The organism is Anaerotruncus sp. 80, assembly GCF_009936115.1.
Lineage (GTDB): Bacteria > Bacillota > Clostridia > Peptostreptococcales > Anaerovoracaceae > Senimuribacter > Senimuribacter intestinalis.
Map to the genome: position 1 here is coordinate 346,029 of NZ_QWES01000001.1, position 57,671 is coordinate 403,699.

Consider the following 57,671-nt stretch of genomic DNA (forward strand, 5'->3'; position numbering starts at 1 on the left):
TTTTTCAGGTTTGGCACTGCAAAGCCGGGCGTATTTGCTGCCGCATGGGCAAAAGTATTTGCTCCCATATCTCCATAGCTGGCTGCATCAGGAAGCGCCCCTACACCCACACTGTCTGTCACCATCAAAATTATTCTTCTCATTTCCTAATCACCTACTTTCTATTCTTCTGACTGATAAATAAGTTCCGGTTTTCCCTCCAGAAAATCGAGAGAAACCAATCTATATTCTACACCGTCAAGTCGTCCTTTTAGTCCGTTTTTAAATGCGTCCTTTCCATGAAGGTGCCCATAAACACAGGTTTTCACCCCATGTTCTGCCATCAAAGCGGTAAATCCTGACGGCTGCAATTTGTCGTTAGTAGGCGGAAAATGCAAAGCCGCAACGATATGCTCTGCGCCCTGCCTCTTTGCTTCATCCAAAGACAGTCCAAGACGAATCAGTTCCCTTTCGTAGATCTTTTTATCGTGGGCGGAAAAGCCATCACTTCCGGGGCACACCCATCCGCGGCTACCACAAACTGCTACGCTGCCAGCCATATAACATTTGTTCTGCAGGAACGTAATGTCATCAAATAGTTTATTCAGCTTGCTGACAGAGGTCCACCACAAATCGTGGTTTCCCTTGGTAATCACCTTTCTGCCCGGCAGCTGGTGAATCCACGCAAGGTCAGCCATAGCTTCCCCCTGCCTGAGTCCCCAGGAAATATCTCCCGGTAGAATTACCACATCTTCTCTTGTAACAAGACGATTCCAGTGGTTCGCCACATTTTCTGCATGGTTTTGCCATCTGCTTCCAAAAATATCCATCGGTTTTTCAATGCGTGCATCCATGGACAAATGTAAATCAGCAATTGCAAATATCTTCACCTTTTATTTCTCCTCTAAATCAAGCAAAACTGCAGATTCATCGTCGTTTAAGGTCGTCACCTTGCGCAGCTTGCTGCGAATCATCCGCGAGCGAGTGCCCACCAGCTTGTCAAGATCGTCGTTTGCCTGATTGATTTTTTTCTGCGCTGCCGCAAGAACGCTTTCAAATTTTTCAAATTCATTTTTTACAGCACCCAAAATATCCCATACCTCACTGGAATGTTTCTGGATTGCCAAAGTCTTAAAGCCCATCTGCAGACTGTTGAGCAGCGCTGCCATGGTAGTCGGACCTGCGATATTGACCTTATAGTCTCTCTGCAGCGTCTCCACAAGTCCGCGCCGCACCACTTCCGCATAAAGTCCCTCAAAAGGCAGGAACATAATGCCAAAGTCCGTTGTATTTGGCGGTTCTACGTATTTATCACGAATATCCTTTGCTTCGGATTTGATAATACGTTCCAAGTTCTTTCCTGCTGCTTCGATGGCTGCACTGTCTCCCTCATCATATGCGTCGACCAGCTTTGCATATGCATCTGCAGGAAATTTTGCATCGATAGGGAGGTAAACAGTTCTATCGTCCTCACCCGGCAGCTTCACTGCATATTCGACACGCTCAGAGCCAGTGCTTCTGGTCGTCACATTTTCCTCATACTGATCAGGTGACAATATCTGTTCCAAAATGGCTCCCAGCTGAATTTCACCGAGAATTCCTCTAGTCTTTACATTGGAAAGAACCTTCTTCAAATCGCCTACCCCCGTTGCCAGAGTCTGCATTTCGCCGAGACCTTTATAAACCTGCTCCAGTCTCTCGCTGACCAGCTTAAAGGACTGCCCAATGCGATCCTCTAAAGTTTTCTGCAGCTTCTCATCTACAGTCTGGCGCATTTGCTCAAGCTGCTTGTTGTTATCTTCCGTAAGCTCACCGATTTTCTGCGACATGGTGCTGCGAATATTTTCCAGCTTCTGCTCATTTTCCATGGTCATATAACGAAATCTCTCACTCAGTTCCGCAAGGCGCTTGTCCTGCATTTGAGTTACCTCTTTCTGGTTTCCGCTTACCATATCCCCAAAGTTCTTAAAAGAATTATTTATGTATTGAATGGTCTCCACTCTGGATTCCTTGATTTCTTTCTGCACCGCCGAAAACTTGCCCAGCACTGCAATGAGAAGGATCAGAATGATAACGCCCAGTATCACCAATGCGATATCCATCATTTTGCCTTACCTCTTTCTTTCATTAAAGTTTCTTTTACTCATACATATATAGTATACCATTTTTTGAAAGGATTCAAAAGTAGAAATGTGTAATCTCCTATCACTTTTAGACTGTATTTTTTTCGGTGAATTCGGACTTTTCACCCTCACCCCCAGATATCTGCTTCTAGTTCTATTTCCCGTCATGGTATTTCTTGGAATACTAGGACAGATTCTCCCCAAAATCCCATTTCTTAAAACCACTTCTCCTCTGATCAATCAACTTTTCTACGGATTTATAGGACTGGGCTGCACCACCTGTGCCTTAGCTGCGCTGACACCATTGACCGATTCCAAAAGCCGCAGCCGCATGGCACTGATCCTCATTTTGCTGGTTCCATGTTCTGCCCAGCTTACCCTCCTTGCCGCCTTTGCATCCATGGTTACCTTACGAGTCTTTTTAGTGTTTTTTCTGTTTTTTGTTCTGTTCGCCGGGGTTTTATACTTAGGGCTGGGGATGCTGTTTCCACTGACAGATACCATGGTAAAGCCGGAAAGCGCAAACGGAAACTTTTCTATTCTGCAAATCCTAAGAGAAGCCTTTCGATCAGTATCTGATACCGCACCAGCATTCTGCGCTGGCAGTGTTATTATCAGTATTCTTCTTTACTTCGGCACCTTAGATGCATTATCTTCTCTCTGTGCACCAATACTTGAGAGTGTGTTTCACTTGCCTTCCGAAGCTGCATCTTTGCTGCTTTTAAACATTCTAAAACGGGATTTCGGTGCAGCATCTTTACTCTCCCTTGCAGGAAGCGGCATATTCAGCGCTGCCCAGCTTTTGAGCTGCGTGGTAATGATGACCTTTTCTGTGCCTTGCTTTAACTCCGCAGTCCTTCTGGTAAAACAACAAAGACTTCCCGGTGCCATATGTATCTGGCTAGGAAGTCTTATGATTTCTTTACTGACAGGCAAAATCGTCTGCGAAGTACTCTTTATATGCGGCTTCTAGTTTTTTCAGTTCTCAAGCTGCACCTGCCCGCACATAGCTCCGGTCCTCTTGCCGCCTTTGCAGCGTCCATCGTAGTTGCACGATAGGAAGCAGTAATCTGATAATATGCCTCCATCCGATCTTTTTATGCCCGCTGATAGTCCATGCTGCTACCTCCTTATTGCTTCTATTTTACTATGATTTCAAAAAAACGTCTATAATTTTTGATATAGTTTTCGAGTCCAATCCGCCGTTCTCATCATCATACGTAGTTATAAGATTTTTCCATGGCACGATTCCCGCCTTACGATACTCTTCAAGTTTGTACTCTGCATGTTCACGGTATTCCGGCTGACCCATCATACCAAAATGCTCCCAATAAAATATTTTCTGTTCTGGTACTTTCAAAATCTCAAAATCTGGATAAAAAACTTTCCCACCAATCAGAATCTGTGGCTCATAGCGATAAGTAATCTGATTCAAAAACAGCTGATTAGCTATATCCAATTCGGACTTCGACCTGACCTTATGACCCTTGATTGTTGTCATTTTCAAATGTTCCTGCAAATAGAAGTTTCTTTCCTGATTTTCATTCTCAAAGTTTTCCGGAGATGATATTCCGCACAGAGCATAACATTCCTCCGGTAGCATCTGATATGCTTTACCTAACTTAGGCAAAACTGAAAGCGGATCATAATTCTGATATTTTTCAAGTAAGCGCTCCATTGCTAAAAGATTCGTCTCAATCTGTCTAATGCTTTTCTCAAGGTAGCCTCGCTCCTTTAACTGGTCAATTAAAAGCTGCTTGCTGCCTGGGATATAAAATTCCTCTCTCCCATTAGCATTATAGTCTCTCTTATAGTAGTAGCCATTTTTCATTACCAGCTTTCCCTTCGGCAGCTTACGTAGTCGATGCTCAAAAGTCTGTTTCTGCATTTCCTGCAGACGTTTTTCATTTTCAATGATTCCTCTAATGTCTTCCATATTGTCCTTTCGTACCTATTTAAGATTTTTTGAAATAAGGTACTAATTCTTTAGCCAAAATCAAAACAAAATTTCACAATTTGCTCAAGCTATGTTACAAATTATTACATTTTATCCATTATATCCTATATCCAGACAAATTGCTACCCTTCTTCACAAAAAAATAGCGACAATTTGCCGCTATTTTTAAGATTCACTTGAATTTTGATCACACTTTTGATACCTTTTTTTCAAAAATCAATATTCGGTACTAAAGCCCGTCAGCTGTCAACATTATTTCAGTGCATTCAACGCCTGATCAAAATCAGAAATGATATCCTCGATATCTTCGCAGCCTACGGATACACGAATCAGCTCCGGTTTGATACCTCCGGCCAGCTGATCTTCTTCGCTAAGCTGTCTGTGAGTGGTGGACGCAGGATGCAGCACACTGGTTCTAATATCGCCTACATGTACCACGATACTTGCCAGTTTTAGATTTTTCAGCACTTCTTCGCCGCCGGCCTTGCCGCCCTTCGCGCCAAAAGCAAGTACGCCGCTGGCACCTTTTGGCAAATATTTCTGTGCTCTTTCATAATCCTCATCACCAGGCAGCCCCGGATATTTCACCCAATCAACCATTGGATGATTCTTAAGGAACTGTGCCAGAGCTAAAGCGTTGCTGCTGTGTCTGTCCATTCGAAGATGCAGAGTATCCAGTCCCTGGAAGGTAAGAAACGCATTCATAGGTGCCATAGTGCAGCCCAAATCTCTAAGCATCTGCGCTCTCAGCTTTACACAAAATGCCTGATTTCCAAACTTCTCAAAGTATTTCAAACCGTGATAGCTCTCATCCGGTTCTACCATGCCAGGATACTTGTCTGCATATTTATTCCAGTCGAAATTACCGCCTTCAATTACCATGCCCCCTACACTGGTTGCATGTCCGTCTGCCCACTTGGTTGTAGAGTGGGTTACAAAATTTGCACCATGCTTCAATGGCTGACACAGGTATGGAGATGCCAGAGTATTATCCACCACGAGAGGCACGCCAACCTCGCCAGCAGCCTCAGCAAACTTTTCAATATCTAGAACGGTCAATGCAGGATTTCCTAAAGATTCGCCAAAAATTGCCTTAGTATTAGGCTTTGCCTGTGCTACGATTTCTTCCTTGGAAAGGTTGTAATCGATGAAAGTAGTTTCAATCCCCATCTTTCTCAAAGTAACGTTAAACAGGTTAAATGTGCCTCCATAAATATTTCCGCATGCGATAATATGATCGCCTGCTTCACAAATATTCAGCATGGTAATCAGGTTTGCAGCCTGTCCTGCACTAGTTGCAATACCCGCGGTTCCACCCTCCAGCGCTGCCATCTTTTCTTCCAGCGCATTAACGGTTGGACTTCCCAGTCTGGTATACATAAAGTCTGCACTTTCTAAATCAAAAAGCTTAGCCACATCTTCTGCATCATAGTATCTGTAAGTGGTATTCTGGACAATCGGCAATACTTGCGGTTTCCCACTCTCTGCCTTATATCCGCTGTGAATACAGCTTGTATTGAATTTATACTCCGACATAATTTCACTCCTTTAATAAACATATTTGCCTTCTATTTTATACCAATCCCAGCATAAAATCAAATATATAATAAAAAAGAGGTGACTGATTTTGATTGAAATTTACGGGATATTTTTTACCTTCGGACTGGGTGTACTTCTCCACTTTACCTATGAGTGGTCCGGTCGCAGTCTGCTGATTTCCTTTCTTGCTCCAACAAACGAAAGCGTCTTCGAACATTTAAAGCTTTTGCTGACTCCGTTTCTGCTTTGGAGCCTCAATGAGTACGTTCATTACGGTCAGTTTACGCAAAATTTTATCCCTGCTAAAACCATAGGGCTTCTTGCAGGGATCGTATTCATCGTATTATGTTTTTACAGCTATACCGCCATCTGTGGCAGAAATTTTCTTCCTGCAGATATCGGCATCTTTGCAGCTTCTGTGGTAATCGCCTTTAGTTCCTCCCACGCTCTCATGACTCTGGAGTTTTTAGGAAAGGTTTCCATCAGGCTCCTTTCTGGCACCGTACTGATTCTGCTGCTTCTCTTTTTTGCAGCCTGTTCCATCTGTGCTCCCTATGGTCGCCTTTTTAGAAGTCCTTATCCTTGCCAGAACAAAAAGCACTGTAAGTAGCTATAATGACTACAAAAAACAGTCCCGCCGCCGGCCATATAATCCAGCTTCTGCCCCAATCGTGGGTGAGAAGACTATAGACTAGATAAATCAGTACAATACACGGCCAGTAAATTCCGCCGATTCTGTTTGCAAAGTCCTCCCCTTTTCGCATCCCTTTTTTCATTTGCGGCGAATAGTCTTCTCTCTGCATCAGCACATTATAGCAGCCATAAGGAACGCCTGTAGTAATAAGCAGGTAAACACCGCTGCCAACCATAACAAACAAAATGCACGGCGGAATATTCTCTGCTAAGTGAAGCACCGACTCGTTGAGAATTACCGGAATCACAGAAAGAATACAGAGGAGTACGCCGACAGCAATTTTCGATGCAAACTGCGGTCTGTCTTTCTGCTGCATATCCTCCAGCATACGAATCGCACTTTCATCCAAGGAAAGGTTCTCTTTCTTCAGATAATCAAACCTACTCATAGCTACACCATTTATAATAAACAGCACTACGGCAGCCGCAATCAGAACAAACATCAGTACCACACCCAGCGCGCTGCCTCTTTCCTCTCCGAAGATTTCTTCTCCCATGACAGGAAAAATCAGAGATACTAAAATCAACATAACTCCTGCCCCGATTCCCTGAGACAAGCGTTCCATGGAAGCAATATAAGTTCTGCACTCCTCTTTCGTTACTCTGCGCCCTGAAAACATTCCCTCAGTATGCGAATAACAACTTTCCTGCGACTTCTTGCTTTTATCAATGCCCAGCTCACAAATCAGCTCATCTACACTGCCGAATTCTGCAATAACTGTGCCTATCGCTTCATTTTCACTTTTACCTTCAGCTTTCAATGCTGTATATTTTTCCTCCATCATAAAAGCCATTTCTTGCTTTACCCTTCTGACTTCACCTGTATCCGCAAGTTCAGCAAACATGCTCTCTAAATAATTCAAAATAATTTCCACTACACATCCTCCTCTATTATAAATTTCTCCACAACCTCTTTAGTAACCTGCCATTCCCGACATTTTTCGTTGTAATAAGCTCTGCCTTCTTCTGTAATGCGGTAGTAGGTGCGGGGCTTTCCGCCGCTAGCGCTGTTTCCTGCAAAAACTTCTACATAGCCGTTCCTCTCAAGCCTGGTAAATGCCGAATAAAGGGTAGTTTCTTTGATAATATATTTCTCCTCGGTCAGTTCCTTAATCCGTTTGGAAATCTCATAGCCATAAGAGGGTGCCTCTCGTAAAAGATACAAAATCATGGTATCATTATAGCCCCGAATCACATCACTGCTAATCACCTGGCAGACCTCCTTTCCAGTATTACGTCTGTCGTAGTACTTTTATGTTCCAATCATAGCACAACTACTACGACAGGTCAAGTAGTTTTTCTTCATTTAAAAAGCTGCCGCACAACTTCTGTGCAGCAGCTTTAGGTTATAAATGATTTATTTTACACCGTTTTTTCTTCTGATTCCAAATACCATGCCGCAAAGTGCCAGCACTGCAGCAGCAAGTCCTGCAACCCAGAGCAGCATATTAGCTGTATCTCCAGTTCTTGGAATCCACCAAGGTAGCTCGTCTGTTTCAGGATTCTGTTCCTTGATAATGTTCTTAATATCTTCTGGAGATTTGATATTTTTATCTGGCTTGCCATCTCCATCAGTGTCGATATTGACATCCGGTTTACCATCTCCATCCGTATCCACGTTCAAATCTGGGATGCCATCTCCATCGGTGTCAATGTTGATATCTGGAATACCGTCTCCATCAATATCGATGTTGATATCCGGTTTGCCATCTCCATTGGTGTCAATGTTGATATCCGGTTTGCCATCTCCATCCTTATCGATGTTGATGTCTGGCTTTCCGTCTCCATCTTTATCGATGTTGATGTCTGGCTTTCCGTCTCCATCCTTATCGATGTTAATGTCCGGTTTGCCGTCCCCATCTTTATCAATGTTGATGTCTGGCTTTCCGTCTCCATCTTTATCGATGTTGATGTCTGGCTTTCCGTCCCCATCCTTATCGATGTTAATGTCTGGCTTTCCATCGCCATTGGTATCTACATTTACATCCGGTTTACCATCTCCGTTGGTGTCAATATCCAAATCCGGTTTACCGTCTCCATCGGTATCTTTGTTAATATCTGGCTTTCCATCGCCATCGGTATCAACGTTCACATCCGGTTTGCCATCTCCGTTGGTGTCGATGTCTAAATCCGGTTTGCCGTCTCCGTCAGTATCTTTATTGATATCCGGTTTGCCGTCTCCGTTGGTGTCAATATCTACATCCGGTTTGCCATCTCCATCGGTGTCTTTATTGATATCTGGTTTGCCGTCTCCATCGGTATCAATGTCGACGTCCGGTTTACCATCATCATCGGTATCAATATTGATATCCGGCTTATCATCGCCATCGGTATCAATGTTAATATCAGGGAGTCCATCGTCATCCGTATCAATATTGATGTCTGGAATTCCATCGTCATTGGTATCCTTATTAAGATCAGGATCCTGAATAATCGGCTTTATTACATTGTACGCCAGATTAATCGTCGTCTTGTTTCCCTGTGCATCGGTAACAGTTGTAGTAACTACATATTTCCCAGGCTTAGACAAATCAATCTCTTGAATTTCATTGCCATCTGCATCCCTAATTGTAACGTCTGCAACTTTTAAAGGATTTCCTTTTTCATCTTTCAGCAAACGCCCGTCAATGCCGATAAATACATACCTATCGTTGAAAAATTTTACCAACTCAGTCTTCGAAACGGTCTTATCTTTTTCCGTCTTCCGGTTTACTTTGTCATTGACTTTTCCATGCAATCTAAAAATATCACCATCGTCTTCGATTCTCTCGATCTCACCTGGCTCCAGGATAGTTCCCTTCGGCTCTTCATCCGGATGATCCGGGTCACTGCCAGCACTTGGAATCACTGGAGTTGGCGGATTTACAAATGGGAAGTTGGTCGGCTCATCTGTATCAGAGCCACCTGGTGTACCCGGCTTTTCTTCCGGTTTGACAAGAGAATAAGATTCTTCGTAGTTATAACCTTCTGTATATTTTGCTTCTACTACAAACTTGCCGGATTCCAGTTTCGGAATAGCTGGATAAGCACCTGTATTAAAAGAAATCACTTTATCAATCACGCCATATGCATACTCTTCTCCGTTGATTTCTTCCGTTGCTGTTTTTGCATTCGCTTTAATCGGCTCTCCAACTTTTACACCGTTGACATAAAACTGAATATATCCATCTGGCGCTTTGCAGGTAGGTTTTCTCTTTGCTGCCCCCTGTTTTGCCTTGGCTTTAAAGGTCATCTTCGTTACAATGGTTTCATGGGTAGCCGGGTCTTCTCCATATTCGATATCATAAGTCGCGTCTGCAATTTCTGATGGAATCTTATTGATAATTGCCCAGCCCGTTGCACGATGCCCCCAGTAACTTTGTGCAAAGTTCTCATAGCCTGCAAGCGTACCGTCAGAATATTGGGTCGAGGTCATCGTAAATTTCAAAATACCTGCGTCTTCCGGCAGCTTATTTCCAAGCAGCTGTTCTTGCTCAATCGGTTTCCCATTCTGTTTATCATAACGCTGCGCCTTATACGACACCTTTGAAGGATTATCTAAATATTTATTGTCTATTTCTCCGGTATAAAGTCCGATCTTCGTATCGATGACATTACCAGAAGCATCTGTGATTTCGTTTTCAATCGTTGATACGTCAATGGCATTAAACGGTAAGCCATCGTAATCTTTGGTCATCTTCTCCTGACTATATTCATCTGGCAATTCAAAGTCTACATATCGTTTCAAAGGTGCTGCTGCATTAGGATCCTCCGTAGGTTTAACGGAACTAATGAAAAGCGGTTCTATCTCCATTACGATTTCATTACCATTTTCATCTACTGTTACAGGCTTCAAGCTTACTTTTACTTCCTGCCCTGCAACCGGTTTTCCCTGAAATTCGTATGGGAGCCATAGATATAGTTTGCCGTTATCAAAGAAAGACGGTGCACCATATTCGTATTTTTGACCACCAATCGATAACTCCCAATCTGTAATCGCATGATTTTCGATAAGCTCTTCCTTTGTCGTACCATCTGCCATTTCGTGCTTAATCTTTTCGCCAGATAAGTTCACAGTTGTTACAAAGACCCTTGTTTTCTTCGTTAAGTCTCCATAAGCCGTACCACCATTACATTGGAATTTTCCCGGTGCAGATAATCGAATCGAACCGCCGGTAACAACCACGTCACCGCCTGCTCCACCGATATCATACCAGCCTGCCTGCGATTTCGGCAACAATGTGCCCCCAGTAATCGTAATGGTCTTGCCAGTATTGGTTCCAGAGCATCCCTGACCAAACGCATTACTATGCTCAAATCCCTCCGATTTGAGGAATCCACCGTTGATATTGATATCACCAGCAATGGTACTCTTCGGTGTTTCACATAAAATCGCATCTGTAAACGCATAGGTGGTTTCTGCTCCATTGGACATCCCACCTATATAGGTGCAGCCGCCACCAACGCCCGCGCCATGAAAAGAACCCTTTGCATCAATGTCTCCGCCGTTAAACGTAGTCACTGTACTACCACCGGCATGCCCGCCGCCGATGCCGCATCCCGCTCCATATCGGCTTTCTGTCGGACCGTTGGCATATGCTTTAATCTCGCCGCCGTTAAAGGTCATATCTCCACTGTTTTCAATCGGACCGCCTCCAATTGCTGATGCGCGAAGGCCGCCGTTGACTTCTAAAGTACCTGGATTGGCACTATCCAGCATTGTCAATCGATCGCCTGCCTTAACCACAGTGCCATCAGCAAGAACTGCATCTCTGGATACTTTGCCATCTTTCGGCGCTACAAATTGTCCATTCTGATCTACATTTCTACGACTATCGTCAATGGTCAATTTAGAACCTTCTCCGCAGCGAATACCCGGAGACTGAATATTTCCATTGCTATTATTACAAGTGAGCCTATTCGTACTGCCATCGGCAAGGGTCAAATGCAAAGAAGTCGGATTACTCAAATCCTCTTTATTTGTCACGATATTTACCGGATAGTATGCATTAATATCTACACCTGCAAAGGTTAAATCCGCATGCACACCTGCCTCAATAAAAATCCCTGCATTTGACGTACCACTAGTGGATATCGTCAATGGTGTGCCTTTTTTAATAACAAGTGCCTGAAATGTTCGCGGCACTACACTACCTACTGTAGGCACATACTGACCAGCAGTGCTTTCTGCACTTCCATATCCCTGCGTATTATATACAGTTTCTTTATACTCATAATCCACGCCATATGTACCGCCGGTTACATTAAATGCACCAGTGTCATTTGACTGTGGATCAATGCCGTCATCAGAAAATGCAACCATGCGTTTACCGCTCTCAGTCTGATTTTCTTCCTCTTCACCCACTTCTGCCGCATCTACATCTTCCGTTTCTTTGTCAACGTCAACATCGGCGCCATCTACAATGCCGCCCTCTGCATCAACATTTTCATCCGGTATTTCACTGCCTTCCGGCTGCACTTCGTGCTCGGCTTCAGTTAAAGGTGCCTCAGTCGCATAGGACTGACCCCCCCCCCAGCCATTTTCCGGAAGAAAGCAAGCCACCACCGAATGCTGAGAAAACGAAAAACAGACACAACATGCGAGCTAAAAGCTTCTTGTTGTAATGTTTCATTTGGTTTACCTCCCTTTTTCGTTTTGGTAAGTTCTTACTTCTTTCTTAAGTTAATAGACTTTTGAATGGTAAGAAGCGATGGAGCGCTATATCAAACTCTTCCTTCGCTTCATTCTTTTTCATCAAAAATCATTTTTATTCTACACCCGCAGGAAGTCGTTGTCAAGTTTCTGCTAATAGCTCCTCTTCATGGGACTTAAAAAACTCGAAATATCTGCGTACATTCTCAAGTTCAGTCCATCTGCGCTCAGTAACTGGCAGAGCATCAAGATCATAGATTTTGCTCTGTTTTGTCGCCAAAATAAAGGGCGAATGGCTCGCTATAATAAACTGACAATTAAAGAATCTTGCAGAATCTTCGATAAATCCGGTCAGTTCCTGCTGATATGCTGCCGACAAACTGTTTTCTGGCTCGTCCAAAAGATAAATTTGGTTTGCCTCTATCTTTTCTGTAAAGTACATAAATGCACTTTCTCCATTGGAACGTCCACGGGCATTTCCCGGCATATTCTGCCTGATAAACTCCGACTTCGTATTTCTCCGAGCGGAATTAACCTGTTTCAGTTTCTCATAGTCGTCAAGACTTTTCAGCTGAAATTTCTCACACCGCAGCTGTCTGTATGCCTCCATCAGATCTTCTCGTTTTGTGTCCACACCATGGTTAAGGGCTCGCAGATCAAAGAGATAGTCAAAAACATCATCACTGGTGATAATGGTGCTATCCTGATAGTAAGATTCCCACTCTACTTGACACATTCTGGAAAAATCCGCAAAAAAACTGCTATTGTTATAAGGTGCGCTGCGCTGTGCGCCTATGGCTTCAGCGATAACATTGAGCAAGGTCGTCTTACCCGAACCATTGCTGCCATAAAATATGGTAATCGGTTCAAAATCTACAGCAGAAAACCCCTTCTGCGGGAAAATACCAAAGGGGTAAAAACTGTCATAACAAGTCTGCCTTATATCATTAAGAAAAAGTTCTTCCGCTATCATTTCCGGCAGTTTGAAGTTTTTTAAATATACCATCATGTGTCCCCCTGATGTCCTTTTACAGAGCCTGTTGCTCCATGCGCAGCAAATCCTCTATAATTCTGTTCACTTGCCAAATCGCCTGATCCACCTGCTCTTTCGCCTGGCTGATCTTAGACTGGACAAACACATCTGCCAAAATTCCGTCGAAGAAAAAATCGGCAAAAGTTAGAAATCCTCCAATATCGATCTGGAAATCCAATATTCCACTGACGTCTTTCAGTTCTCTCTGAAAGACCATTACCTGGCGTTTTGCTGATTCCAATTCCCGCTTTGCACTCCCCATCTTCATGTGTTTGCCGATTCCGCCAATCAAATCAAATCCCAGCATGTCTGCAATCCCAAACCCCGACGCACTGTCTAGTTCCTGCCTTGCCCGATTTAGATATTGCAAAGTCAATCTTCCCGCGTCGATGGCCTCTCTGATTTCTCTAAGCCTCTGCTCTCTTTCCATATTTACCCTCCGTAAAATTCTATAACACTTTCTCCGTCCACTCAGCTTCTTTAAATCCCGTCAGGACAAAATCAGCTCCGATGACAAGGGGACGCTTTACCAGCATACCATCGCTGGCAAGCAGGATAATCTGCTCCTCTTCACTCATATTCGGCAATTTTTTCGAAAGTTCCATCTCCCTGTAGATTATCCCACTGGTATTGAAAAACTTTTTCAGCGGAAGACCGCTCATCTCATACCAGCTGCGAATCTGCTGCGAATCTGGATTCTGCGTCTTAATATCAAAGAGTTCATACTCTGCACCATTTTCATCAAGCCACGCGAGAGCTTTCTTGCAGGTGGAACATTTTGGATAACAATATACTTTCATCTACACAACCTACATCAGTTTCTGTTCTGTCCTGATTTCACCCGGCGTCGGGTAAGTCTTCAGGACTTTCTCAAAATTCGCTTTCGCCTTCTTTGCCGCCTCTTCATCTTTGCTGAACCGAACTGCATAGGCATAAAGCGTCCTTTGGGTATTTGGATACCCCTTTATTGACTTCATAAACTTTTTCAGCTGTTTCGTATACAGTCTGTCCACTTCTTCTTTCCTACATTGTCCGATGAGTTCCAAAAATAGAAGTTCCATTTGAGCAAAATTCTTATAGAAGGGCAGCAGTTTTGGCGAGCTGAATAACTTGTATCCTGCCGCCTGTGCCTCATCAAATCTTCCCTCATCCATGCGCCTTTGCATTTCTGCGAAAGCAATGGCCTCTACCAGAGGATTACCCGAAAAATCCCCTTCCGGCACTACAAAATATTCTTCCGGCATTTCAGCAAGCCGCTTGCCGTCCGTCTGCTGCAGCTTATTAATCCTCATCTGTCGCCAAAACGCATCTGCACTTTCTTTATCCCTGCGAAATGTCTTGATATTATAGCCGTCGTTGGCAACGCCGCCCATCTTCAGAGGAACCAGATTGGTTACTGCAAAGTAAAGCCCCATCAATCCCAGTATCAAACATATCATACGCCCAGTCGTTTCCTGTGGGCACAGCGACATACCTATAAATCCTAACGCACTGAACAGCAGATTGGAAAGACCGCCGCCTAAATTGTATAAAACAGCCGGATATCCTCCATCCTCGTCCTTGTCAGGAGGATCCAAAAGACACTGACCGCCGGTTCCCGGAATACTGAACTTTTTGCGAAGGATTTTGTCCTCTTGCTTGACAAAGATAAGACTGCCGATCCGAAAAGATACGAACTTATAGCCAGAAAGCAGCCCGCAGACCAGATGCCCCGCTTCGTGAGTGATGATAAGCACATACACAATCACTGCAAAGCTGAGTATCAAAAGCGGAATCTCCAGTCCATGACCACTAAAGATCTCCATGCCAAAATATCCCAAAAGGCCGCCGCAAATCATACCAACGATATAAGGCAGCGTCGACACTAGCTTTGCCTTAACTTTCTTTTTGTTTTCCACGCAGTACCTCCATAGCCTCCACATAGCCGTCAAAGCCCTTGCCCATAATCGTCGCAACACAGGCATCCCTGACAAAGGACACCTGTCTAAAGTCCTCACGCTGACGCACATCGGAAATGTGTACCTCCACAGAAGGTATTCCTACAGACTTCAGGGCGTCCAACAGTGCCACACTGGTGTGGGTGTACGCCGCCGGGTTGATTACAATGCCGTCAAATTTACCGTAAGCCTCCTGAATGGCATCCACCATGGAGCCCTCATGATTGGACTGAAAAAAAGCGACTTCCACGTTGAGCCGGGAAGCCGCCTTTTCAACATATTCCACCAAATCGGAGTAAGTCGCTTTTCCGTAAATTTCCGGCTCTCTGATTCCCAGCATATTGATGTTGGGTCCATTGATTACCAGAATCTTCATCATTCTCTCTCCTCATTATTATTGATGTAAAAATCGCTCCAGTAGGAATAAGCGTCCTTTCGCTCCTCATACATCTGCGCAAGCGGCATGGATTTAGAAAGAGGCCTTCCATCTGTTTCCAGCTTATCAAGGTCGCGCTTAATCCAAATCACGATTCCGTTTTGTTTCAAAATGTTGTAGTTGACTTTTTTCTTGACAACACCGCCGCCGGTCGCAATGACAAGACCGGTCTGCACACAGGCCTTTTCCAGCATTTCAGTTTCCACCTTTCGGAAATATGCTTCGCCTTTCTGGTCAAAAATTTCCGGAATAGACATGCCTTCGTGTTCGACAATCATATCATCGATATCCACGAATTTACGCCCCATTCTATTCGCGATTTCGCCGCCAATCAGGGTCTTTCCTGCGCCCGGCATGCCGATTAGAATCATATTCATCGTCTCGCTGCGAACTTCATCAATCGCGCTGTCGATTTCTTCGTCTTCAATTTCTTTATGCTGGAACAGCTCGCTGGCCTGCTTTCCCTGCGCTACCAGCATTTCCAGCCCGCCGGTTGCCGGAATAGATTTCTCTATGGCGTCCAGCACCAGCTTGGTTCTGTTAGGGTTATATATCACATCCACAACACCGCAGCAGTTTTTAAAATCATCTAAGTTGACCGGTGATTTCCCGTTGTTCGGATACATTCCTACAGGCGTTGTGTTGACAATAATTTCCGCATCAAAATGCTGACTGATATTCTCATAATTATGTTCACCACTGCGTGAAATTATGAGAATTTCAGCAGCGTTCAAATCCTTTAGGACTGCTCTTGCGGTCAGAGACGCCCCGCCGCTTCCAAGAACCAGACACTTCATGCCTTTCACTTCGATTTTGTTCTTTTCAAGCATATACTTGAACCCAAAATAGTCTGTATTATAGCCATGCAGTCTTCCTTCTTCATCTCGGATCACTGTGTTGACACAACCGACGGCTTTTGCCGTATCGGAAAGTTCATCGCACATCTCCATGGCTACTTTCTTATACGGAATAGTCACATTGAAGCCGCCGTAGCTTTCATCATGCAGCATGTTTTCCAAATCCTCTGGTTTCGTCTCGCAAAGTTCAAAGGTATAGTCCCCAAACTTACTGTGAATCAGCGGCGAATAGCTGTGCCCCAGCTTTCCGCCAATCAGTCCAAATTTTTTCATGTTAAATCTCCATATAACTTCCTAAGTACTTGAACTCCTGTGTCAGATCTTCAAGCTGGTTCATCAGTCTGACAAATTCCTCAGAGTAAACCTCGGATACGATGTCAAAATAGAACATGTAGTCGAAATCTCTTTCTGGAATCGGACGACTCTCCAGTTTAAAAATCTGAATACCAAGTGCATTAAATCTAGCCAGTACATTGTACAAAGAACCCGGTTTATGGGAAACCACCAGTTTCAGACTCGTCTTGTCAGCGCCGGGATAAATCTCTAAATTCTTGCTGATGCAGATAAATCTGGTATAGTTGTTTCCATTATCCTGTACTCCTTCTTCCAGACACTCCAAGCTGTAAAGCTGTCCACACTCATAGGCCGCCAGCGCAGCAACGTCCGTTCTGTCGGATTCGGCTACCATCTTAGCCGCTTCTGCAGTATTTTCGCAAATGGTAATCTTTGCGTGAGGGAAATGTTTCAGATAGTCATCACACTGCATAATTGCCTGTTCATGAGAAAAAATCTCCTTGATGTCCTCTTTCTTTGTTCCTCTCTTGGCTAAAAGACTATGGTCGATCTTCAGCTTGATACTTCTGACAATGTAGAAGTTGTACTTCATCATCAAATCGTAAATCTGGTTCACTGAACCTGCCGTACTGTTTTCGACAGGCAGAATGCCGTACTGGCACAGCCCCTTATCGATAGCTGCAAATACACCGTTGAAATTCTTCACATACATAATCTTCGGCATTTTAAACAGTCTCTCGCAGGCCTCCTGAGAATAAGCGCCGGTCACTCCCTGGCAAGCTACGCTGGCCTTTGCCGGAAATACCTTAGGTGTGTTTTCCAGTGCATCAGCGATAGATTTTGCCAGCGGCGATTCCTTCTGGGTAATCTTTCTCTGGTGATCTTTGCTCATCTCCATAATTGTATTATATAACACTCTGGTGTAAGATGCCATATCTTCTGAGGCTAAATCTGTAAGTTTGTCAATTTTTTCTCTTTCTCTCATAGCATCCAGCACCGGAAGTTCATTATTTTTCTTGTAACGTGCGATTTCTTCCGCCACTCTCATTCGCTCTTCCAGTTTTTTTACGATTTCTTCGTCAATCGCATCAATTTTGCTTCTATAGTCGTCCATACTCATTTTTTTCAATCTCCTTTATTTCTCATAGTATCGGTATCGATATTGATATAATTCATAAATTGCAACAGCTGCCGCTGCTTCTACACACGGCACTGCTCTTGGCACGATACAAGGGTCGTGTCTTCCCTCTACTTTTAGCATCGCATTCTCGCCCTTTTCGTAGCTGATACTGTGCTGCTCTGTAGATATGGAAGGAGTCGGCTTGACTGCAACACGAAAAACGATTGGCATGCCAGAGCTGATTCCACCCAGAATACCGCCGTGATTATTGGTCTTCGTCTTCACCGTATCACCTTCAAAATAAAACGCATCGTTATTTTCACTGCCGCAGATTTTTGCCGCCTCAAATCCCCTGCCAAACTCAATTCCCTTGACAGCAGGGATTCCGAAGACCGCCTGGGCAATTTTGTTTTCCAGTCCGTCAAACATCGGCTCTCCAACGCCTGCAGGAACGCCGGTGATGGTGCATTCGATAATGCCGCCTACAGAGTCGCCTCGCTCCATAGCCTCTTCGATTGCCTTGGTAGGCTGCACGGCGTTTCCGCCGATTTCTTTAATTTTAGCGGAAATCTCGATTCCTTCTTTTTCCAGAATCTGCTTCATAATGCCGCCTGCAATGCAAAGAGGCGCAGTCAGACGTCCTGAAAAATGCCCGCCTCCGCTGACATCTTCAAAACCGCCGTATTTTACGTGTGCTGTATAATCTGCATGACCTGGTCTTGGAATATCTCTGATATTGTCGTAATCCCCTGACCTGGTATTGGTATTTTCTATCATCGCTGTCAGCGGTGCGCCGCAGGTAGTATTTCCTACAAGACCGCTTAAAAATGCCGGCATATCGGCCTCTTTTCGGGGCGTACTGTATTTGCTCCGTCCAGGGGCACGCCGGTTCATAAAGACTTGAAGCTTTTCCATGTCGATGGAAAAACCTGCCGGAAGTCCCTCAATGGTTACGCCGATGGCCGCAGAATGGGACTGTCCGAAAATAGTAATTTTTACATGATTTCCATAAGAAGAAGACATGTCTTTTCCTTTCTCCCTACAAACAATAACTGATCTATTTCTAAATCCTGACGTTTCCATCAAGCTCTAGTTTCTTTAAATCCCAGAAAAAATCCGGATAGGACTTGCTTACCGCCTCCGCACCGGTAATGATAACCGGCTCTTTGCAAAGAAGCGAGGAAATAGCTGCCATCATGACGATTCTGTGGTCATTCGCACCATCTGCAGTTCCGCCACTCATCTGCTCTCCCGCAAGCCCCTCTATGATAAGACCTTCCGGAAGTTCCTTAACCTTTGCACCGAGACCATTTAAAACTTGCGACACAGTGGCAAGGCGATCGCTTTCTTTGATTCGCAGTCTGCCTGCATTTTCAATGACGGTTCTGCCTTCCGCCGCACATGCCAACACCGCCAGTATCGGCACCATATCGGGAATCTGAGAAGCGTCTATGGTAATGCCCCTAAGTTTTCCTGGCTTTACAATGACTTCGTTTTCTCCCTGCCAAACCTCTGCGCCAAAATTTTTCAGCAAATCGAGAATCTTCTTATCGCCCTGCAGTGACTGCTGGGAAAGCCCTTTGACGCAAATACCGCCTTCTGCCAGCGCGCCTGCCACTAGGAAAAAGCAGCTGTTAGACCAATCGCCTTCCACCACATAACTTTGCGGTGCTTGATACGTTTGACCGCCGGGAACTGTAAATCCTGTATCGCTTTCTTCTATTTGTATGCCAAATTTTCTAATTACCTGCAGAGTCATATCCACATATCCGCGTGATTCCAACTTTCCTTCGAGCAGAATTTTACTGTCTCCCGTAAGAAGCGGCAGTGCGAACAAAAGTCCGCTGATATATTGGCTGGATACATTGCCCGGCATGGTATAGGTTCCTGCCTTAAGTTTTCCGCTAATGACAAGTGGTCTGCTTCCCTTTGGACTTAAAACGCAACCGTGAGCTGTCAACTCTTCATAAAGAGGAGACAGCGGTCTTTCCGGAAGACGTCCTTCCCCGTAAAAAGAAGCCCTATGTCCCAGGGCACCCATCACAGGCAGCAGAAATCTGAGGGTGGAACCGCTTTCGCCGCAGTGCATGGTTTCTTCTCCTGCAAGGAATGCAGATAAGCAAGCAGCTGTTGCCTCGATATCTTTAGATCCACTGTCTACGTGGATCTGACAGGTTCTGCCCGATGTCAGCTGCGACAACGCTGCACAGATCATAGCTCTGTGCGCGTCAGACTTTGAGGCAATAGCCGTAATCTCCCTCATAAAATTTCTCCCAGTTCTTCTATGGTTACTCTCTGAAGACGGCAACAGCCGATTTCTTCCGGCACAACTAAGTCAATATAGCCGCCTTTCCTTTTTTTGTCTGTCTTCATTATATCATAAAGCACATCTTTCGATTGCGCAATAGAAAGGTCAAACTCATAGAGATTTAAAATTTCTACAATGCGGTCTGCAGTTTCTTCGCTGCACCAGCCCTGCTTTTTTGAAATCTCTGCAATCATGGTCATGCCTTTTGCAACGGCTTTTCCGTGACTGACGGTAAAATCCGCCGCCTTTTCAATGGCGTGACCAATGGTATGGCCGAAGTTCAGCAGCTGTCTGACCCCTGTATCGAACTCGTCTTCTTCCACAATGCGGGTTTTGATTTCCGCGCAGCGGTCGATGATTTCGTTCATCTGCGAAGAAGCCGCCGCTTTGTCACAGAGCAGGTTGAACAAATCAGAATCCGCTAAAACTCCGTACTTAATGACCTCTGCCATACCGTCTTGGTAGATTGTTTTCGGCAGGCTCTCCAAAATGCTCGCATCCCGCAAGATTAGGGCTGGTCTGTGAAATGCACCGACAAGATTTTTACCAGCAGGTATATTGATTGCCGTCTTGCCGCCAATGGAAGAGTCAACTGCCGCAAGGAGGGTTGTAGGTACCTGAATGACTGGAATGCCTCTCAGATATGTAGCCGCTGCGAATCCCGCAAGATCGCCCACAACGCCGCCTCCCAGTGCTACCAGGGCATCGGTCCTGGTCAGCGGTATTTCTGCAAGTGCATTCATAAGTTTCAGATACTGCATCCCGCTTTTGGATTCCTCTCCCGGAGGAACCACAAAGCTATATACATCAAAGCCTTCGCATTTGAGACTTTGCATGCATCGATTTAAATAAAGCTTTTCTACGTTTTCGTCTGTAACAACGACAATGCTGTTTCCTTTTACTACGGCTTTGGCCTGATAGCCAAGCTCCTCTAACTGCATTTTTTCTCTACCTCTATCTTTCTCTCTCTGCCCTCTTTCAAAAGTCTGAGCATTTCCTGCTCATCACAATCAGAAAGGGCCTTGCTGTATTTGGAAAGTTCTGCGATGAGAACATCTAATTCATATTTCAAGTTGTCTCTGTTTTCTAAAAACAGTTCTGTCCACATCTCTGCGTCAAGATAAGCAACTCTTGTAAAGTCTCTATAGCTTCCCGCAGACACTGCCACACCCATTTCCAGTGCTGTATCACTTTTGATAAACGCATTGGACACCACGTGTGCCATCTGCGATGTAAAGGCAATCATCTTGTCATGTTCTTCTGCCGAAGTGATAACAAGCTTTGTAAATCCTGCCGGCAAAATCAGTTTCTTTGCTCGCTCCATAAAGTGAATGTCGTTGTGGTCAGGCGGAACCAGCGCAAAGATAGCACCTTCATAAAGATCCGCTCTGCTGTTTTTAAAGCCGCCGAACTGATTTCCTGCCATAGGGTGACCTCCTGCATAGGTAAAGCCGTATTCTTTCGCCAGTTTAAAGCCTTCCTCGCAGATATTTCGTTTTGTTCCGCAACAGTCAATGACCAGGGCTGTCTTTGGCAGCTTCGGTGCATTTTCAGAAAGCCACGCTGCTGCCGGTACCGGTGGAATTGCCACCAATATCAAATCGCATTCTTCAAATCTATCTTCACTGAGTTCATCATCGATGGCTTCTGCCAGCTTTGCAAAGGCAGTAATCAGTCTATCTTTATCAAAGCCGAAAACTGTTGCACCGGCTTTCTTATATGCCTTTGCAAGAGAGCCTCCAATAAGACCCAGTCCCACAATTCCAATTTTCATTTAAATAACCCCTCTGATTTTATTTACGGTTTCCATCACATCTGCAAACTGTGCCGGTGTCAAGGACTGCGGTCCATCGCAAAGAGCTTTCGCCGGATTGTTGTGAACCTCTATCATCAGTCCGTCAGCACCGCAAGCTGTCGCTGCAAGTGCCATCGGCTTTACCAGATTTGCATGACCGGTTGCATGACTTGGGTCGATGACTACCGGAAGGTGGGTCAAATTGTGCAGCACCGGTACTGCCGATAAATCAAGAGTATTTCTGGTGTAGGTTTCAAAGGTCCTCACACCTCTTTCGCAGAGAATGATATTTTCATTTCCGCCTGCCATGATGTACTCTGCACTCATGAGCAGTTCTTTAATCGTATTTGCAAGCCCCCTCTTGAGCAAAATGGTCTTTCTGGTTTTTCCCAGTTCCTTTAACAGTTCAAAGTTCTGCATATTTCTAGCGCCGACCTGAATGACATCTACCTCTTCGAAGAGCGGAAGATGGTTGGCGTTCATAATTTCTGTTACAATTGGAAGACCTGTTGCTTTCTTCGCTTCCAGCAGAAGTTCGATACCTTCTGCTTTCATGCCTTGGAAATCGTATGGAGAAGTTCTAGGCTTAAAAGCTCCGCCGCGCAGCATGGTGGCGCCCGCTGCCTTTACACCCTCTGCAACTTCCTTGATCTGCTCCGGATTTTCTACAGAGCAAGGACCTGCAATGACTGCAAAATGTCCGCCGCCGCATTTAGCACCCATGACGTCGATGACTGAATCCTCCGGGTGAAATTGTCTATTTGCACTTTTAAACGGATCTGAAATCCGCGCAACCTTTTCTACGATGTCCAGAAGCTCCAGCATTTCCACATCAATATCATGTGTATCACCGATGAGCCCAAGCACTGCCATCTGATTTTCTCCGATATAGGAATGCACCTGCACACCCTGCTCTTCAAACCATTGTATCAGCTGCTCTCTCTGTTCATCACCGGTGCCCGGCTTCAGTACTGTAATCATTTCTTTCTTACCTCCGTTATGTTTTTATTCTAGTTGGGTTAATCTTTTTAAAATGCGAAAAACTCCGCCAGCCGGTAGACTGCGGAGTTTCTCAAGTAATTTGTCATTATTTTAGGATTTAATTATAGCAATTACTCAAAACTTTTCTGTGCAGCACAACCGACTCTTCCTTGTTAGTAAAGAAAAAGTAATAAAAGTAATATGCAGCTGCAAAGATGAAGTTTCTCATAACTTTTGTTTCCTTTCATAAACTCGATGTTAATACTCTAACACAGGTTCTTAGATAAATCAAGTGTTTTTTCACAACTTTTTTGTATTTTTTTGTGCACTTTCCACAATTTTTGTTTTGCGTCAGTCTGACGAGTTTAGGACGTGCTATCTGCAGGCTAGTGCACGGTGGCTCGCCAAACTGGTTCCCTGTGGTTTTGCACTTCTGACCGCACACCCTTGCGGCTACCAGGTTATCCTGCAGAACTTTGTTTCATTAAGCTGTGCCAGCGTTTTTGTTTCACCATATGGATAATACCGGACATACTCCCTATTTTCAATAATCTCCAGTGTATCTTCTACAGGTAGTATTTCAAATTCCTCGCCTGGACGAAAAACATACATACTAAAACCCGTGCTTATGCAAGAAAGTTCATCCCCGCTCATGCTGCAAATCCGATAAAGAGGCATTCCGATTTCTGCTGTATACTCTTCACCTGTTTCCAACGAGATGCTCCTTGCTGTCCACTTATTCCCATCTGATGTGGTGCAGCAGAACAGGTAATCTTTACAGATTCCAAAGTCCGACATTTTTTCCGGCAAATCGTACTCCCTGTAAATTCCCTTCACATTACCGATTAAAAGCTTTCCGTCAACATGTATCGCCCAATCAGTCCCATTGGAGTAAAATTCGGTTTCCGAGAGGCTGTAATCTGTTTCCCTCACCACGGTTTTCGGATTGTCCAAATCAGCTTTGTTGATTCCGAAACCATATCCGGTTTTTTCATCAAAATCTTCATACAGATAGTACACTTCTCCATCTAACATAGTAAATCCGGGCAGCATATCAAACATACTGCTGCAGCGACCGGAGTCAAGAACCTTGCTCCCCTCATCCGAGATATATTTGATGTGCCATTGAATCCTTTCATCCAACGACGCCTCCGGCCCCAGCGGTGTATACACTGCATAAATAATACCATTTTCAAATGGCATCGCATGATAGATGTAGACATCATCCTCACCCAGATCATAACATGTCTCTTCCTTTTCGGCCAGAAGATCATAAACAATAAATCTCTCCGTCGTAGCGCCAAAGCTTGGTGCTGACATACTAGAAGGTTCAAGTTTATTTACCGCAGCATATACTTTTGTGTCTGAAACATAAAAGGGTTCCAGTTCTTCATCCTCTGTCAATTTATACTTCAAGGTCAGCATATCCTTTTCAGGCTTATTTAGCGTTTCCTTACAACCATAGCTGGATAAAACTAGCACAATTAGAAGTAATAAAGTCACCGCCTTTTGATAGGTCTTCATATTTCCTCCCCCAGCATTGTGAAATGCTGTTAAGAATTATTTTGCCATTATATACCATCCGTTACTTGCATTAAGCGCCTGGCTCATCTCTGTCCATGTGCAAGTCCTCTCTCCATAATAATCGTTGTTATTGTTTGGGTCATTAAGAGTCACTGTCGAGTAGCTAGCCGAGCCATTCATGTCCCAGTCATATCCTTTTGCAACAACAAAGTGAACTGACTTATGTCCTTTATAATATTCGAGTTTACTTGTTTGAATCATACAAATCAGCGGTTTTCTTTTGTCAATGCTATATACTAACCCATCCGAAAAAGCCAGCTCCGAAACATTGACATAAGTATATGTCCCACTTCCAACTTGGCTATTTAAGTAAGTTCTCATCGGGGCAACATCTGATCCAGCCTCCGTTGTTCCTATTTTTCCAGCAATATACGATTGCGTTTGGTCAATACCATGATACAACAGTACCATACGAAGCGAAGCAGGTCCGCAATAATAGTAATTTATCTGCTTTTTAGTAGGTATGGTTAAACTTTTATGTCCTCCCACTCTGGCTGGTGAAACCACAGAGTCTACATAACTTTCAGCTTTAACTTTCAATTCCTTAATCTCATTCCAATACGCTTCATCTTTCATCTGTGAATTTTGATCAAACTGTACCGCATCCGCCGCATATCCCATGACTGTAGTAGAAAAAATCAAAATACCAGCAAGTCCAAATATCAGCATAAAGTTTAAACGCTTCTTCATCTTTTTCCTCCTCATCACCTAAAAGTTACTTTGTTTCCAAACCAACACATTATCACTATTTCTCAGACTGTAGATAAAAGCTCAGACCACAGTGCAAGGTTTGAGCTTTTTCTATGCTCATAGTATCCCTTCTAAAAAGATATGTTTTCCCCAAATCACTTTACGCAATTTAACCAAAAACGGAGTGCGATGAGGGACTTTCTGCCCCATATGCTTCCTGTATTCAAGAAGTTTAACCAATTTTTTCATGTTCAGACACGCAAAGGTTAGTCCAACTTTCATGGACATTTTCTCTTTCCCTACTAAATTAGTATATCTCATTGCATGGTGCTCTTTGGTAGTTCCAAAGATTCTCTCTATGGTTTCTTTCCTTTGTCCATAGATATCTTTCATACTTCGGCTATGTCTAATATCTTCGCAAATCTCCATATACTCTTCCCATATATGTCGAGTCACTACTTTTACATGATTTTTGCTTTGCGTACATTGGGATAAATATGGACAGTCTGCACATTTTTTCCCATCGCTTTTGTATTCTCTGTATCCTTGCCTGTTTGTTGTTGTATACTTCAGTATCTGATTTGCCAAGCACAAATAGCAATTCATATACATACTCATACTTCTTAAAAATCCTGCCTTTGTCATTGGCCTTTTGTACGGGAACAATGGTTTTACACCATCATCAATTAACCATTTTGCGATTGCCGGAGTCTTGTAGCCTGCATCCATTACAAGTACTTTTGCATCATACTTTCTCAGTTTTTCATATAACGCAGGAAAGGTTTTACTGTCATGCTCATTGCCGGGATGAATTGTATAATCTAATATCCACCCATTTTTATCACAGGCTGTTTCTGTTGTGTATGCAAAGACTTCTTTGTGCTCTCCTTTATGAAACCAGCCACTTTCAGGGTCTGTCGTGCTTTGCTTTTGCTCTCGGCCTACTTCTGTATTTGAATCACAAAGTCCACCGGAATCTCCGCCATCACAATCGGAATCGTCGTCTTTTTCTTTCAGTTCCTTTTTTCCGTGTGAGAGCCTGTCTGCATTGATTTCTGCTTTCAACTGTTCATCATAAAAGCGAGCTTGTTTCTTTGCTATGGAAATCTTCTTCGCTTTTTTTCGATTTGCCGCTGCCTTAATATGTGTTGCGTCTACAAATATTGTATCCGTGTTGATGACATTGCATTTTAAACATTGTAAAAGAATTTCCTGGAAGATTTGTTCAAACAAATCAGTGCCTTCAAAACGTCTTTTGTAGTTTTTTCCGAATGTACTAAAATGAGGTACTTTATCGTAGAAATCCAGCCCAAGAAACCAACGATATGCTACATTTACTTCAATTTCTTTGATGGTCTGACGCATACTTTTAATTCCATACATATATTGAATGATAGGAATTTTAATTAGCATAACAGGGTCAATGCTGGGTCTTCCGGTTTGTGTAGAATATTTTTCTTCCACCAAGTCATAGATAAAGTTAAAATCTACGTATTTGTCAATTTTTCGAAGAAGATGGTCTTCCGGCACTAATTGGTCTAAAGAAATCATTTGAATTTGTGTTTTCTTAAAAATTCTTTATGGGTGTGCTATTTCCTCAGAGCATTTTTGTACCCTCAGATTTTGACATCATTTTATAATCATATATAACATTAAACTTATTTGTACGAAAGAAATGGCTAGAAATACGCCTAACTCTTCTCCAAAGAAATACGCCAAGATTGGAACTATGGTCAGATATAGTATCACCATAATTACAAATGAGAATAAAATACTCTTGGCAATCTTTTTTACATTCATTTAGGATTAACCTCCATAGAAGCTAAATGTTGCTTTATTTTCAACTATTCAAGTGTGATTGTTTTGCTTCCCATGTCCTTTGTCGACGTTCCAAAAGATACACTTGCACCATTCCAGCTAACGCTCGGCGTTAATGTAACCATACTATGACCGTACGTTACTTTGCACTCTATGTTTTTTAATGCCTGTTGAGAAGAATATAAAGTGATATACGCATTTCCTCCATTCTTCAGACCAGCAACAAACTTAATTTCAAGGGCACATCCATGGTTAGGATCTTTTTCTGCCACCGTTCCTTTTGTTGTTTTTTTGACTTTATCAGTCGACGAATAATGCTTTATAGTGATGTCCGCATCTTTCGATGCCAATGATTTTCCCCATGAAAAAACAAGTTTATCTATATATGTTGTGCTTGGACATAGATCCCATTTCCAGGTTGCCATCAATCTAGCATTTGTAGTTCCTTTTGTTAATGTTCCAGTCGTAGTATAAGATAATGATCTTAAAGTTAATTCCACTTTTGCCCATACAACTCGCAATACCTCGTCAGAAATTTGATTCTCGTCAAGATTTTTAACTGAATATATGGCATTAATCCTTTCTTGATCATATCCTAACGCTTTTAATTCAAGAATACTCTTCTCAGATAGTTTTTTCAACTCCGCCTTAGGATTTTTTTCGCGAAGCTCTTTTATGTTCTTGTCACTATAACCTTCAAGTTTCAATTCCGAATCACTTTTTTGTGATAAATCTTTATATAAATCATATTCACTAATCACAAAATTATTAGCGTCTTCTTTTAAAGTTTTTTCAGGTCTATCGGTGTTTGCAAAAGTGATATTTGAAGTCCCAATCATTAGGCAAAGCACTAATAATAAGGCAATTAGTCTTTCTGCACTTTTTTTCATAGTTACTCCTTTCATTGCAATTTATAATTGTTCAAAGCTGTATAGTAAAAAAGCTCACATCAGAATCTCTCCTCCCCTGTATCTCTTTGTCCCCTTGCCCAAAGAACCGTATTATCAGAAAATTCAATCTATATCCTTGCCATTATAATATCACGCTTTTTTATATATGTCAATAAAATATATGGAAAAATTTCATTTATAGATGATTTTTTTATATGAACGATTGACTTGTGTTTCTTTTGGGGTATAATAAGGATATAGGAGAATTTAGGACAGAAAGGGTTTTTATGAAAAAGAAAAACGCTGCCGCCGGCGGCAGGGACGTCCTGGATAATTTCGAAGCCCAGTTCAAGAAATCTACCCTTCCCCTGATGGTGCTTACACTTTTATCAGAGCAGGAGCAAATGTACGCTTATGAAATTACCCAGGAGTGTCTGCGGCGCACAGACGGTATTTACAAGATGCCCCTCCTTTATACCACTCTCAGCAAACTGCTGGAACAAGGCTTTGTCGAAGAAGTTGGAAAAACCATTTCAGAAAGCAACCGAGTCAGAGTGTATTACCGCATCACAGAAGAAGGAATTTCGCATCTGCACAGACTAAAATCTCTGTATGTCAAGCTGAGCCGCGCGGTTCAGTCCGTCGTATATACTGAGAAAGAAAGGGACGACTGATGTATACGCCAAACCAGGAAATTGAACAATATCTGCAGCAAATTGAAGCAGCGATCTATCATCTAGCAGAATCCGACGGCTTTATTGACGGACTCCGCCAGCAACTATATGACTATGCCGAAGTGCACACAATCCTTTCGATTTCCGCACTAGTAGAGGAATTCGGCACACCGGAAGAAGTTGCGGCAGATTTTTTAGAAACATGTTCTGCCCTCAAGCCGAAGAAAATTGCTAAATCCAGAAAACGAGGCTGGCTAAAAACTGCTATCATTCTTGCTTTGGTTGCAATCGTAATCGGCGAGATGCTGCATCTCCATGATTTAAGAAAGCATACACAAGTCATGGCGACTGATGTCATCATAATTCACGATAATGAAGAAAATGCAGATGATGATGTAATAGAAGAATAAAATACAAGTAAAGGAGAAAGTCGAAGTGAAACGTAAAATTATCACTCTATTTTCAATGATTGCTATGGTTATAGCGTTTACAATCCCTATATCTGCTGCAACGCAAACAGATACCACCTATGAGAAAGAATTCTATCCAGATGGTTCCTATGCAATCATTACAACTACTATAGAAACGAGTTCTATCATTCCATTGGCAAGCGAAAAAACTAAGTCCGCCAGCAGAACCTACACTTACTATGCTGCAAATAGCAGCAAAGAATGGGATTTCACTTTGACCGGAACCTTCACTTACAATGGAACTACCGCCAAAGCAACAAAAGCAGACACCAGCTACAATATCCATGTTTCCGGCTGGAAGTGCATTTACAAACACGGAAGCGTTTCCGGTGCAGTCGCTACTGGACAAGGTACATTCCAATATAAATCAGATATCACAAAAAATGTTTCTTTAAGTCTGAAATGCTCTCCAACAGGAGTCATTTCCTTCCTATAAATTCAGCAACCACTATACTGCAATATATCCTATAAAGGAAACTGCCTGTACTGGTCGATTGACAAAATCGCCTGCAGGCAGTTTTCTACTTTAATCCATTTTGTCGGTCAAGCTAATTTTATCGTTTTCACCCATAACACTATATAAAATTCCCTTTCGGAATTTCGCAGGGGATACTGTCCCCTGCCGCTCAAACAAAGAAAACTGACACAAAGGATCTGTATTTTGCCTCAATGTGTCAGTTTGTCTAAAACACGTTTTTCAAAAATGACACTTTCCCCTCAAAACTATACCAGTTGTGTCATTTTTGCGATTACCGCAGATTGTCGCTATCTTATGGTTATTAAATCACCTTACAAGTCCAGTCCTCGATATTCCAGATATCGGTGACGATGTCCTGATAAAATTCCGGTTCATGGCTGACCAGAATGACAGTACCTTTAAAGTCACGAACTGCTTCTTTCAGTACATCTTTGGCAACAGGGTCAAGGTGATTGGTCGGCTCGTCCAAAACCAGCAGGTTCATAGGTCTCTGCATCAGCTTGCAGAGACGGAACTTGGCATTTTCTCCACCGGACAAAACGCGCACCTGACTTTCAATATGCTCATTGGTCAATCCACACTTTGCAAGAGCGCGGCGTACCTCTCCATTATCCAGCGCCGGAAATTCGTCCCAGAAATCCTGCAAAGCAGTTTTATCGCTGCCATCGTGTTCCTGCTCAAAGTAAGCTGGCTCCGCATAGTAGTCCAGCTTTACACTGCCACCAAAAGCTGGGATAATTCCAAGCATGGTTTTCAGCAAAGTAGACTTTCCGAGACCGTTAACTCCTTTAATGGCAATCTTCTTGCCCCTCTCCACATGGAAAGTCAGCGGCTTTGTCAGTGCGTCATCATAGCCCAGCACCAGGTTTTCCGCTTCGATGACATACTTACCCGGCGCACGAGAATAGTCAAAGCGGAAAGTCGGCTTCGGTTTTTCTTTAATCAACTCAATTTTTTCCATCTTATCCAGCTTTTTCTGGCGAGATTTTGCCATGTTGGTGGTTGCGATTCTCGCCTTGTTTCTGGCGATAAAATCCTCCAGATCGGCGATTTCCTTCTGCTGTTTCTTGTACGCCTGTTCTAGCTGCGCCCGCTTGATATCGTACATGTGCATAAAATCATCGTAGTTTCCGCTATAGCGGGTCAGCACTGCATCCTCTACATGGTAAATCACGTTGACCACGTCGTTCAAAAACGGAATGTCGTGGGACACCAGAATAAACGCATTTTCATAGTTCTGCAAAAATCTAGTCAACCAGATAATGTGATTCTCATCCAGATAGTTGGTTGGCTCGTCCAATATCAAAATCATGGGGTTCTGCAAAAGCAGCTTTGTCAGAAGCACCTTGGAACGCTGTCCACCTGAAAGCTCTGACACGTCCTTGTCAAGACCAATGTCAGCAAGTCCCAGACCACCTGCAAATTCCTCAATTCGGGAATCGATGGTGTAAAACCCACTGTGCTCCAAAATATCCTGAATCTCCGCAGCGTCTTCCATGAGACGCGTCATCTCATCATCCGATGCTGTAGCCATTTTGTCATAGGCTTCCAGCATTTCTTTTTCGAGGTCAAAGTAGTAGCTAAAAGCCTCTCGCAGCACCTCTCTGATGGTCTTTCCCTGACTCAGCGTTGTGCGCTGATCCAGATAACCTGTAGTGATATGATTACACCAGCTGACTGTACCTGCATCAGGCATTAGATTGCCGGTTATAATATTTAAAAAGGTAGTCTTTCCTTCGCCGTTAGCGCCGACAAGACCTACATGTTCTCCTTTATTTAAACGAAAAGAAGCGTCCTCCAGAATCTGCCTGCCGCCGAATCCGTGAGACACTTTTTCTACTGTTAAAACGCTCATCTATTTTACTCCTTCATAAATCAAAGTACATATTTCATTAAATTTTATCATTTTTGGGGTGGGACTGCAAGTAGATATTCCGCACGTAAAGCTGACACGCAAAAGAATTGCAGACATTCCAGAACAGGTGGCGCGGGTCAGTTTCACAGGGAATTTTCGGCATAGAAGTTTGATGGAAAGCATGATACACCGCACTTTCGATGTGTCCGCAAAACTCATTATAAGCCTTCTCTTTCTCGTTGATTCTAATAGAAAGTTTAATCAATCTAGAAATCTCTTCGATTGTATAAACTGGCTTCAAAATAGCAATGACAAAAAGAGAAGCGACGGCTGTTCTGTCGTACTTCTTGTTGACAGGCGGTGCGATGAACTTTTGCTTGACATAATTGTTTATCATGGTCTTTGTCATGATTTTCTTGCCGTCAAAGGTCAGATAAGGTCCCAGCCACGTTTCCAAAAGCGACAGCACCTGATCCAGATATAGGTCAATAGAAGGAAGTTCTTCCCATCTTGGCAGTTTAAATTGTTCCAGACCTTTGCTTTTTCCCATGATACATCCCTTTCTTTCTCATTCATTGCTGTGAAAAATCATACCACAGAGGAAAGTTTCTGTCAACCCGTTGACAAAGTCATTATAATGAGTTAATATAGTTTCAATAACTACGTAAATATTATAGGATTTGTACCGCCAATTTTTAAACATAAGGAGATATAAAATTGAAAAAAATTCAGGAACTGAAACAGGTCTTTCATCCGGTATTTCACGAAGATTTCAGAGCGCTGCTGGACTACAGCGCAAAAGCTTACCGCAGCGATGACGCCTTTATTATAAAACATAAAAAGGGAAAGAAAGAAGTCTCCTACGAGCATATTACCTTCGAGGAATTTCGTCACCGAGTAGACTGTCTGGGCACCGCTTTTTTACAGCGAGACTTTCAGGGAAAGCGGATCGCTATTATTGGAAAAAACTGCTGCGAGTGGATGCTAGCATATTTTTCAACCCTTTGCGGACTCGGCATCAGCGTACCGCTGGACAAAGGACTTCCTTATGAAGAAGTGGAATCTTCTCTGATTCGCAGCAAAGCCGATGTGCTTGTCTTTGATCCTGCGCACCTTGATATCGTAACTGCCCTGCAGGAAAATCAGAATACACAGGTTAAAAACTTCATATCTATGTCACCTTTAGAGGGTTATGAAGACATTCCTGCTTTGATCAAGGAAGGGCACGACGCACTAACTGCAGGTTTTGTCGAATATCGCAAATTGCCGATTGATGGAAAAGCGACCTCAATTATTCTGTTCACCTCTGGCACCACTTCCATGGCTAAGGCGGTACAACTGTCCCAGTACAACATTACTGCCAATGTCTATGCCATGCTTAAAGTGGAAGATATCCGTCACGGTGATATCAACATGGCATTTCTGCCGTACCATCACACCTTTGGCTCAACAGGTCAAGTCGTTATGCTGGCTGCCGGTGTAACCACCACCTTCTGCGACGGGCTGAAATATCTGCAGAAAAACATCGTTGAATACAAAGTTTCGCTCTTTGTCTGTGTACCGCTTCTCATCGAGTCTATCTATAAAAAGATTATGGCAACAGTAAAAAAGCAAGGACTGGAAAAGAAAGTTACTTTCGGTCTGAAGTTATCCAAGCTGCTGCTGAAAGTCGGTATTGACATACGCCGCAAACTATTTAAGGAAATTTTAGACCAACTAGGCGGTAATTTGCGCTACGTCATCAGCGGCGCATCTGCCATCGACCCAGAAGCGCTGGAGGGCTTTAATAACTTTGGTATCACCGCAGTACAGGGCTACGGTATGACAGAAGCTTCTCCTGTACTTGCCGCAGAAAATACCTGGCAGCATAAAACAGGCTCCATCGGTATGGCGATGCCCGGCGTTGAACTTGCCATTGATGAGCCTAACAGCGAAGGTATCGGTGAGCTTATCGCCCGCGGTCCAAATGTAATGTGCGGTTATTACGAAAACGAAGAAGAAACTGCTGCTATTTTAGCTGACGGCTGGCTCCATACCGGCGATCTTGCCTATCTGGATAAAGATGGTTATGTCTTCATCTGCGGCAGAAAGAAAAACGTCATCGTTTTAAAAAACGGCAAGAACGTATATCCGGAAGAACTTGAGATTCTCATAAGTAATCTGCCTTATGTAGAAGAAAATATGGTCTTTGGTCAGCCGCGCAAAGCAGACGGGGACGAAAAAGATCTTGCACTTTGTGCAAAGATTGTTTATAAGCCAGATTATATGAAGGAAACTTATGGCACCACTAATCCTGACGAAATCGAACAGATCATAAAAAAAGATATCGATATCATTAACGAAGAACTGCCGACCTACAAGCAGATGCTTCGTATCATCGTCACCGACCAGCCTATGATTAAGACCACTACCGGCAAGGTCAAGCGTCACGAAGAAGCAAAGCATTTGTAAATTATTACCACAAAAAATCAAGAAACAAGGACAGCCCTGCCTGAAGGATACCCTCGCAGATGCTGTCCTTTATTCATTTCTATTTTTTCTTGTCAATTTTTAACTTTCTCACTATGGCAACAAGCCCTATCATCGATACAATCAGCAAATCAATATAGAAATGTAGTGCCGTTTGGTCACCCGTATTTGGTCTACCTTCCTGCCAATTCATCTGATGCAAATTGTCATTTTTCTGGTTTTTATTTGTGCCGCTCTGGTTGCCGGTTCCACCGGAATTCCCAGAACTGCCTCCTGGCTTTTGATTCGGCTTGCTGTCGCCTGGTTTGTCCTGTCCTGGTTTATTATCGCCTGGCTTATCGATATCTTCTTTCAGCTTCTGGTAAACCAATACAATTTCCTGATCCTCTGCAGTAAAGACACCCTGACTTTCTCCCTCGGCGCGCACATATTTATATCCGCTGATTTCATACTGCTGCAGCTGATACTTGTCACCGATATAGCCAATGTAAGTGTCTTCCTCTCGAATGATATTACCATCCTCATCTACAAAACGAATTACCACTCTGCCCGTCATGACCACATTTGGACTTCGCTTGTACACATAAGTTACAATCTGCACATCCTCGCTGAACGTACCGCTTTCACTGCCCTCAACACGCAGAAACTTGTATCCGCTGATATTCTTTTGGCTGGTCTGATAGACTTGTCCGACGAATCCGTTATAGATACTGTCAAATTGTATCGTGTTGCCGTCTTCATCCACATACTTCGCAATCACCGTAGACGCCTTGTCCTCCGGCACATAATACATGATGACAGTCTTTACCCGTTCCTCAATTTCGCCTTCTTCCGCACTGCCTGCGGCTGCCCGTGCTGCATCGTAAAACGGTCCTTCAGATCGAATAAACTGATAGCCCGAAATCTGGTAGCGAACAGCTTTATAAGCGTCTCCGATGTCACCATTAAAGACATCGTCATGTCTGATAGTCAGACCTTCTTCCGTCTGATAGCGAACTATAACAGTACCACCCCTCTCCGGATTTTCAGGAGTATCCGGATCTTCTGGAACATAAATGTAGGTAACTGTCTGATTTTCCTTTTTATAGATCAAAGATTCTGATCCAACTATCTCTTTCAACTGGTAACCTGGTATGGTCAGCGCCGAAGTCTGGCAGCTTTCCCCTAAAACGCCCTGATATACAAGATTACTGTGAAGGGTATTTCCTGTTTCATCTACATAGCTTGCTGTTATCTGCCCTTTTTCAGGCACAGGCTTTTCCGCCGCTTTGCGGTAAACATAGGTGACAAGCTGCGGCTCCCTTTGAAAACGCCCTTGCTCGCTGCCTGTAACTTTAACAAACTCATAGCCTGCAATCTCAATTTGAGAGGTCTTATAACTGCTGCCGTTTTTTCCCTTATAGATGATATCATCGCAAAGCAGATTGCCGTCCTCATCTACATACCTTGCCGTTACTGTATCCGGCATCGTAAGCTTATAATAGTGGGTTACCTCTGCAGTTTCCATGCTGAGTGTGCCTTGAAGTTCTCCTTCTGTTCGAACATACTCATAACCATGGAACTGCTGCACCTCTACTTCATAGGGCGCTCCAACTCTGCCATGTATCAGCAGATCATCCCGCACCGGTTTTCCTTCGTCATCAACAAAATGCACGATAACCCTGCCTTCGTTAATTTTCTCATACACATGGGTGATAACCTGGTTACCCGGCTGGAACGTGCCTGTCGCATCTCCTTCTGTTCTGATATGCTCATAGCCGGAAATGTACGGCGCTGTCACATCATACGCCTCGTCCACATAATCAGTAAAAGAAGCTTCGTCTTTAATCGGCTTTCCGTCTAAATCCACGTACTTTACGGTAATGCTGCCCCGCTGCCTGTAAATATATTTTACCACCTGCACATCTTCACTGAATGTACCGGTTTCATTGCCTTCTACCCGGATAAACTCATAGCCTTCTATATCAAGCTTTTCGGTGCGGTAGCTTTGTCCAACTCCGCCTGAGTAAACTTTTGTCTCCGCCACAGTTCTGCCTGCAGTATCCAGATATCTTGCCAGCACGTCACTGGCGAGAGGTATGTAGAGCACTGTAACTACCTTGACGCCATCCTCAATAACACCGCTTTCTTCACCAATCACTTTATCAAATTTATACTTGGCAATATCCTTTAGCGGCGCAACATAGGCAGCTCCAATATTGCCATTGCACAAAACATCACTGCTGATGGTATAGCCCTGATTATCCTGATAGCGTATGATGACACTGCCACCCTTATCAGAGTCCGGATCGTCTTCCGCTTTTTTCGTGTAAACATAGGTTACAACAATCGGATCTTCCGTATAATTACCTGCTGCAGAACCTATGATTTCTTTAAAAGTATAGCCTGGAATATAAAGCTGTGAAGTCTGATACGCTTCCCCTACATAGCCTTTATATATCATGTCTGGATTGATTTGATTTCCATCCTCATCCTGATATACTGCCGTTACCATACTATTCTCATCTACTGGCAGTTTTTCCTCAGGCTTATAGATGAAAGTAACAAGCTGTGGCTTTTTAGTGTAAGTCCCGCTTACATTTCCTTCAACTCGAACAAAATCATAATCCTCAATCTCCAGCTGATTTGCCTTATATGTCTTTCCTTCCGCACCTTTTCCTACGATATCTTCGCAAAGCTGATTTCCGTCTTCATCAACATATCTGGCTGTTACTGTATAAGGAATCAGGCATTTGTATCGGAATGTAACATCCACTTCATCACTGTCTGGGAATGTACCGCTGGTAGGCGCCCCCTCTGCACGCAGATACTGGTATCCGAACACCTCTTTGTGCGCTACAGAGTAAGGCTTTCCGCTCTTACCGCTGACTTTTTCGTCAGGTAATACTTCATCTCCATCTTCGTCAGTATAATGGATATTGACCGTTCCGTTCGGTAAAAGTGCCTCAATTACATCATCAGGATCCATGTATTTATCCCAAATTTTTAAATTGTAGACTTTACCGCCAGGAGAGGCCTCTGCGCTAGTAGCAATATCATCAAAGAAGAACCCCAGTCTGGTTTTTCCACCAATGACCGTCGGTACACCCTGACCACTGCTGTCTTGCACAGACATATCAAATTTTTTATTGACACCATCTACGATATAAGCCTCAAATGTACCGCTCTTATTTCTTCTTACGATTAAATCAACCACCTGATTCGGCTGTGTTACACTGGCGCCGTTGACCCCATAATTGTAGAAATTCAGATGTCCACCATTATAGAAGTAAAACCCTGTATCAACGGTTGAATTCTTATAATCGATAATTTTTCTCCAACCACCGAGAGTGTTTTCAAAAGAAAATTTCAGACCGATGGTATATTCTTCCCCAATATCCTTATCAATATCGATATAAAAACCGCCGCCTCTTGCGGTATTGGAGTGCCACTGCCAATACGTTCCATTGTCAGCATCTTCTCCAAAGCTGGTGGTCGCATTGCTTCTGTTGTTATCCCCAGTAGAACTCCACGCGGTCAGTGTAGAATGACCTTTGGCATCTGTCAAATTATTGTTGAAATTATACTGCACATAAGGCGTTGTATCCTTTTCTTCCTCTGCGTATAGTATGTTAAAAGGAATTGTGCCGATAAGAAGCAAAATGCAAAGAAGTAAACATTTTGTTTTTGTCATTTTCTGTTTCATAAGGCGCCCCTTTCCTACAAAAATCCCGTATATCTTTCTTGATACTTCGTCAAATTTTACTCATCCATGCTATATTCTAGCACAAATTTTTTTCTTAGTAAACTCCTTTCCTTTTGGAAAAAACTGAAATACGATTTGTGTAAGTACTGTTTTGTTTAATTCCTGCTAGATGTATACCGTATCGCACCACAAGATAGCAGAAATAAAACAAAGACTCCCTCAAAATGAAGGAGTCCTCCTGATATGTATAAAAGCTTGTTTTTATTATGATTAGTCAGGTTTCATTTCCTGTTTTTACTGCACCTGAAGTCTTTTCAACGTCTGATCATGCTTTTTTATAAGTTGTCCCTGACTTTTGGTTACTTTCTTTAGAATCGCGATATCTTCATATGCCTCCGGCAGCTTTTCCGATTCACTTTTATAGCGCTCAAAGGTGCTAAGATATACCGCCTCAATATTTGACAAGCCTGGTATGACTCTCTTGTCAATCTGACACTTCATATCTCCTACAGTTGCTTCCAGCTTTCCAATTCGTTCATTAGCCGCCCGCATGCTGGTGTTCAGCATATTAAGCTGACTGTTGACAAGCTCCATATTCTCTTCCAGTTTGCTGGTTCTATCCTTGAGGACTTCCATATTCTCTTCTAGCTTGCCGGTTCTATCCTTGACGATTTCCATATTCTCTTCCAGCTTGCTGGTTCTATCCTTGAGAATTTCCATATTCTCTTCCAGCTTGCTGGTTCTATCCTTGAGAATTTCCATATTCTCTTCCAGCTTGCTGGTTCTATCCTTGAGAATTTCCATATCGTCTTCCAATCTATCCAACCTGACTTCCAGGCTGCCAACTCTGGCTTCCAGCCTATCCATTTTGACTTCCAGACTGCCGACTCTGGCTTCCAGCCTATCCATTTTGACTTCCAGACCACCGACTCTGGCTTCCAGCCTATCTATTTTCTCTTCCAAAGGTTTAATCCGCTCATCCACAATCAGTCCAATGGCTCTTAAATCATCTCTGCCTAAAATCATATCCTCTCTCCTCCTAAAGCATACAATCCACTCTTCCTACCCCAATCATATCATAAAGGACTATGCCCCTCCAGCCTTTTTTGGTCTCAAAAAAGAAGTTCTATTATTTAGATTACTCCCCATACTGTTGAAAATTCCTCTTTCGCTTGCATCACATATAATTCATTCTTTCCTTGCGCTTTTACACAGTATTCCTCAATTATCACAGCGAGGAAGAGAATATCCGTCAAAAAATGTTTATTACTGGAAAATCTATTTGCTTACTGTATATTTTTCCCTGTTATTCATACTTCTCAATAGCAATGTACTGCCTGTCTTTCCTAGACTTGCCGCCTACCTCCCGCAAACAGGCTTTGCCTTTTCCCCTTAGTGAAATTTTATCCCCTTCTTTCAACTGAAAATCCGGTTTCACCGTCTCCATATTGTTGACAAAAACGATTCCCCTTGTGATTGCCTCTGCTGCCTTTCCGCGAGATAGCGAAAACGCCGAGGCCACAATACTATCAAGACGCAGGGATGCTACCGTATCGGTGATTTCTCTCACCTTTGCTTCCGGCACGATGAGCTTAAAAATGTCCAATTTTTCCAGCGAAAGACTGACTCTACCGGCTTTGCAGTAATTCTGCAAAATAAAGTCCGCAATTTCCGCAAGCACTATGATGTCTGCACCGTCATCGCGCACCAGAATATCGCCGATCATCTCCCTCTTCATACCGAGTCCGATGAGAGAACCTAAATAATCCCGGTGCGTCAACGACTTACTTTTCTCCGATACCTTTGCCCTCACTATCACCAAAGGATTCTCATTCTTCAAATCCGCATACCCCGGCAGATTTAACAAAATCACTCGCTCCGCCTGCTCATATCCTCCGTAAAACAAAGTCCTCAAGGCAGGTCTTTCTTCCGCCATTTCAGGGACTTCCTCCTGCTTCTGTGTAAAAACCTGGACAAAATTTTTCTTGCAGAAAACCCGCGCCAGCGACTGCTGGTGCAGGTCCATAAATCCGGTATGGGTTGCAATAAATTTATTTTCGCACTGGGCAATTTTATCCTCTATTTGACCTAGAAAAAAGTTATCTTCTTTCATCTGTACACTCCTTATAAACTTCCAGTATTTCTTTCTTTTTATTTTACCATATTTATTCCGTCACGAAAATATCAATTTTTTCAATCACAAGATTAATATTTTTAATTTTTATATTGACTTTTTGAATTTACGATGTTAAATTATTGATATCGGAAGGGAGGAAAACGAGTTATTTATGAAAAAGATCATCAGCCGCTGTCCCGTCTGCGACGGGCAACTGAAGGTAACGAGACTGAAATGCAGCCGCTGTGAAACCGTCATCGAAAACGATTTTACACTGAGCAAGTTCGATTATCTTACAGAAGAAGAACTGTATTTCACAGAAACCTTTATCCGCTGTCGCGGCAATATTAAAGAAGTTGAGAAAGAACTGGGCATTTCCTATCCTACAGTGCGCGCTCGCCTGGACGGCATTATCAGAGCGCTGGGATATGAAAATGCAGCCAAAAAAGATGCGGAAGCAATGCGCAGAGAGGAGATCTTAAATTCGCTAGAAAAGGGAGAGATCACAGCAAAGCAGGCGCTTGCCATGCTGAAGTAAAACAAAATGAATCAATTTATGGAGGTAACCACAAGTGGAAGAGAAAATGAGAATTTTAAAAATGCTAGAAGAAGGAACCATCACCGCAGAAGAGGCGTCCGATCTGATAGAGGCACTGCAAAGCACAGATACACAGACCACCCTAATGGCTGAAAAGCCTTACAATAAACGGATGCTTCGCATCCTTGTGGACAATGAATCAAACGGTGACAAGGTCACAGTACAGTTCCCTGTGGGTGCTGTAAAAAAAATTCTAAAAGTCACAGGAAAACTGCCCCTGCCGGAAGAACAGATGCAGGATTTCGATTTAGCCGAATTGATGGAAGCCATCAACGAATGTCTGGATGAAGAACTAGACGGTGACATCGTCAATGTTACTTCTTCCGCCGAAAATACCACTATCCGAATCTGTATTGAATAGGTGATTCCCATGAAAATCAAAATTCACGCAGATAAATATCATATGACCATTCCTGTGCCCGTCAGTCTTGCAGGCGTTGCACTTAAGGTTATCCCAAATTCTGCCTTTGACGCCATGAAGGAATCCGTTCCTAAGGAGTTTGAACACTTAGTCAGCCGCAAAGCAATACAATTTTACTACAAGATGTACAGGGAAATCATGGCGGAGTATCCCGGTCTTGAAATCGTTCATGTCGAATCCCATGACGGCGCAATGGTGTCCATCAGACTCTAACAAATTTTTTCACTACTAAAGAGTAAATATTTGGGATTAAGATTTATCTTTGGTATTATACATTTTTTGAAAAAGCTTACTATCCGTCGGGCAGGCGAGCCACTTTTTATAGATGGTTAAGAAATCCCTGCCGCGAAACTCTGCAAAATTACCTTGCATTTTTTTAGAAGATGTGCTATATTTTTATTCACCAAAAAGATTCACATACATACTTTGTTTAAGAGGGAGTAGCTGGCAGCCTGCTAAATCGCACGCAGCGAAAGCAGCATGGCTGTAGTAACATGCGTCAATACAATTACCCAAAGGTAATTCGCATCTACTTGAAATAGCGAGACTTTTAAAGCATATATTAATATTTGCTTTAAAGGTCTCTTTTTTGTTATCCAGGTGAAATCTGGGCATACTTAAGTTTAGAGAAACAGGAGGTTCATTTATGTATTACAATCAAGACATCAGTCAGGTGCTAAAAGCCTTTTCTTCCGCTTCTTCCGGGCTCAGCCCGCAGCAGATTGAAGAAAGCCGCAAAACCTACGGAGAAAATAAGCTTTATGAAAAAAAGAAGAAGAGCGCCCTAAGAATCTTTGCAGAACAGTTCCGCGATCTTTTAGTTATCATTCTGATTATTGCAGCCGCGATATCTTTCTTTACAGGAAATCAAGAAAGTACTATCGTAATTCTGGTGGTGCTCATTCTCAATGCCATTCTTGGCACTGTGCAGTCCATCAAAGCCGAAAAATCCCTGGCAAGTCTGAAAAATCTCTCTGCGCCTATTGCAAAGGTTATTCGCAGCGGAGAAGCACAGGAAATTCCCGCTACCCAGCTTGTCTGTGGTGATATCATCCGTCTTGATGCCGGCGATATCGTTGCCGGAGATGGTCGTATCATCGAAAGTCATTCTTTGAAAGTCAGTGAAAGTTCTCTGACTGGAGAATCTGAGAGTGTCGAAAAAAGTGCAGATATGATTACTGATCATAAAGTAGCGCTGGGAGATCAAACTAATATGGTATTCTCCGGTTCATTGGTTACTTACGGAAGGGCTCTTGCCGTTGTTACCGCTGTCGGCAATTCCACAGAACTTGGAAAAATTGCAAATCTGATGAATCAGACTGCCCAGCGGAAAACGCCCCTGCAGGTCACCATGGATAAATTCAGCCGAAACCTTTCCATCGGTATACTCCTTGTCTGCGCTGGTGTCTTTGCACTCAATCTCTATCGCGGCATGGAGTTCAGCGAATCCCTGCTCTTTGCAGTGGCATTAGCTGTAGCTGCCATTCCAGAAGCACTGTCCTCCATCATCACCATATCCCTTGCCATCGGCACCTCCCGCATGGCTGATCAGAATGCTATCATCAAAGAGCTAAACGCTGTCGAGGGGCTAGGCTGCGTTTCCATCATCTGCTCCGACAAAACCGGTACCCTAACCCAAAATAAAATGACAGTAGAGCAGCTTTCCGTTTCTTCTGAGAAGAAAGAGCCGCTTCTGCAAGCATCCATACTCTGTAACGATACAGTCATCACAGACGGTGCAGTTTCCGGCGATCCAACGGAAACTGCACTGGTCACCTACTATAAGACCGAAAAAGATGACTACGATAAAGTAATGGCAGACTTCCCCCGTCTTTCGGAACTTCCCTTCGATTCCGACCGAAAGTTGATGAGTACTCTGCATGAAATAAACGGGGATCCAACCATGTATACTAAGGGCGCCTTAGATGTGATTTTAGCGCGAACCTCCACCCTTTCAGAAGATGAAAAAGAACAAATCCGTCAGACTAATACTGCTCTATCGAAGCAGGGTCTGCGAGTTCTCGCCTTTGCCCGTAAGATTCTGCCTGCACAAAAGGACCTGACCCTGGATGATGAACAAGATCTTGAATATCTAGGTCTGGTTGCCGAAATGGATCCGCCGCGTCCAGAATCTGCGCAGGCAGTAAAAGACTGTAAAACTGCCGGTATCAAAGCTATTATGATTACTGGTGACCACAAGGTGACTGCCTCTGCCATCGCAAAGCGAATCGGCATAATGGAAGAGGGAGATATTGCTGTAACCGGCACAGAACTTGACGCTATGAGTGACGACCAATTACAAGAAAAGCTGCCTCACATCAGCGTTTATGCCAGAGTCAGCCCCGATAACAAAATCAGAATTGTTAATGCCTGGCAATCCCGCGCCCACATCGTCGCCATGACCGGCGACGGCGTCAACGACGCCCCGGCACTGAGAAGTGCCGATGTGGGCGTAGCCATGGGAATCACAGGAACCGAAGTCGCAAAGGACTCCGCTTCCATGATATTGACCGACGATAATTTTGCTACCATCATCAAATCCGTACTCAACGGAAGAAACATCTATGCAAATATCCAAAATGCAATTCAGTTTCTTCTTTCCGGTAATGCCGCCGGAATCCTGACCGTGCTCTACGCCGCCCTCATGGCGCTGCCAGCGCCATTTACCGCAGTGCAGCTTCTGTTCATTAACCTGATTACAGACAGTCTGCCTGCCCTTGCCATCAGCATGGAACCTGCAAATCCTGCACTGATACACAATAAACCCCGTGCAAAAAACGCTTCCATACTGTCTGCAAATGCGCTGTTAAAAATCACAGTTCAGGGACTTCTAATCAGTGCAGCTGCCATTATTGCTTTTCACATGGGGCTAAAAACCAGTACTACTGCAGCTTCCACCATGGCATTTGCCACATTATGCTTTGCAAGACTTTGGCACGGCTTTAACTGCAGAGGAAAAGCCTCCATTTTCCAGCTGGGCATATTTCGTAACATTTACACGATTGCAGCTTTTGCCCTTGGCGCCGCTCTGCTCTTTGCCATCTTGCGGCTTTCCATCTTTGAAACAGCCTTTGGTATCGCACCACTTTCTATCGATCAGCTGCTCCTGGTTTGCCTGCTCGCCTTTGTGCCTACACTGCTTATACAAATATGGCGACTGGTCAAGGCCGCATTCCAGCCAAGCAGCTCCGCTTCGTAACACGCATTTTGCAAAGAAACCAGATACTATAATAAAAAGTCTTAAAACTGCCAAAAACCCGAACTTTTAGGCGCTTACTGCCCAAAAGTTCGGGTTTTCTATATAGATTCCTGCATTTTGCTTTAACGATTAGCCGGGTTCTCATCTCGCCCTCCTGCCAGCTTCCACTTATATAATACCAGCGCCAGTATTAACGCCATCGTTTCTGAAACACCCATAGACAGCCATACGCCGATTTCTCCAAAGAGTTTTGCAAAGAGCAACAGGCAAATTGTTACAAAGATCAAACCTCTGCCCATAGAGATTGCCATGGCTGGTTTGTTTTGTTCCAGCGCTGTGAAATATCCCGCCAGAATAATCACCACGCCCAGCGGCAGGAAAGAAAACGAAAACAGCTTAAACGCCCGCACCCCATCCAGGTACAGCGCCATATCAAGGCTTGGATCGATGAAGACCGCCACCACCGGATTAGGGTAGAGTGCACCGACAGCAAAAGACAGCACCGAAGCTACTGCCGCACTAAAAATCGCAATGCGAAGAATATACCGATGAACCGTATTTTCCTTCCTGCCGTGATAAAAACTGACAAGAGGCTGCATGCCCTGATTAATCCCCATCATGGTCATCAGAATCAGCTGAGAAACGTAAGCGATGACCGTATAGATTACCACACCATTATCTCCAGAGACACGTATCAGCACATTGTTGAACATGAAAATAATCACGCCTACAGAAAACTCCGTGACACTGTCGGCTATGCCCAGTTTGGCAAAACCCAGCACCTCCCTGATATGCCATTTGATTTTTACAAACTTAAAGTAGGATTTTTTTGAAAGAAAATGACTCAAAAATACTGTAAAGGTTAGCACCTGAGAAATCCCCGTAGCAATAGCTGCACCCTTTATCCCCCACTGAAATACCATGACAAAGAAATAGTCCAGGGTAATATTGGTAACCGCTCCCACACAGGTCGTCATAATAGCTTTTTTCGGAAAGCCATCCGCCTTAATCAAAACTTCCATATTATAGGAGGTCATATAGCATGGCACAAAGCAAACGATAATGCGCAGATAATCTTCTACATATTCTATCGTACCCTCCGTCGCACCCAAAAGCAGAGCGAGTCTGTGCAAATTCAGCTGTGCTGCAATTACCACAATCCATGCCAGGCAAAATACAGTTACCGTACTGGTGGTAAAAATCCGACTTGCTTCCTTTTGATTATTTTGTCCTTTACAGATGGAAGCTTTTGTGCTGGCGCCCACTGCAAATAAAATGCCCAAAGCAAAAGCAGCATTAATCAGCGGCATAGCAATGTTGACAGCAGCCAGCGCCGTAGTGCCTACGCCTCTTGACACAAACATGCCGTCCACCATAGTATAAATGGTGTAAACCCACATTGCTGCCACCGATGGCAGCGCATAGCTGAAAAATTTATGTTTAATCTCCCGTTTTACATCTAAATCCATGATTTCCTCCCATGCTCTTCCCTTTCATTATAAACCTTGGTATAATACCAAGGTAAAGGAGTTTTTTTATGAAAGAATACTACAAAATCGGAGAAATTTCAGCCCTGTATGGAATCGGTACCGACTCCCTGCGCTACTATGAGGAAATCGGGATTTTAAAGCCACATCGTGACAATAACGGCTACAGAATGTACGGTATTGGCGATATCCGCACGTTGAACATCCTGAGAGATCTGCGCACCATTGGCTTTTCTATGGAGGAAATCAAAAATCATCTGGCAGATTTTGATCTTGCCAAAACCCTGGCCCTTTTTCAGCAGGAAATTTCTGTTATCGACGAAAAAATGCTGACCCTGCAAAACCTGAAAAGTCAGCTGACAGACCGCATTTCAGAAATTGAGAGTCATAGAAGGAGCGCACCAGGCAGCGAACAGCCTCACGTCGAAGTCCTGCCTGTACGAAAAATTCTAAAGCTGAGTGAGAGGGTTTACCGTGATGAGGATTTGGACTTTGTCATCAAAAAACTGCAAAAGGAGCACGAATCACACCTCTATCTCATCGGAAACAGCAGAACCGGAGCCACTATTCCGCTGGATTTTATCGAAAAAGGCCACTATGGTCACTTCAACTCCGCTTTCTGTATTGTGGACAAAGGCAGCTTCGATACAACGCTTCCCGCAGGCAAATATCTTTGCGCAACCTGCTGCGGCAGCTACCAGAACATCCCTGCTGCATGGAAAAACTTTTTCATCCACATGAAAAAAAGCGGGTACACTGCTGAAAGCGACCCGCTTGAACTCTATATGATTGATAATCACGACACCAACTGCGAGGACGAATACATCACCCAGCTGCAGGTTAAAATTCGCGGCTGATATACGCTGCTATATCACACCATGAAGTGACAAAACACTGCATCCGATGCCTACTGCAAGGGCTCCTATCATGAAATAGCGGAAAGTTTTCATTCTGTCTTTTGTCGCAAAGGAAAACAAAATGATGGAAGCAAGGGCTCCGGTGATACTTAAAATCCCGGGATAAAACCATCCCTGATTCACTAGAGACCACGGGCTCAATCCTAGGCTATGAAAGACTTCTACCCCAAAGCAGTATCCGCTTTTCATCTCCATTCCAAAGAACAGAAAGAAAAGAAGCAGCCCTATCGCTAATATACGAATCAGTATGTTCTTCTTGTTTGTCTTTTGTGCTGCATTTTCCATAAAAACCCCTCCTTTTGATTCGATTATATCATAGAATTCTTATGTCTGCAACACCAACTTGCCAGTCAAATGTCTCAGTTTCCCAGCTCTTTCAGCGACTTAAAGGTATATCCCTCGTCTTTCCACCTTTTAATCAGTTCCTGCAAAATCTTTGCATTGGTCTTAGAAGTGGAGTGAAGAAGTATCACCGCCCCATTATGAGTCCTTGGCAGCAGTTTTTCCAACGCTTCCTCTCTAGTCGGCTGTTTGTCAACATACCAATCTACGTAAGCAAGACTCCAAAAGACGGTGGTATAGCCCAGCTTTTTCGCCTGCTCCAAATTGGAGGTGCTGAACTTGCCCTGGGGCGGTCTGTAGAACTTTTGCATTTCTTTTCCTGTAACCTCTTTGTAGATTTTTTCTACCCCTTCCAGTTCCTCTTTTAATGCAGCCTCGTCGGTGATAGCTGACATATCCGGGTGGTGCATGGTGTGATTGCCGACGATATGCCCTTCCTTCGCCATGCGCTTTACTAAATCCCCGTTTTCCTTCATATAAGTTCCTACCAGGAAAAATGCAGCAGGCACTTTTTCTTTTTTCAGCACGTCTAAAATCTCTCCAGTGCAGCCGTTTTCAAAGCCGGCGTCAAAGGTTAAATACAATACCTTTTCTTTGGAATCACTGCAGTAATATGCATCGTATTTAGCGAGTTCTTCACTGCTGGCATTTCCCACAGGCGGCTGCCCTTCAGTCTGAAAAGACAGACCCCAGTCCGTAGCCTGCGTGCTTCCTGCGGTCATCTGTTCCGGTCCTTTCTTCGCCTCTCCCGGTTTGACGACTCGATAGCCCGCAGCAAGACCGATAGCCAGTACCGCCGCCAATGCGCCTACTCCCACTTGCCTTACTCTCTTTTTATTAATATCGATAAACATGGTACACTATATGCAAAACGCTCACCGCCTATGACTGCCAAGCCGTTAAATCTGCACCATGACGTTATATTTCAATGTCAAATGGTGCAGACTCTTCTTCAACGGCTCCCCAATCCGCACCATTGACCCTCATTTTAGAAAAAATGGTGCAAAAATACGATGCCAGCTTAGAAATAGCCGCTTCTATTTTTCTATAATTTTACGGTAAACCTGGTCCCAAACTCAGGTCTGGACAGTACTTCGATTTCTCCCTTATGGGCGTCGATAATCCACTTTGCAATGGAAAGCCCAAGGCCAGTTCCCGATTCTGATCGGCTCCTGGCAGCGTCTGCCCGATAAAACCGCTCAAATACATGCACCACTTCCGAAGAAGCCATCCCGATTCCTTCATCCTGAACAATATAAGCAGGTCTTCCGTCAATGCGCTTTGTTCTAAGATAAATAGTATCTCCTGAGCCTGAATACTTAGCCGCATTTTGTACTAGAATGCGCAGGGACTGTTTCAGCATGGCGCGATCTGCACGCAGCCAAAGACCCGGTTCACCCTCAAAGCGGTACACATGATCCTCATCAATCATCTCCGATTCTTCCCACACCTCTTCTACAATTTCCGTCAGATTCACCTGCGTGAACTCCAGCGTATTCCGTCCGCTGTCACCTCTGGCAAGAAACAAAAGCTGTTCAATGAGGTTTTTCATATGTTCAGACTCGTTCTTAATTGCTTCGATGGATTCCTCCAGAATTTTTTCGTCTTCCTTGCCCCAGCGATCCAGCATATTAACATACCCCTGAATAACCGAAATAGGCGTGCGCAACTCGTGGGAAGCGTCAGAAACAAAACGATCCTGCTGCCTGTGGCTTTCCCGCATGCGCTCAATCAGATTATTGATGGCAATCTCCAGACTGCGAAGATCCTGATCTCCCGTGGAAACTTTTGCCTCTGGATTTTCCGGATCCAGTCCCGATACCGCCTGTTCAAAACTTTCCATTTTTGCACTGTCAAAAGCCATATTGGAAAGCTTTTCTGTTCTGACTGCAATGTCGTTAAGGGGTTTCATCAGATGACGCACCTTTTTGGTGTGAAACAAATCCTCAATAAGCATAACTGCCTGAAGGATTAATAAAATCAGCGCCGGTATTTTAAAAAATGCGCCATAATCCCGAATGTAATAGGAATAGACTTTTCCTGATTCTGTCTCTATGATATACCGCCAGTTTTCATAGTTACCCCAGATAAAATCCCGATTGCTGACCATTTCTGAATCCGGCACCAGTCCCTCTCTCCAAAGGAAAAAGCTGACGCAAATAGTAATCAGCAATATCAGGTCGATGGCGATGAAATTAGCAAACTGGCGCAGCCAGAACTCAAAATTTATCTTTCTGGCAATAGAGGTCATGCGGCTTGCTTCGTTCATCTTTTTAATCCTCTTTGACTGCATAGCCTACGCCTCGCACAGTTGTAATAAATTTAATGCCGAAACGATCGTCAAGTTTGCTTCTGATGTGGCGCACATATACATCAATGATATTCGTTTCCCCCATATAATCATAGCCGCATACACTGTCCAAAAGCTTTTCCCGATTCAAAACAATATTCTTATTTTCCATGAGAATGCGAACCAGCTCATATTCTCTGTGATTTAGCTCTACGATTTCGCCGTTATAGGTGACCTCGTGACGATCTGTATCCATGGTGACTCCTTTTACGGTGAATTTTCTGGTCTGCTTCTGTCCACTGCGTTTCTTGAATACGACACGAATTCTCGCCAGCAGTTCTTCAATTGCAAAAGGCTTGGTAATATAGTCGTCCGCCCCAGAATCAAGTCCGGAAACCTTATCCATAACCGCATCTCTGGCCGTCAGCATAATAACCGGCATATCAGAAGCCCTTCTGAGCCTTCTGAGCACTTCCAAACCGTTGAGACCGGGCAGCATGATGTCAAGAAGCATCAGATCAAAGCCGCCCCCTTCCGCTAGTTCCAAACCCTGTCTGCCGTCAAAAGCCTTGACTACTGAGTATCCTTCATGAGCAAGTTCAAGTTCCACAAATCTTGCTATTTTGGTATCGTCTTCTACCAGTAAAATTTTCTCTGCCACCTGTATCTCTCCTACTTTCGCTGTTATTTATTTTTCGGGTTGGAAGATCCCTTCACGAACTCTTGGGAAAACTCCTGTCTCACTGTTTCCGCAGCTTCTGCTGCCTTGTCACACGCTTTGTTGATATCTACAGACTGTGTGATTGTTCCACTGAAGCTATAGCTATAGCCGAAGAACATTCCTACAATCATCAGCGGCACGATTACCCAAAATGTGCAGCACAGAAGTAAAATCAAAACGATAACCGGCGCATTGACAACTTCCTGTCCATAGCGTTTGACGATAAAAAAGTTTTCACAGCCTTTTTTAATAAGCTGCCCAAACCATTTCAAAATGCGCACCATGATGTTTCCAAACTTCTCACCGTCTTTTTCCTCGTAGCACATTGCAGCCTCTCGAAACGCCTCGCTGGTTTCCTCTGTTTTGGTTGTGTAAGAACCCATTTCCGGTTTCTTGATTTTGCCCTGACTTTCAAGAAGTACGATGGCGTCCAGCAGATCCTCTCCTGCTTCTTCTAAAGCGTTCTTCGCCTCTGCATAAGATACACCTGTCTTTTCGATGATTTTTTCAATTTTTTCAAGCTTATCCATGATAATTTCCTTTCCATTTTTAATCGTTTTCTATGGTATCCCCTTTTGTATACTTATCTTACCTCGTCAACATGAAAGAAAAAGGAAAGAAAGATTAAAAATAGATTAACGTTTTAATAAATCTCTAATGACTTCTCCTGCGATAAGAAGTCCCGCCACCGGCGGCACAAAACTGATACTGCCCGGTGTTCTGCTTCCTGTTTTCACCGGTTCTTCTTTAGAATATAGAACTTTTACGTCTTTGACCCCACGGTCCCGCAGTTCTTTTCTGATAACCTTTGCCAAAGGACAAACGCTGGTATTACTAATATCGGTAATCTCAAAGCGTGAAGCATCCAGCTTGTTTCCTGTTCCCATGGAGGAAATCACCGGCGTTGCTGCCTCCTTACACCTGCAAATAATATCCAGTTTGGCTGAAGTGGTATCAATAGCGTCCACCACATAGTCGTAGTCCGTAAAGTCAAACTGTGCCGCTTCCTGCGTATCAGGCAGGTAAAAACACCCATAGGTGCTTACTTTACAGCTCGGGTTGATAGATAAAATCCTCTGCTCCATAACCTTTATTTTTTCCATGCCCAGGGTATCATAGGTTGCAATAATCTGCCTATTGATATTGCTTTCTGAAATCACATCGTTATCTACAATAGAAATCATCCCAACTCCTGCTCTCGCCAGAGCTTCACACACATAGCCTCCAACACCACCTGCGCCGAAGACGAGAACCTTTGCCAAAGCCAGGCTGTTGACACCTGCCTCCCCAATCAGTAACTCTGTTCTCTCTGTCCTGCTCATCTTCTAAGTTCTCCTATCACGCCGTAAATAGTTTCACCGCCATATCCCTTGCTGCCAAGACGCCTTGCAATCCTTCCCAAAATTTTTTCCGGAATTTCCTCGTCTCTGCTGACACCTGCAATACGCAGCACCTTCTCCGCTTCTGCCAGCGCCATCGCCCGCTCGTCGTATTCGTTTTCTTCTTCCTGCAAGTAATCCTCAAAAGCATTTTCTATAGTCAAACTGTCCACGCCCTTCTGACGCAGTTCCTGAAAAACCTTTCTCTTGCCCTTGCCTTTTTCAAAGGCATAGCGAAAATAGGATAGGCAGTACGTGGCATCGTTTAAGTATCCATAGGATAAAAAACGCTGAATAAGCGCTTCAATTTCCTCTTCCTCAAACCCCTTTTCTGCTAATTTCTTTTTCATCTCAAAAACAGTGCGGCTTCTGGCGGATAAATACCGCAAAGCCGCATTGTCTATACTGACTGCCATAAGTCCTCCCGATTACAATATTATAATACGCGAATCACTACCTGTGCCTCATCATCTGTACATGCCGCACATTTGATATCCGGTGCAATTTCTATTTCTGTAAAAAAATATTCTCTGTCATTCCAGGCTACCGTGCCAAGCAAATTACTGTTTCTGTCTGCAACAGACGGCATATCGCTAAAAATACCCTGTCCCGTGCACTTGCAAAGTGCTTCTTTTCTGACCCAAACATCGAAGAAGCCTTCCTGTCCCCAAAGCTCCACGTAGTGCTGTTCTTCTTTTGTAAAGAGTCTTCTCGCAATCTCCTCATATTTGCAGTCCTTCACATACTGCAAATCAAGTCCGCAAGGCTGCTGAGAAACCATGCACATCCACAGCGCTCCACTGTGAGACAGTGAAAATTCCAAAGGAATATCCACAAAATATGGCTTTCCTTTATCTTCTCTCAAAATCTCCGCCTCCAGTACCGGATAATCTACACCGGCTTCTCCGCAGTAGCGAACAGCAGCCTGCCTGATAAGGTCATATCCCTTTTCCCCTTTTTCAAAAGGTCCGTCATAAATATAAATACTACTCAAAATCTCATCTCCCCTCAACATTCTTATAAAGAAAAAAGCAAGGACACACAAACGGCGCCCTTACTGAACTTCTCTATTTTCTCTTCTGATTATCAAGGCGCTCTAATACTCTCTGGTAGCCGTCCGCCCCGTAAACCAGACATTTATTAATGCGACTGATTGTCGCAGTAGAAGCCTTTGTCATCTCTTCAATTTCACTGTATGTTTTCTTTAAAGAAAGAAGCTTCGCAACCTGAAGCCGTTGTGCAATGGCATGAATTTCGTTAATCGTGCAGATATCCTCGAAAAATCTATAGCAGTCCTCTCTGTCTTTCAGGGTCAGTATTCCATCGAACAACTCATCAATATCGTCTCTTTTGAACTTTGAATCGTAGGCCATGAACAGGCTCCTTTCTTCTTTCAATATTTTCATTTTCAATTATATCACTTTTACCTGTGAAAGTCAAAGGCAATTCTCTGTCTGATTGTCCGCTGATTAGCCACTTTACACCAAAGCCATCAATCGCTGACTGTGTCAGAAATGTTCATGGTCTGTAAGCTGATACACTGCACGCCATATTTCATTGATTTTTCTTAAATAATGGCACTGCCATCCCGAAAACTGCCACATTCTTCAACTATTTCGGAAATTATGGCGAGACTCCACTTGGGTTTTGACTAAAAATGCCCTAGAAGGACTCCTCGACAAACCTTTTTCCGGTTTTCACTTGCTTATCTAAGATGGCAGCTCCGTTAGGTCCGCCAGTTTTGTCTGGTAAAAGATGAAACGTGGCACATCTAAGCTACCGTATGCCATTTTATCCCGGAAATAAGGAAAATGTGGCACATTTCAACCCGCCGATGCCATAAAACACAAAAATGCAGCGAAAAGTGGCGCTCTAACCCAAGAAAAAACCTGCAGGCCTAAAATCTACAGGATTCGTTTATGCTTTATTAACACTATAGCCACAGCGGAACAAATCGCATCAGGAATTTAAACAGCACCTACAATCAAAAAGGCTTTAGAGTTAAGTCTAAAACCTTTTATACTACAGCACTTGCCCAAAGTGGCTCTACGAAAGCAGCGAAATTGCCTTTTTAAGCTGCATATCTTCCTTTTCATTTTTCGGCTGTTTCACCTTGTAATCCGGCTTGATTCCGATGCCGTGAATTTTATGATTCTTTGGTGACAGGTACTGCATAGTGGTCAGCTTCAGAGAAGTGCTATCACTGAACATCATGGAATTCTGAATGATTCCTTTCCCATAGGTTGTCATTCCCACCAGCTTTCCGCCCTCATTATCCTTGACGGCGGCAGCCAGAATCTCTGAAGCACTTGCACTGTTTTCATTGATTAAAAGGACATATTTCAGTTTCGTGCAGCTTTCGTCGGAGTTATAGTACTCTTTCTTTCCCTTGCTATCCTCGGTGTGGACGATAGTGCATTCCGGCAGCAATGCATCTGCAATTTCAATACTCTGTTCCATAATACCGCCCAGATTATCCCGAATATCTATGACAACACCTTTAATTTTTTTGTTATTTTCAAAAGCCGACAATTCCCGTTTGAACTGCTCAGCTGTAGATTTTTCAAAGCCAGTAATTCTGATATAGCCATAGGAATCGCCCACTGTGCCCGCATAAACGCTGCGCTCCTCCACAACTCCTCTGACGATGGATACAGTCTTTTCTTTTTTGCCACGCAGATAAGTCAGTTTTACGACAGTCCCCTCCTCACCCTGAATGGCGGTGGAAACCTCATCTAAGGTACTGTATGACTTTCCGTCTACCTTGCGAATAATATCACCAGCCTTGATTCCGCTGATGTCTGCTGGTCCTTCTTTAATAACGCTGGAAATCTCCATCTGTCCCTTTTCATTTTCTGTGAAGGTAATGCCGATACCACTGAATACTCCCGTAACATAGCGATTCCATTTTTCCGTTTCTTCTTCATTCATGTAACTGGAATACTTATCCCCCAAAGAATCCACCAGCGCCTTATACATGACTTCCATCTGTTCTCTCTCATCGGTTTCCCAAAGAAACTTATCATTGATAGTATTCTGCAGCGTATACAACTTACTATACTTTTGCGACATATCGGTAAGCATATTATAGTCCTTGCCCTGCACCAGCTTTACGCCGGCTGCACTAGTAAGCAGATAAAATCCGCCTGCCGTCAAAAGCAAGGTTACAAGTACCGTGCACAGTATGACTGCTGCAAATTGTCGTTTCTTAATCTTTATCATTTCCTCTCACCTATTCCTCTATGGCCTGCACCGTAATCTGCAGATACTGTTTCCCATTCCATGTCTGACTTTCCAGATTTCCAGTAACTGTAAGAGGCTGACCTTTTTTCAGTAATTCATCGTATGACTTTGCCTCTTTAAATATGACGCACTGAATCTCCCTGCCGTCATCCAAAACGCCGATGAACTTGGTATACTGATTCTGGTTGCCCATCTTTCTGATGGACCCAGGTCTAAGTCTAATACTGACTAGAGGCTGAGGGTTTTCACATCCGAAAGGCTCCAGCATCTTAAGCTCCGCAACCAGCTGCAGATTAACATCACCTGCTTCCAATTTTAAATCTGCCTGAATGTGTGCATCCGCCAACTCCGGATTGTCAGCAAGAATTCTTCCCATCGACTCATTTAAACGACTGCGCAAAGTATCAAGATGCTGCTTTTTCATGGTAAATCCGCAGGCCGCCGCATGACCACCGAACCGCTCAAAGAGTTCCTCGTTATCTTTTAAAAGGCTGTAAAGGTCTATTCCCTCAATACCCCTTCCAGTGCCTTTAAGGCAATCTCCCGCCGTAGGAGTAACAATCACTGCAGGTCTATGGTAGATTTCCTTCAGCTTTCCTGCAACAATGCCAGTAATCCCCTCATGGGCATCCTCCAAATCTATAACAAGAAAAGGGGCAGTCTGATATTTTTCTTCTACAATATTGCAGCACTGTTCAAAGGTTTCGCTCTGAATTTTCTTTCTCTGCTGATTGCAGGAAATTAAAGTTTCCACCCCTTCTTTCACCTTTTCGCTGTCCTTTTCCATCATCAAAGACGCTGCAATTTTGGCATCCTGCATACGCCCAGACGCATTGAGATGCGGTACGATTACGTAAGAGATATTCTCCGATTTAATCTTTCCTCTCTGTAGACTGGTTCCCTCGATAAGCTTTGAAAGCCCCGGTCTTTGGGTCAGGTTTAGTGACCGAATTCCATATTTGGCCAAAGTGCGGTTTTCATCAACCAAAGGCACAATATCTCCAATGGTGCCCACGCCAACAAGATCCAACGTTCTGTTAACTGCAGACTTTGGAAGCCCTGTCTCCGCTGCAATTGCCTGCGCCAGCTTAAAGGCTACTCCTACTCCTGCCAGATGTTTAAAAGGATATGGACAGCCTGGCTGCATAGGATTAATCACCAGGCAGTCCGCCACTTTATCTGTAATGGTATGATGGTCTGTTACCAGTATTTTAAGTCCGATTTCCTTGGCATGTTCTACCTCTGCGCAGGATACACTGCCACAGTCCACGGTAATCACAAGATCAATTCCTGCTGCCTTGATTTTGTCCAGGGCTCCGCAGTTAAGTCCGTACCCTTCCTCAAAGCGGGACGGAATATAATATGCCAGATTGGACGTCAAATTGGACAAGACCTCCATAAGCACTGCCGTAGAAGTGATTCCATCAGCATCGTAATCTCCATAGATACAGATTTTCTCGTCCTCTTCAATAGAAGACAATATTAAATCCACTCCTGCCTCCATGTTAAGAAGCAGGAATGGATCGTAAGTCTTCTGAGGTTTGTCCGACAGAAACTCTTCAATATCAGCTTCCGTCTCAATACCTCTTTTATGCAATAACTCGTATATTCTAGGTTGTAAATTCATTCTTCACCCTTTATTTAAAAATATGACATCGGATCCACATAAGAGCCGTTGATTCTGACTTCAAAGTGCAGATGAGGTCCAGTGGACACACCACTGTTTCCGGAGTATGCAATAATCTGCCCCCGTTTGACATGCTGTCCTACGCTAACCTCCACGTGGTCGTTATGACCGTACAGAGTACTGATTCCGCTTCCGTGGTCAATTACTACTGCTACGCCATATCCGCCGTAAGAATTGCTTGCCACGATAACGGTTCCATCAGCCGCTGCATAGACAGGTGAACCATAGCTGGCGCCGATATCCACACCCGTATGTCCAGTATAATAGCCTGTCACAGGGTGAATACGGAAACCAAACGGTGACGTAATGTAAGTGGAATTGGTCGGCCACATAAATTTGCCGCCCTCGTAGACTTTATTCTGATCCTGCATATTTGCAATTTCATCACCGATTCGCTCGGCTTCCGAATTAAGCTCGTCTAGCTTTTCCTGCAGTGCAGTCTGGTCCTCTTTCAGAGAATCTCGCTTCTCCTGAGCTTCGCTTTTTTTCTCGCCAAGTTCCTTTTGCTCACGCTCAAGGACATTCTGTTTTTCTTCCAGCTCTTTCTGCTGGTCTTCCAAAGTCACAAGGATATTCTGGTCATTTTTATAGATTTTCTGAATCATCTCCAGATTGGATATGAACTCAGAAATACTGCTGGAACCAAGAAGCACATCCAGATAGCCTACAGAACCATTTTTGTACATAGTTCTAAGACGTTTGTTAAGACCGTCTTCCCTTGCTTTTATCTCTTTGATGGTCTTTGCAATTTCAGCCTCCGCTTTTTCAAGCTCAGCTTCCTTTTTCTCAATGGAAACTTGAATTTTGTCAATTTCTGCCTGCTGATCCTCGATTTTGGAAACCAGCTCCTGCATATCGTCTTTGACTTCTTTTGTCTGCTCTTTAATCTCATTCAACTCTTCCTGCTTATCCGCCTTTGTGTTCGCATAACTGAGACCATAAGTGCTAAAGACTGCGACAAGCACAAATATTAAAAAGCAGATTAAACTTTTCTTTTTCATATCTTATCTCCTCATATTGATTCAATTCTTTTTTGCATCGAAGTTTATGTATCCAAAAATCTTCTCATAGAGATGATGCTGCCCCATGCGCCGATACTGATACCCATCGCCAAAAAGATACAAATCAAATTCACTGCAAGGTATCCTGCAGGCACCAGCGGGGACGATAATATAGTCATCACCTGTGTACCAATTAAATCCACGATCTTGCTGTAAATGCCGAAAGTGATTCCCGCCGAAACCATGGAAGCCAGAATGCCGATGATAATGCCTTCCGCAAGAAACGGTCCTCTAATAAACCAGTTGGTCGCACCGACATATTTCATGATAGAAATTTCTCTGGACCTTGCAAAGACAGTAAGCTTAATGGTGTTGGACACAACTACAATGGAAACTACTACTAAAAATGCCATGATAATCAAAGCAGCTATCTGCAAAAATCCAGTTACCTTTGTAAGTTTTTCAACGGTTTCCTGATAATATTTCACATCCTCTACGCCATCAAGACTTGCCGCATAATCAGTAACCGCTCCTGCGCTCTCCAAAGTATCTACTGTAATCAGTACGGAATTCGGAAGCGGGTTATTGCCCAGTGAATCCAAAAGGTAGCTGCTCTCTCCCCAGCGGGATTTCATAATGTTCAGAGCATCTTCTTTGGTTCTGTATTCCACCTTCTCAACACCCTTGCGTCCCTCGATTTTATCCATGATATCCTGCGCTTCTTCGGTAGTTGTCTCATCCAGTAGGAAAATCTCTACTTGATCATAATCAGATTTTACCATTTCAGTAAAAAGATTAATATTAACTGTAATCACAAAGAACAACCCCAAAATCAGCATCATCGCCGTAATGGCAAATACCGATGCAAGACTCATCGCCTTGTTTCTGCCAATCTGCACAAAAGCCTGTTTGATATTATAAAGAATCTGACTCATCGCTGTCGCCCTCCTCTTCTGCCAAAGATTCGGCTTCT

At 43.6% G+C, this 57,671-nt stretch carries 56 protein-coding genes (1 of these 56 only partly in view); 10 read left to right on the forward strand and 46 right to left on the reverse strand.

The window, feature by feature from the left end; all coding sequences use genetic code 11:
- The 8 genes from D1155_RS01610 to D1155_RS01640 all read right to left on the reverse strand — a co-directional run.
- Positions 1–143, reverse strand: the 5' portion of a protein-coding gene (locus D1155_RS01610; protein ID WP_160200661.1) for a phosphopentomutase. The gene continues 1,030 nt to the left of window position 1, outside the view; the window shows 143 of its 1,173 coding nt (coding positions 1–143); the start codon lies at positions 141–143; the stop codon falls past the left edge of the window.
- A gap of 18 nt (positions 144–161) precedes the next feature.
- On the reverse strand, positions 162–869 hold the full coding sequence (locus D1155_RS01615) for a metallophosphoesterase (RefSeq protein ID WP_160200662.1): 708 nt from the start codon (positions 867–869) through the stop codon (positions 162–164).
- A 3-nt stretch (positions 870–872) separates the two neighbouring features.
- Positions 873–2,084 carry a DNA recombination protein RmuC gene (gene rmuC, locus D1155_RS01620; protein ID WP_160200663.1) on the reverse strand — a complete coding sequence of 404 codons (1,212 nt, stop codon included), beginning with the start codon at positions 2,082–2,084 and terminating at the stop codon, positions 873–875.
- Positions 2,085–2,351: 267 nt separating this feature from the next.
- Entirely contained in the window at positions 2,352–2,606 is a 255-nt protein-coding gene (locus D1155_RS15715) for a hypothetical protein (RefSeq protein ID WP_160200664.1), read from the reverse strand.
- A gap of 183 nt (positions 2,607–2,789) precedes the next feature.
- Complete coding sequence (locus tag D1155_RS15720; protein ID WP_243150977.1) at positions 2,790–2,993, reverse strand: hypothetical protein; 204 nt, start codon at positions 2,991–2,993, stop codon at positions 2,790–2,792.
- A 65-nt stretch (positions 2,994–3,058) separates the two neighbouring features.
- Positions 3,059–3,190, reverse strand: coding sequence for a hypothetical protein (locus tag D1155_RS15910; RefSeq protein ID WP_279261331.1), 132 nt, complete (start codon positions 3,188–3,190; stop codon positions 3,059–3,061).
- Between the two features lie 59 nt (positions 3,191–3,249).
- Positions 3,250–4,038 (reverse strand): hypothetical protein, encoded by a 789-nt coding sequence (locus D1155_RS01635; protein ID WP_160200666.1) that lies wholly within the window; start codon positions 4,036–4,038, stop codon positions 3,250–3,252.
- A 273-nt stretch (positions 4,039–4,311) separates the two neighbouring features.
- Positions 4,312–5,595: an O-acetylhomoserine aminocarboxypropyltransferase/cysteine synthase family protein gene (locus tag D1155_RS01640; protein WP_160200667.1), complete on the reverse strand. Its 1,284-nt coding sequence runs from the start codon at positions 5,593–5,595 to the stop codon at positions 4,312–4,314.
- Positions 5,596–5,686: 91 nt separating this feature from the next.
- Here D1155_RS01640 and D1155_RS01645 point away from each other — a divergent pair, with 91 nt between their 5' ends.
- Complete coding sequence (locus D1155_RS01645) at positions 5,687–6,208, forward strand: DUF6512 family protein (RefSeq protein ID WP_160200668.1); 522 nt, start codon at positions 5,687–5,689, stop codon at positions 6,206–6,208.
- Here D1155_RS01645 and D1155_RS01650 read toward each other — a convergent pair.
- From D1155_RS01650 to D1155_RS01740, 19 genes are all read right to left on the reverse strand, one after another.
- Entirely contained in the window at positions 6,165–7,166 is a 1,002-nt protein-coding gene (locus tag D1155_RS01650) for a permease prefix domain 1-containing protein (RefSeq protein WP_160200669.1), read from the reverse strand. The genes D1155_RS01645 and D1155_RS01650 overlap by 44 nt on opposite strands.
- A complete protein-coding gene (locus D1155_RS01655) occupies positions 7,166–7,501 on the reverse strand; it encodes a PadR family transcriptional regulator (protein WP_330588321.1) in 336 nt (111 codons plus the stop codon). The genes D1155_RS01650 and D1155_RS01655 overlap by 1 nt, the downstream gene beginning before the upstream one ends.
- A 147-nt stretch (positions 7,502–7,648) precedes the next feature.
- On the reverse strand, positions 7,649–11,836 hold the full coding sequence (locus D1155_RS01660; protein WP_207709507.1) for a hypothetical protein: 4,188 nt from the start codon (positions 11,834–11,836) through the stop codon (positions 7,649–7,651).
- 229 nt (positions 11,837–12,065) lie between these two features.
- The gene (locus D1155_RS01665) at positions 12,066–12,932 is read right to left on the reverse strand and encodes an AAA family ATPase (RefSeq protein ID WP_338548040.1); all 867 of its coding nucleotides are present in this window, start codon (positions 12,930–12,932) and stop codon (positions 12,066–12,068) included.
- A gap of 19 nt (positions 12,933–12,951) precedes the next feature.
- On the reverse strand, positions 12,952–13,386 hold the full coding sequence (locus D1155_RS01670) for a hypothetical protein (RefSeq protein ID WP_160200671.1): 435 nt from the start codon (positions 13,384–13,386) through the stop codon (positions 12,952–12,954).
- Between the two features lie 19 nt (positions 13,387–13,405).
- Positions 13,406–13,756: an arsenate reductase family protein gene (locus D1155_RS01675; protein WP_160200672.1), complete on the reverse strand. Its 351-nt coding sequence runs from the start codon at positions 13,754–13,756 to the stop codon at positions 13,406–13,408.
- A gap of 9 nt (positions 13,757–13,765) precedes the next feature.
- Entirely contained in the window at positions 13,766–14,854 is a 1,089-nt protein-coding gene (locus D1155_RS01680; RefSeq protein ID WP_160200673.1) for a M50 family metallopeptidase, read from the reverse strand.
- Positions 14,832–15,269: a type II 3-dehydroquinate dehydratase gene (gene aroQ, locus D1155_RS01685; protein WP_201759507.1), complete on the reverse strand. Its 438-nt coding sequence runs from the start codon at positions 15,267–15,269 to the stop codon at positions 14,832–14,834. The genes D1155_RS01680 and aroQ overlap by 23 nt, the downstream gene beginning before the upstream one ends.
- Entirely contained in the window at positions 15,269–16,459 is a 1,191-nt protein-coding gene (locus D1155_RS01690) for a shikimate kinase (RefSeq protein WP_160200675.1), read from the reverse strand. Before D1155_RS01690 ends, aroQ begins: the two co-directional genes overlap by 1 nt.
- Before the next feature lies 1 nt (position 16,460).
- Entirely contained in the window at positions 16,461–17,600 is a 1,140-nt protein-coding gene (locus D1155_RS01695) for a bifunctional chorismate mutase/prephenate dehydratase (protein WP_243150978.1), read from the reverse strand.
- Positions 17,601–17,615: 15 nt separating this feature from the next.
- Positions 17,616–18,623, reverse strand: a complete 1,008-nt coding sequence (locus tag D1155_RS01700) for a chorismate synthase (protein ID WP_160200676.1) — start codon at positions 18,621–18,623, stop codon at positions 17,616–17,618.
- Positions 18,624–18,663: 40 nt separating this feature from the next.
- Complete coding sequence (aroA, locus tag D1155_RS01705; protein WP_160200677.1) at positions 18,664–19,863, reverse strand: 3-phosphoshikimate 1-carboxyvinyltransferase; 1,200 nt, start codon at positions 19,861–19,863, stop codon at positions 18,664–18,666.
- The gene (gene aroB / locus D1155_RS01710) at positions 19,860–20,849 is read right to left on the reverse strand and encodes a 3-dehydroquinate synthase (RefSeq protein WP_160200678.1); all 990 of its coding nucleotides are present in this window, start codon (positions 20,847–20,849) and stop codon (positions 19,860–19,862) included. The genes aroA and aroB overlap by 4 nt, the downstream gene beginning before the upstream one ends.
- Positions 20,840–21,682, reverse strand: a complete 843-nt coding sequence (locus D1155_RS01715; protein WP_160200679.1) for a prephenate dehydrogenase — start codon at positions 21,680–21,682, stop codon at positions 20,840–20,842. Before D1155_RS01715 ends, aroB begins: the two co-directional genes overlap by 10 nt.
- Complete coding sequence (aroF, locus tag D1155_RS01720) at positions 21,683–22,684, reverse strand: 3-deoxy-7-phosphoheptulonate synthase (RefSeq protein WP_160200680.1); 1,002 nt, start codon at positions 22,682–22,684, stop codon at positions 21,683–21,685.
- A 453-nt stretch (positions 22,685–23,137) separates the two neighbouring features.
- Positions 23,138–24,208, reverse strand: coding sequence for a hypothetical protein (locus D1155_RS01725; protein WP_160200681.1), 1,071 nt, complete (start codon positions 24,206–24,208; stop codon positions 23,138–23,140).
- A 36-nt stretch (positions 24,209–24,244) separates the two neighbouring features.
- Complete coding sequence (locus D1155_RS01730) at positions 24,245–24,958, reverse strand: C39 family peptidase (RefSeq protein ID WP_160200682.1); 714 nt, start codon at positions 24,956–24,958, stop codon at positions 24,245–24,247.
- Positions 24,959–25,075: 117 nt separating this feature from the next.
- Complete coding sequence (locus D1155_RS01735) at positions 25,076–26,509, reverse strand: IS1182 family transposase (protein ID WP_243150979.1); 1,434 nt, start codon at positions 26,507–26,509, stop codon at positions 25,076–25,078.
- Between the two features lie 293 nt (positions 26,510–26,802).
- Positions 26,803–27,666, reverse strand: coding sequence for a hypothetical protein (locus D1155_RS01740; protein ID WP_160200683.1), 864 nt, complete (start codon positions 27,664–27,666; stop codon positions 26,803–26,805).
- 287 nt (positions 27,667–27,953) lie between these two features.
- On the opposite strand from D1155_RS01740, the gene D1155_RS01745 reads away from it, so the two are divergent.
- Genes D1155_RS01745 through D1155_RS01755 form a run of 3 tightly spaced genes read left to right on the forward strand, consistent with a single transcriptional unit; the run spans position 27,954 to position 29,246 of the window.
- The gene (locus D1155_RS01745; protein WP_160200684.1) at positions 27,954–28,340 is read left to right on the forward strand and encodes a PadR family transcriptional regulator; all 387 of its coding nucleotides are present in this window, start codon (positions 27,954–27,956) and stop codon (positions 28,338–28,340) included.
- On the forward strand, positions 28,340–28,750 hold the full coding sequence (locus D1155_RS01750) for a hypothetical protein (RefSeq protein ID WP_160200685.1): 411 nt from the start codon (positions 28,340–28,342) through the stop codon (positions 28,748–28,750). The genes D1155_RS01745 and D1155_RS01750 overlap by 1 nt, the downstream gene beginning before the upstream one ends.
- A 25-nt stretch (positions 28,751–28,775) precedes the next feature.
- Entirely contained in the window at positions 28,776–29,246 is a 471-nt protein-coding gene (locus D1155_RS01755; RefSeq protein WP_160200686.1) for a hypothetical protein, read from the forward strand.
- A 343-nt stretch (positions 29,247–29,589) separates the two neighbouring features.
- On the opposite strand, the gene D1155_RS01760 is transcribed toward D1155_RS01755, so the two are convergent.
- Complete coding sequence (locus tag D1155_RS01760) at positions 29,590–31,143, reverse strand: ABC-F family ATP-binding cassette domain-containing protein (protein WP_160200687.1); 1,554 nt, start codon at positions 31,141–31,143, stop codon at positions 29,590–29,592.
- Positions 31,144–31,180: 37 nt separating this feature from the next.
- Positions 31,181–31,693: a DUF1836 domain-containing protein gene (locus D1155_RS01765; protein WP_160200688.1), complete on the reverse strand. Its 513-nt coding sequence runs from the start codon at positions 31,691–31,693 to the stop codon at positions 31,181–31,183.
- A gap of 167 nt (positions 31,694–31,860) precedes the next feature.
- Here D1155_RS01765 and D1155_RS01770 point away from each other — a divergent pair, with 167 nt between their 5' ends.
- Complete coding sequence (locus D1155_RS01770; RefSeq protein ID WP_160200689.1) at positions 31,861–33,594, forward strand: AMP-binding protein; 1,734 nt, start codon at positions 31,861–31,863, stop codon at positions 33,592–33,594.
- A 79-nt stretch (positions 33,595–33,673) separates the two neighbouring features.
- Here the strand turns inward: D1155_RS01770 and D1155_RS01775 are convergent, their stop codons facing one another.
- From D1155_RS01775 to D1155_RS01785, 3 genes are all read right to left on the reverse strand, one after another.
- Positions 33,674–37,297: a MucBP domain-containing protein gene (locus tag D1155_RS01775; RefSeq protein ID WP_160200690.1), complete on the reverse strand. Its 3,624-nt coding sequence runs from the start codon at positions 37,295–37,297 to the stop codon at positions 33,674–33,676.
- A 294-nt stretch (positions 37,298–37,591) separates the two neighbouring features.
- Positions 37,592–38,323 carry a hypothetical protein gene (locus D1155_RS01780; RefSeq protein WP_160200691.1) on the reverse strand — a complete coding sequence of 244 codons (732 nt, stop codon included), beginning with the start codon at positions 38,321–38,323 and terminating at the stop codon, positions 37,592–37,594.
- A 280-nt stretch (positions 38,324–38,603) separates the two neighbouring features.
- On the reverse strand, positions 38,604–39,410 hold the full coding sequence (locus tag D1155_RS01785; RefSeq protein ID WP_160200692.1) for a YlmH/Sll1252 family protein: 807 nt from the start codon (positions 39,408–39,410) through the stop codon (positions 38,604–38,606).
- 175 nt (positions 39,411–39,585) lie between these two features.
- Between D1155_RS01785 and D1155_RS01790 the strand changes: the two genes are divergently transcribed.
- The 4 genes from D1155_RS01790 to D1155_RS01805 all read left to right on the forward strand — a co-directional run bounded on the left by D1155_RS01790 (position 39,586) and on the right by D1155_RS01805 (position 43,631).
- The gene (locus D1155_RS01790) at positions 39,586–39,951 is read left to right on the forward strand and encodes a DUF2089 domain-containing protein (RefSeq protein ID WP_160200693.1); all 366 of its coding nucleotides are present in this window, start codon (positions 39,586–39,588) and stop codon (positions 39,949–39,951) included.
- Between the two features lie 34 nt (positions 39,952–39,985).
- Positions 39,986–40,372 carry a hypothetical protein gene (locus D1155_RS01795; protein WP_160200694.1) on the forward strand — a complete coding sequence of 129 codons (387 nt, stop codon included), beginning with the start codon at positions 39,986–39,988 and terminating at the stop codon, positions 40,370–40,372.
- A 9-nt stretch (positions 40,373–40,381) separates the two neighbouring features.
- Positions 40,382–40,645, forward strand: coding sequence for a hypothetical protein (locus tag D1155_RS01800; protein ID WP_160200695.1), 264 nt, complete (start codon positions 40,382–40,384; stop codon positions 40,643–40,645).
- A 433-nt stretch (positions 40,646–41,078) separates the two neighbouring features.
- Positions 41,079–43,631: a cation-translocating P-type ATPase gene (locus D1155_RS01805; RefSeq protein WP_160200696.1), complete on the forward strand. Its 2,553-nt coding sequence runs from the start codon at positions 41,079–41,081 to the stop codon at positions 43,629–43,631.
- A gap of 122 nt (positions 43,632–43,753) precedes the next feature.
- On the opposite strand, the gene D1155_RS01810 is transcribed toward D1155_RS01805, so the two are convergent.
- Complete coding sequence (locus tag D1155_RS01810; RefSeq protein WP_160200697.1) at positions 43,754–45,100, reverse strand: MATE family efflux transporter; 1,347 nt, start codon at positions 45,098–45,100, stop codon at positions 43,754–43,756.
- 68 nt (positions 45,101–45,168) lie between these two features.
- Here D1155_RS01810 and D1155_RS01815 point away from each other — a divergent pair, with 68 nt between their 5' ends.
- Positions 45,169–45,975, forward strand: coding sequence for a MerR family transcriptional regulator (locus tag D1155_RS01815; protein WP_160200698.1), 807 nt, complete (start codon positions 45,169–45,171; stop codon positions 45,973–45,975).
- A 9-nt stretch (positions 45,976–45,984) separates the two neighbouring features.
- Here D1155_RS01815 and D1155_RS01820 read toward each other — a convergent pair whose 3' ends face one another.
- The 13 genes from D1155_RS01820 to ftsX all read right to left on the reverse strand — a co-directional run bounded on the left by D1155_RS01820 (position 45,985) and on the right by ftsX (position 57,633).
- The gene (locus D1155_RS01820) at positions 45,985–46,320 is read right to left on the reverse strand and encodes a hypothetical protein (protein ID WP_160200699.1); all 336 of its coding nucleotides are present in this window, start codon (positions 46,318–46,320) and stop codon (positions 45,985–45,987) included.
- Between the two features lie 74 nt (positions 46,321–46,394).
- The gene (pdaA, locus tag D1155_RS01825) at positions 46,395–47,231 is read right to left on the reverse strand and encodes a delta-lactam-biosynthetic de-N-acetylase (protein WP_160200700.1); all 837 of its coding nucleotides are present in this window, start codon (positions 47,229–47,231) and stop codon (positions 46,395–46,397) included.
- A gap of 191 nt (positions 47,232–47,422) precedes the next feature.
- Positions 47,423–48,646 (reverse strand): ATP-binding protein, encoded by a 1,224-nt coding sequence (locus D1155_RS01830; RefSeq protein WP_160200701.1) that lies wholly within the window; start codon positions 48,644–48,646, stop codon positions 47,423–47,425.
- Positions 48,647–48,650: 4 nt separating this feature from the next.
- The gene (locus D1155_RS01835) at positions 48,651–49,328 is read right to left on the reverse strand and encodes a response regulator transcription factor (protein WP_160200702.1); all 678 of its coding nucleotides are present in this window, start codon (positions 49,326–49,328) and stop codon (positions 48,651–48,653) included.
- A gap of 23 nt (positions 49,329–49,351) precedes the next feature.
- Positions 49,352–49,918, reverse strand: a complete 567-nt coding sequence (locus tag D1155_RS01840) for a DUF4342 domain-containing protein (RefSeq protein ID WP_160200703.1) — start codon at positions 49,916–49,918, stop codon at positions 49,352–49,354.
- A 105-nt stretch (positions 49,919–50,023) separates the two neighbouring features.
- The gene (locus D1155_RS01845) at positions 50,024–50,710 is read right to left on the reverse strand and encodes a tRNA threonylcarbamoyladenosine dehydratase (RefSeq protein WP_160200704.1); all 687 of its coding nucleotides are present in this window, start codon (positions 50,708–50,710) and stop codon (positions 50,024–50,026) included.
- On the reverse strand, positions 50,707–51,183 hold the full coding sequence (locus D1155_RS01850; RefSeq protein WP_160200705.1) for a regulatory protein RecX: 477 nt from the start codon (positions 51,181–51,183) through the stop codon (positions 50,707–50,709). Before D1155_RS01850 ends, D1155_RS01845 begins: the two co-directional genes overlap by 4 nt.
- A gap of 20 nt (positions 51,184–51,203) precedes the next feature.
- On the reverse strand, positions 51,204–51,761 hold the full coding sequence (locus D1155_RS01855; protein ID WP_160200706.1) for a 4'-phosphopantetheinyl transferase superfamily protein: 558 nt from the start codon (positions 51,759–51,761) through the stop codon (positions 51,204–51,206).
- Between the two features lie 73 nt (positions 51,762–51,834).
- Positions 51,835–52,173, reverse strand: a complete 339-nt coding sequence (locus D1155_RS01860; protein ID WP_347560947.1) for a YerC/YecD family TrpR-related protein — start codon at positions 52,171–52,173, stop codon at positions 51,835–51,837.
- Between the two features lie 640 nt (positions 52,174–52,813).
- Entirely contained in the window at positions 52,814–53,989 is a 1,176-nt protein-coding gene (locus D1155_RS01865) for a S41 family peptidase (protein ID WP_160200708.1), read from the reverse strand.
- A gap of 10 nt (positions 53,990–53,999) precedes the next feature.
- The gene (recJ, locus tag D1155_RS01870; RefSeq protein WP_160200709.1) at positions 54,000–55,637 is read right to left on the reverse strand and encodes a single-stranded-DNA-specific exonuclease RecJ; all 1,638 of its coding nucleotides are present in this window, start codon (positions 55,635–55,637) and stop codon (positions 54,000–54,002) included.
- A gap of 14 nt (positions 55,638–55,651) precedes the next feature.
- Positions 55,652–56,698 (reverse strand): peptidoglycan DD-metalloendopeptidase family protein, encoded by a 1,047-nt coding sequence (locus D1155_RS01875; protein ID WP_160200710.1) that lies wholly within the window; start codon positions 56,696–56,698, stop codon positions 55,652–55,654.
- A 44-nt stretch (positions 56,699–56,742) separates the two neighbouring features.
- Positions 56,743–57,633: a permease-like cell division protein FtsX gene (gene ftsX / locus D1155_RS01880; protein WP_160200711.1), complete on the reverse strand. Its 891-nt coding sequence runs from the start codon at positions 57,631–57,633 to the stop codon at positions 56,743–56,745.
- Positions 57,634–57,671: the final 38 nt, after the last annotated feature.

What these genes read in the sequence shown, in the direction of transcription:
- ftsX (WP_160200711.1), bottom strand. Translation starts at nt 57,633, where the DNA reads ATGAGTCAGATTCTTTATAATATCAAACAGGCTTTTGTGCAGATTGGC.
- D1155_RS01765 (WP_160200688.1), bottom strand. Translation starts at nt 31,693, where the DNA reads ATGGGAAAAAGCAAAGGTCTGGAACAATTTAAACTGCCAAGATGGGAA.
- D1155_RS01820 (WP_160200699.1), bottom strand. Translation starts at nt 46,320, where the DNA reads ATGGAAAATGCAGCACAAAAGACAAACAAGAAGAACATACTGATTCGT.
- D1155_RS01860 (WP_347560947.1), bottom strand. Translation starts at nt 52,173, where the DNA reads ATGAAAATATTGAAAGAAGAAAGGAGCCTGTTCATGGCCTACGATTCA.
- D1155_RS01790 (WP_160200693.1), top strand. Translation starts at nt 39,586, where the DNA reads ATGAAAAAGATCATCAGCCGCTGTCCCGTCTGCGACGGGCAACTGAAG.
- D1155_RS01830 (WP_160200701.1), bottom strand. Translation starts at nt 48,646, where the DNA reads ATGAACGAAGCAAGCCGCATGACCTCTATTGCCAGAAAGATAAATTTT.
- D1155_RS15910 (WP_279261331.1), bottom strand. Translation starts at nt 3,190, where the DNA reads ATGGAGGCATATTATCAGATTACTGCTTCCTATCGTGCAACTACGATG.
- D1155_RS01865 (WP_160200708.1), bottom strand. Translation starts at nt 53,989, where the DNA reads ATGATAAAGATTAAGAAACGACAATTTGCAGCAGTCATACTGTGCACG.
- rmuC (WP_160200663.1), bottom strand. Translation starts at nt 2,084, where the DNA reads ATGATGGATATCGCATTGGTGATACTGGGCGTTATCATTCTGATCCTT.
- D1155_RS01665 (WP_338548040.1), bottom strand. Translation starts at nt 12,932, where the DNA reads ATGATGGTATATTTAAAAAACTTCAAACTGCCGGAAATGATAGCGGAA.
- D1155_RS01675 (WP_160200672.1), bottom strand. Translation starts at nt 13,756, where the DNA reads ATGAAAGTATATTGTTATCCAAAATGTTCCACCTGCAAGAAAGCTCTC.
- D1155_RS01800 (WP_160200695.1), top strand. Translation starts at nt 40,382, where the DNA reads ATGAAAATCAAAATTCACGCAGATAAATATCATATGACCATTCCTGTG.
- D1155_RS15715 (WP_160200664.1), bottom strand. Translation starts at nt 2,606, where the DNA reads ATGGTATCTGTCAGTGGAAACAGCATCCCCAGCCCTAAGTATAAAACC.
- D1155_RS01725 (WP_160200681.1), bottom strand. Translation starts at nt 24,208, where the DNA reads ATGAAGACCTATCAAAAGGCGGTGACTTTATTACTTCTAATTGTGCTA.
- D1155_RS01635 (WP_160200666.1), bottom strand. Translation starts at nt 4,038, where the DNA reads ATGGAAGACATTAGAGGAATCATTGAAAATGAAAAACGTCTGCAGGAA.
- D1155_RS01640 (WP_160200667.1), bottom strand. Translation starts at nt 5,595, where the DNA reads ATGTCGGAGTATAAATTCAATACAAGCTGTATTCACAGCGGATATAAG.
- pdaA (WP_160200700.1), bottom strand. Translation starts at nt 47,231, where the DNA reads ATGTTTATCGATATTAATAAAAAGAGAGTAAGGCAAGTGGGAGTAGGC.
- aroA (WP_160200677.1), bottom strand. Translation starts at nt 19,863, where the DNA reads ATGAGGGAGATTACGGCTATTGCCTCAAAGTCTGACGCGCACAGAGCT.
- D1155_RS01815 (WP_160200698.1), top strand. Translation starts at nt 45,169, where the DNA reads ATGAAAGAATACTACAAAATCGGAGAAATTTCAGCCCTGTATGGAATC.
- D1155_RS01745 (WP_160200684.1), top strand. Translation starts at nt 27,954, where the DNA reads ATGAAAAAGAAAAACGCTGCCGCCGGCGGCAGGGACGTCCTGGATAAT.
- D1155_RS01785 (WP_160200692.1), bottom strand. Translation starts at nt 39,410, where the DNA reads ATGAAAGAAGATAACTTTTTTCTAGGTCAAATAGAGGATAAAATTGCC.
- D1155_RS01690 (WP_160200675.1), bottom strand. Translation starts at nt 16,459, where the DNA reads ATGAAAAAATTTGGACTGATTGGCGGAAAGCTGGGGCACAGCTATTCG.
- D1155_RS01735 (WP_243150979.1), bottom strand. Translation starts at nt 26,509, where the DNA reads ATGATTTCTTTAGACCAATTAGTGCCGGAAGACCATCTTCTTCGAAAA.
- D1155_RS01780 (WP_160200691.1), bottom strand. Translation starts at nt 38,323, where the DNA reads ATGATTTTAGGCAGAGATGATTTAAGAGCCATTGGACTGATTGTGGAT.
- D1155_RS01850 (WP_160200705.1), bottom strand. Translation starts at nt 51,183, where the DNA reads ATGGCAGTCAGTATAGACAATGCGGCTTTGCGGTATTTATCCGCCAGA.
- aroF (WP_160200680.1), bottom strand. Translation starts at nt 22,684, where the DNA reads ATGATTACAGTACTGAAGCCGGGCACCGGTGATGAACAGAGAGAGCAG.
- D1155_RS01695 (WP_243150978.1), bottom strand. Translation starts at nt 17,600, where the DNA reads ATGAGTATGGACGACTATAGAAGCAAAATTGATGCGATTGACGAAGAA.
- D1155_RS01700 (WP_160200676.1), bottom strand. Translation starts at nt 18,623, where the DNA reads ATGTCTTCTTCTTATGGAAATCATGTAAAAATTACTATTTTCGGACAG.
- aroQ (WP_201759507.1), bottom strand. Translation starts at nt 15,269, where the DNA reads ATGAAGATTCTGGTAATCAATGGACCCAACATCAATATGCTGGGAATC.
- D1155_RS01810 (WP_160200697.1), bottom strand. Translation starts at nt 45,100, where the DNA reads ATGGATTTAGATGTAAAACGGGAGATTAAACATAAATTTTTCAGCTAT.
- D1155_RS01845 (WP_160200704.1), bottom strand. Translation starts at nt 50,710, where the DNA reads ATGAGCAGGACAGAGAGAACAGAGTTACTGATTGGGGAGGCAGGTGTC.
- D1155_RS01760 (WP_160200687.1), bottom strand. Translation starts at nt 31,143, where the DNA reads ATGAGCGTTTTAACAGTAGAAAAAGTGTCTCACGGATTCGGCGGCAGG.
- D1155_RS01670 (WP_160200671.1), bottom strand. Translation starts at nt 13,386, where the DNA reads ATGGAAAGAGAGCAGAGGCTTAGAGAAATCAGAGAGGCCATCGACGCG.
- D1155_RS01805 (WP_160200696.1), top strand. Translation starts at nt 41,079, where the DNA reads ATGTATTACAATCAAGACATCAGTCAGGTGCTAAAAGCCTTTTCTTCC.
- recJ (WP_160200709.1), bottom strand. Translation starts at nt 55,637, where the DNA reads ATGAATTTACAACCTAGAATATACGAGTTATTGCATAAAAGAGGTATT.
- D1155_RS01775 (WP_160200690.1), bottom strand. Translation starts at nt 37,297, where the DNA reads ATGAAACAGAAAATGACAAAAACAAAATGTTTACTTCTTTGCATTTTG.
- D1155_RS01740 (WP_160200683.1), bottom strand. Translation starts at nt 27,666, where the DNA reads ATGAAAAAAAGTGCAGAAAGACTAATTGCCTTATTATTAGTGCTTTGC.
- D1155_RS01750 (WP_160200685.1), top strand. Translation starts at nt 28,340, where the DNA reads ATGTATACGCCAAACCAGGAAATTGAACAATATCTGCAGCAAATTGAA.
- D1155_RS01730 (WP_160200682.1), bottom strand. Translation starts at nt 24,958, where the DNA reads ATGAAGAAGCGTTTAAACTTTATGCTGATATTTGGACTTGCTGGTATT.
- D1155_RS01840 (WP_160200703.1), bottom strand. Translation starts at nt 49,918, where the DNA reads ATGGATAAGCTTGAAAAAATTGAAAAAATCATCGAAAAGACAGGTGTA.
- aroB (WP_160200678.1), bottom strand. Translation starts at nt 20,849, where the DNA reads ATGCAGTTAGAGGAGCTTGGCTATCAGGCCAAAGCCGTAGTAAAAGGA.
- D1155_RS01715 (WP_160200679.1), bottom strand. Translation starts at nt 21,682, where the DNA reads ATGAAAATTGGAATTGTGGGACTGGGTCTTATTGGAGGCTCTCTTGCA.
- D1155_RS01875 (WP_160200710.1), bottom strand. Translation starts at nt 56,698, where the DNA reads ATGAAAAAGAAAAGTTTAATCTGCTTTTTAATATTTGTGCTTGTCGCA.
- D1155_RS15720 (WP_243150977.1), bottom strand. Translation starts at nt 2,993, where the DNA reads ATGGCACCGGGAAGTCTTTGTTGTTTTACCAGAAGGACTGCGGAGTTA.